Source organism: Aliagarivorans marinus DSM 23064 (assembly GCF_000429485.1).
In the GTDB taxonomy this organism is placed as follows: Bacteria; Pseudomonadota; Gammaproteobacteria; order Enterobacterales; family Celerinatantimonadaceae; genus Aliagarivorans; species Aliagarivorans marinus.
Genome location: NZ_AUBY01000021.1, coordinates 1 through 57,671 on the forward strand (window position 1 = coordinate 1; position 57,671 = coordinate 57,671).

At 50.2% G+C, this 57,671-nt stretch carries 48 protein-coding genes and 1 pseudogene (1 of these 49 running past the window's edge); 16 read left to right on the plus strand and 33 right to left on the minus strand.

Annotated elements, in window-relative coordinates; all coding sequences use genetic code 11:
- Together tnpA and trhA are read right to left on the minus strand one after the other, a co-directional pair.
- A partial coding sequence (gene tnpA, locus G461_RS25860; protein ID WP_157360275.1) for an IS200/IS605 family transposase occupies window positions 1-218 on the minus strand: 218 nt, incomplete at its 3' end.
- A 170-nt stretch (window positions 219-388) separates the two neighbouring features.
- The gene (gene trhA / locus G461_RS0109955; protein ID WP_026971737.1) at window positions 389-1,039 is read right to left on the minus strand and encodes a PAQR family membrane homeostasis protein TrhA; all 651 of its coding nucleotides are present in this window, start codon (window positions 1,037-1,039) and stop codon (window positions 389-391) included.
- Between the two features lie 146 nt (window positions 1,040-1,185).
- Here trhA and G461_RS0109960 point away from each other — a divergent pair, with 146 nt between their 5' ends.
- Entirely contained in the window at window positions 1,186-3,528 is a 2,343-nt protein-coding gene (locus tag G461_RS0109960) for a DNA polymerase II (RefSeq protein WP_026971738.1), read from the plus strand.
- Between the two features lie 48 nt (window positions 3,529-3,576).
- Here G461_RS0109960 and glgX read toward each other — a convergent pair whose 3' ends face one another.
- The 3 genes from glgX to G461_RS0109975 form a co-directional block, all read right to left on the minus strand.
- Entirely contained in the window at window positions 3,577-5,658 is a 2,082-nt protein-coding gene (gene glgX, locus G461_RS0109965; protein ID WP_026971739.1) for a glycogen debranching protein GlgX, read from the minus strand.
- 136 nt (window positions 5,659-5,794) lie between these two features.
- Window positions 5,795-5,977, minus strand: coding sequence for a hypothetical protein (locus G461_RS0109970; RefSeq protein ID WP_026960379.1), 183 nt, complete (start codon window positions 5,975-5,977; stop codon window positions 5,795-5,797).
- Window positions 5,978-6,056: 79 nt separating this feature from the next.
- The gene (locus G461_RS0109975; protein ID WP_026971740.1) at window positions 6,057-7,172 is read right to left on the minus strand and encodes a 1-acyl-sn-glycerol-3-phosphate acyltransferase; all 1,116 of its coding nucleotides are present in this window, start codon (window positions 7,170-7,172) and stop codon (window positions 6,057-6,059) included.
- Between the two features lie 152 nt (window positions 7,173-7,324).
- Between G461_RS0109975 and G461_RS23885 the strand changes: the two genes are divergently transcribed.
- A complete protein-coding gene (locus G461_RS23885) occupies window positions 7,325-8,677 on the plus strand; it encodes an MATE family efflux transporter (protein ID WP_051333491.1) in 1,353 nt (450 codons plus the stop codon).
- 2,084 nt (window positions 8,678-10,761) lie between these two features.
- Here the strand turns inward: G461_RS23885 and G461_RS0109995 are convergent.
- Window positions 10,762-11,391: a trimeric intracellular cation channel family protein gene (locus tag G461_RS0109995; protein WP_026971741.1), complete on the minus strand. Its 630-nt coding sequence runs from the start codon at window positions 11,389-11,391 to the stop codon at window positions 10,762-10,764.
- A gap of 126 nt (window positions 11,392-11,517) precedes the next feature.
- On the minus strand, window positions 11,518-12,348 hold the full coding sequence (nadE, locus tag G461_RS0110000) for an ammonia-dependent NAD(+) synthetase (protein WP_026971742.1): 831 nt from the start codon (window positions 12,346-12,348) through the stop codon (window positions 11,518-11,520).
- A 201-nt stretch (window positions 12,349-12,549) separates the two neighbouring features.
- Between nadE and G461_RS0110005 the strand changes: the two genes are divergently transcribed.
- Window positions 12,550-12,843 carry a hypothetical protein gene (locus G461_RS0110005; protein WP_026971743.1) on the plus strand — a complete coding sequence of 98 codons (294 nt, stop codon included), beginning with the start codon at window positions 12,550-12,552 and terminating at the stop codon, window positions 12,841-12,843.
- A 75-nt stretch (window positions 12,844-12,918) separates the two neighbouring features.
- Complete coding sequence (gene pyk / locus G461_RS0110010) at window positions 12,919-14,355, plus strand: pyruvate kinase (protein ID WP_026971744.1); 1,437 nt, start codon at window positions 12,919-12,921, stop codon at window positions 14,353-14,355.
- On the opposite strand, the gene G461_RS0110015 is transcribed toward pyk, so the two are convergent.
- A complete protein-coding gene (locus G461_RS0110015; RefSeq protein ID WP_026960373.1) occupies window positions 14,352-15,038 on the minus strand; it encodes a DUF2786 domain-containing protein in 687 nt (228 codons plus the stop codon). The two genes, pyk and G461_RS0110015, sit on opposite strands and share 4 nt — an antisense overlap.
- 214 nt (window positions 15,039-15,252) lie before the next feature.
- On the opposite strand from G461_RS0110015, the gene G461_RS0110020 reads away from it, so the two are divergent.
- On the plus strand, window positions 15,253-17,277 hold the full coding sequence (locus tag G461_RS0110020; RefSeq protein WP_084429140.1) for a methyl-accepting chemotaxis protein: 2,025 nt from the start codon (window positions 15,253-15,255) through the stop codon (window positions 17,275-17,277).
- 3 nt (window positions 17,278-17,280) lie between these two features.
- On the opposite strand, the gene G461_RS0110025 is transcribed toward G461_RS0110020, so the two are convergent.
- Together G461_RS0110025 and G461_RS0110030 are read right to left on the minus strand one after the other, a co-directional pair.
- Window positions 17,281-17,493: a hypothetical protein gene (locus G461_RS0110025; protein ID WP_026971746.1), complete on the minus strand. Its 213-nt coding sequence runs from the start codon at window positions 17,491-17,493 to the stop codon at window positions 17,281-17,283.
- A 76-nt stretch (window positions 17,494-17,569) separates the two neighbouring features.
- Complete coding sequence (locus tag G461_RS0110030) at window positions 17,570-18,640, minus strand: CobW family GTP-binding protein (RefSeq protein ID WP_026971747.1); 1,071 nt, start codon at window positions 18,638-18,640, stop codon at window positions 17,570-17,572.
- Between the two features lie 249 nt (window positions 18,641-18,889).
- Here G461_RS0110030 and G461_RS0110035 point away from each other — a divergent pair, with 249 nt between their 5' ends.
- Together G461_RS0110035 and sigZ are read left to right on the plus strand one after the other, a co-directional pair.
- Window positions 18,890-19,192, plus strand: coding sequence for a DUF1330 domain-containing protein (locus G461_RS0110035; RefSeq protein ID WP_026971748.1), 303 nt, complete (start codon window positions 18,890-18,892; stop codon window positions 19,190-19,192).
- A gap of 106 nt (window positions 19,193-19,298) precedes the next feature.
- Complete coding sequence (sigZ, locus tag G461_RS0110040; protein WP_026971749.1) at window positions 19,299-19,838, plus strand: RNA polymerase sigma factor SigZ; 540 nt, start codon at window positions 19,299-19,301, stop codon at window positions 19,836-19,838.
- A gap of 184 nt (window positions 19,839-20,022) precedes the next feature.
- Here the strand turns inward: sigZ and G461_RS23890 are convergent, their stop codons facing one another.
- The gene (locus tag G461_RS23890; protein ID WP_211234249.1) at window positions 20,023-20,658 is read right to left on the minus strand and encodes a hypothetical protein; all 636 of its coding nucleotides are present in this window, start codon (window positions 20,656-20,658) and stop codon (window positions 20,023-20,025) included.
- Between the two features lie 205 nt (window positions 20,659-20,863).
- Between G461_RS23890 and G461_RS0110050 the strand changes: the two genes are divergently transcribed.
- A complete protein-coding gene (locus G461_RS0110050; RefSeq protein WP_026971750.1) occupies window positions 20,864-21,973 on the plus strand; it encodes a three-Cys-motif partner protein TcmP in 1,110 nt (369 codons plus the stop codon).
- On the opposite strand, the gene G461_RS0110055 is transcribed toward G461_RS0110050, so the two are convergent.
- The gene (locus G461_RS0110055; RefSeq protein ID WP_026960501.1) at window positions 21,960-22,286 is read right to left on the minus strand and encodes a helix-turn-helix domain-containing protein; all 327 of its coding nucleotides are present in this window, start codon (window positions 22,284-22,286) and stop codon (window positions 21,960-21,962) included. The genes G461_RS0110050 and G461_RS0110055 overlap by 14 nt on opposite strands.
- 108 nt (window positions 22,287-22,394) lie before the next feature.
- Between G461_RS0110055 and G461_RS0110060 the strand changes: the two genes are divergently transcribed.
- Window positions 22,395-23,141, plus strand: a complete 747-nt coding sequence (locus G461_RS0110060; RefSeq protein WP_026960500.1) for a DUF5131 family protein — start codon at window positions 22,395-22,397, stop codon at window positions 23,139-23,141.
- Window positions 23,142-23,175: 34 nt separating this feature from the next.
- Window positions 23,176-24,453 (plus strand): three-Cys-motif partner protein TcmP, encoded by a 1,278-nt coding sequence (locus G461_RS0110065; RefSeq protein WP_026960499.1) that lies wholly within the window; start codon window positions 23,176-23,178, stop codon window positions 24,451-24,453.
- A gap of 36 nt (window positions 24,454-24,489) precedes the next feature.
- On the opposite strand, the gene G461_RS0110070 is transcribed toward G461_RS0110065, so the two are convergent.
- Window positions 24,490-26,073 (minus strand): Tn7-like element transposition protein TnsE, encoded by a 1,584-nt coding sequence (locus tag G461_RS0110070; RefSeq protein ID WP_026960498.1) that lies wholly within the window; start codon window positions 26,071-26,073, stop codon window positions 24,490-24,492.
- The gene (locus G461_RS0110075; protein ID WP_026960497.1) at window positions 26,054-27,583 is read right to left on the minus strand and encodes a TnsD family Tn7-like transposition protein; all 1,530 of its coding nucleotides are present in this window, start codon (window positions 27,581-27,583) and stop codon (window positions 26,054-26,056) included. Before G461_RS0110075 ends, G461_RS0110070 begins: the two co-directional genes overlap by 20 nt.
- A gap of 283 nt (window positions 27,584-27,866) precedes the next feature.
- Here G461_RS0110075 and G461_RS26375 point away from each other — a divergent pair.
- Both G461_RS26375 and G461_RS0110085 read left to right on the plus strand, forming a co-directional pair.
- A pseudogene (locus G461_RS26375) lies at window positions 27,867-28,112 on the plus strand (IS481 family transposase); the annotation flags it as partial.
- A 182-nt stretch (window positions 28,113-28,294) separates the two neighbouring features.
- Window positions 28,295-28,669 (plus strand): hypothetical protein, encoded by a 375-nt coding sequence (locus tag G461_RS0110085; protein ID WP_026960496.1) that lies wholly within the window; start codon window positions 28,295-28,297, stop codon window positions 28,667-28,669.
- 299 nt (window positions 28,670-28,968) lie between these two features.
- Here the strand turns inward: G461_RS0110085 and G461_RS26065 are convergent, their stop codons facing one another.
- The 5 genes from G461_RS26065 to G461_RS0110110 form a co-directional block, all read right to left on the minus strand.
- Window positions 28,969-29,262, minus strand: a complete 294-nt coding sequence (locus G461_RS26065) for a hypothetical protein (RefSeq protein WP_157360276.1) — start codon at window positions 29,260-29,262, stop codon at window positions 28,969-28,971.
- A gap of 11 nt (window positions 29,263-29,273) precedes the next feature.
- Window positions 29,274-29,648, minus strand: a complete 375-nt coding sequence (locus G461_RS0110090; protein ID WP_157360277.1) for a hypothetical protein — start codon at window positions 29,646-29,648, stop codon at window positions 29,274-29,276.
- A 683-nt stretch (window positions 29,649-30,331) separates the two neighbouring features.
- Window positions 30,332-30,625 carry a hypothetical protein gene (locus G461_RS0110100; protein WP_026960493.1) on the minus strand — a complete coding sequence of 98 codons (294 nt, stop codon included), beginning with the start codon at window positions 30,623-30,625 and terminating at the stop codon, window positions 30,332-30,334.
- Between the two features lie 16 nt (window positions 30,626-30,641).
- Entirely contained in the window at window positions 30,642-37,979 is a 7,338-nt protein-coding gene (locus tag G461_RS0110105; protein WP_026971752.1) for an RHS repeat-associated core domain-containing protein, read from the minus strand.
- Window positions 37,969-38,286, minus strand: a complete 318-nt coding sequence (locus G461_RS0110110; protein ID WP_026971753.1) for a hypothetical protein — start codon at window positions 38,284-38,286, stop codon at window positions 37,969-37,971. The genes G461_RS0110105 and G461_RS0110110 overlap by 11 nt, the downstream gene beginning before the upstream one ends.
- A gap of 185 nt (window positions 38,287-38,471) precedes the next feature.
- Here G461_RS0110110 and G461_RS0110115 point away from each other — a divergent pair, with 185 nt between their 5' ends.
- From G461_RS0110115 to G461_RS26070, 3 genes are all read left to right on the plus strand, one after another.
- A complete protein-coding gene (locus G461_RS0110115; protein ID WP_026959402.1) occupies window positions 38,472-38,855 on the plus strand; it encodes a hypothetical protein in 384 nt (127 codons plus the stop codon).
- 24 nt (window positions 38,856-38,879) lie between these two features.
- Window positions 38,880-39,221, plus strand: coding sequence for a hypothetical protein (locus tag G461_RS0110120; RefSeq protein WP_026959403.1), 342 nt, complete (start codon window positions 38,880-38,882; stop codon window positions 39,219-39,221).
- Window positions 39,222-39,313: 92 nt separating this feature from the next.
- Entirely contained in the window at window positions 39,314-39,655 is a 342-nt protein-coding gene (locus tag G461_RS26070; RefSeq protein ID WP_157360278.1) for a hypothetical protein, read from the plus strand.
- Window positions 39,656-39,737: 82 nt separating this feature from the next.
- Here the strand turns inward: G461_RS26070 and G461_RS0110130 are convergent, their stop codons facing one another.
- The 5 genes from G461_RS0110130 to G461_RS0110150 form a co-directional block, all read right to left on the minus strand.
- Window positions 39,738-41,405, minus strand: a complete 1,668-nt coding sequence (locus G461_RS0110130; RefSeq protein WP_026959404.1) for an ATP-binding protein — start codon at window positions 41,403-41,405, stop codon at window positions 39,738-39,740.
- A gap of 5 nt (window positions 41,406-41,410) precedes the next feature.
- Window positions 41,411-43,495, minus strand: coding sequence for a Mu transposase C-terminal domain-containing protein (locus G461_RS0110135; RefSeq protein WP_026959405.1), 2,085 nt, complete (start codon window positions 43,493-43,495; stop codon window positions 41,411-41,413).
- Complete coding sequence (locus G461_RS0110140) at window positions 43,479-44,321, minus strand: TnsA endonuclease N-terminal domain-containing protein (protein ID WP_342664367.1); 843 nt, start codon at window positions 44,319-44,321, stop codon at window positions 43,479-43,481. Before G461_RS0110140 ends, G461_RS0110135 begins: the two co-directional genes overlap by 17 nt.
- Before the next feature lie 129 nt (window positions 44,322-44,450).
- A complete protein-coding gene (gene glmS / locus G461_RS0110145) occupies window positions 44,451-46,283 on the minus strand; it encodes a glutamine--fructose-6-phosphate transaminase (isomerizing) (RefSeq protein ID WP_026971754.1) in 1,833 nt (610 codons plus the stop codon).
- A 7-nt stretch (window positions 46,284-46,290) separates the two neighbouring features.
- Complete coding sequence (locus G461_RS0110150; protein WP_026971755.1) at window positions 46,291-47,049, minus strand: DeoR family transcriptional regulator; 759 nt, start codon at window positions 47,047-47,049, stop codon at window positions 46,291-46,293.
- Between the two features lie 200 nt (window positions 47,050-47,249).
- Between G461_RS0110150 and G461_RS23895 the strand changes: the two genes are divergently transcribed.
- Entirely contained in the window at window positions 47,250-48,038 is a 789-nt protein-coding gene (locus tag G461_RS23895) for a hypothetical protein (protein ID WP_051333492.1), read from the plus strand.
- A gap of 3 nt (window positions 48,039-48,041) precedes the next feature.
- Here the strand turns inward: G461_RS23895 and glmU are convergent, their stop codons facing one another.
- From glmU to atpF, 9 genes are all read right to left on the minus strand, one after another.
- Window positions 48,042-49,406, minus strand: coding sequence for a bifunctional UDP-N-acetylglucosamine diphosphorylase/glucosamine-1-phosphate N-acetyltransferase GlmU (gene glmU, locus G461_RS0110160; RefSeq protein ID WP_026971756.1), 1,365 nt, complete (start codon window positions 49,404-49,406; stop codon window positions 48,042-48,044).
- A 48-nt stretch (window positions 49,407-49,454) separates the two neighbouring features.
- Complete coding sequence (gene viaA, locus G461_RS0110165) at window positions 49,455-50,909, minus strand: ATPase RavA stimulator ViaA (protein WP_211236265.1); 1,455 nt, start codon at window positions 50,907-50,909, stop codon at window positions 49,455-49,457.
- A gap of 2 nt (window positions 50,910-50,911) precedes the next feature.
- Window positions 50,912-52,567, minus strand: coding sequence for an ATPase RavA domain-containing protein (locus G461_RS0110170; protein WP_026971758.1), 1,656 nt, complete (start codon window positions 52,565-52,567; stop codon window positions 50,912-50,914).
- 140 nt (window positions 52,568-52,707) lie between these two features.
- Window positions 52,708-53,133 carry a F0F1 ATP synthase subunit epsilon gene (locus G461_RS0110175; RefSeq protein WP_026959412.1) on the minus strand — a complete coding sequence of 142 codons (426 nt, stop codon included), beginning with the start codon at window positions 53,131-53,133 and terminating at the stop codon, window positions 52,708-52,710.
- A gap of 28 nt (window positions 53,134-53,161) precedes the next feature.
- Entirely contained in the window at window positions 53,162-54,541 is a 1,380-nt protein-coding gene (atpD, locus tag G461_RS0110180) for a F0F1 ATP synthase subunit beta (RefSeq protein ID WP_026959413.1), read from the minus strand.
- Window positions 54,542-54,575: 34 nt separating this feature from the next.
- On the minus strand, window positions 54,576-55,436 hold the full coding sequence (gene atpG, locus G461_RS0110185) for a F0F1 ATP synthase subunit gamma (protein ID WP_026959414.1): 861 nt from the start codon (window positions 55,434-55,436) through the stop codon (window positions 54,576-54,578).
- A 20-nt stretch (window positions 55,437-55,456) separates the two neighbouring features.
- Complete coding sequence (gene atpA / locus G461_RS0110190; RefSeq protein ID WP_026959415.1) at window positions 55,457-56,998, minus strand: F0F1 ATP synthase subunit alpha; 1,542 nt, start codon at window positions 56,996-56,998, stop codon at window positions 55,457-55,459.
- 14 nt (window positions 56,999-57,012) lie between these two features.
- Window positions 57,013-57,543, minus strand: a complete 531-nt coding sequence (gene atpH, locus G461_RS0110195) for a F0F1 ATP synthase subunit delta (protein ID WP_026971759.1) — start codon at window positions 57,541-57,543, stop codon at window positions 57,013-57,015.
- Window positions 57,544-57,559: 16 nt separating this feature from the next.
- Window positions 57,560-57,671, minus strand: partial view of a F0F1 ATP synthase subunit B gene (gene atpF / locus G461_RS0110200; protein ID WP_026959417.1) — the 3' portion only. Its footprint extends 362 nt past the window's final position; the window shows 112 of its 474 coding nt (coding positions 363-474); the start codon falls outside the window, past its right edge — the gene reads right to left on this strand; the stop codon is at window positions 57,560-57,562.

Genomic DNA, 57,671 nt, shown 5'->3' on the forward strand with positions numbered 1-57,671 from the left:
CTCAGCTTTGGCGGAACCTTTACAATCAAGTGTACGTGGTCACTTTGGACGCTGAGCTCGACGACCTCACATCCCAACTGAGCACAGTAAACTTGAATACACCGATAGACTTCTTTCCCTACATTATTTCTCAATATCCTAAATCGGTACTTGGGCGTCCAAACTATGTGATATTGACACCGCCAAAATACGTGTGATGCTTGCTTGTATCTGCTCATGTTATTTGTCCTTTTGACTTCGCTAAAAATCAAAGGCGCATTTAGCATGAGCGGGTCTTCAGGCAAAGCCTCACCGGATAATAACCACCTACTGAAGTAGGTGGTTTAGGGCCGAAAACGAAAAAGGCCGCAGCTGCGGCCTTTGTTGTATCTAGACGATAGCGAAATGCTTAGGCGGCAGCGCCCGGAATGACAAACAGCGCCACCGACAGGCATTGCAACACCGCGCCCGCCAGTACAAACACATGCCAGATGGCATGGCTATAGGCTCGCCCCTTGGCGGCGTAGAACAGCGCACCGATGCTGTAGCAAACACCGCCTAACACCAGCAGGCTAAAGCCACCCGCTGGCAGCGCTTTATAAAGCTGCGGCACCATCAATACCGACGCCCAGCCCATCCCTAAGTAGGTGAGCAATGACAGGCGCTTGAAGCGGTGGACAAACAAGATCTTAAATATCACCCCCACCAGCGCCAAGGCCCAAATAAACACCAGCATCAAGCTGCTGAGGCCACCTTCCAGGCTAATCGATAAGAACGGGGTATAGCTGCCTGCAATTAGCAAATAGATGGCGCAATGATCGACGCGCTTAAGTACCGCTTTAGTCGGTATGTGGTAGATAGCGTGATACAGGGTGGATGCAATAAACATCAGAATGAGTGTGGCCCCATACACACTGATAGCAGCAATGCCGGCGCCGCTGAGTACTGGAATCCCCTTCACCAGCATCAGCACCAATGCCACAATCGCGGCGGCGATGCCCAATCCATGGGTCACGCTATTGGCGATCTCCTCGCCAAGAGAATAGTGTTTGTCGGACATGTCAGAAGGCCTCGTAGCTGAACGCTAAGCCTAGCAGCTCGCTTGGCCATGGACAACAGTTCAGCGTACACTTGTAAGCTTAAAATGAAATATCCAATTTAGCGGCCATGCTACACTGTCGCCAAGTGTACTCAGCAGTAAGCGCAATGACCGTAAGCCCGCCGAATCAAGGCTTTATCCTCTCAGCCAGTAGCTTTGACCAGCAAGGACAGAGCCTGATTCAATTGTGGCTGGCCACCGATGCCGGCCCGGTAAAGCTCGAGGTCAGTGGCGAGCAAGCCGTGTTCTTTATCGAACAATCTCAGCTAGATAGGGCCCAGCAGCTACTCGGCGATCTACTGGCGCGCAGTGCTAACTTGCCACTTAAAGACTTTCAGCAGCAGCCTCTAGCAGCGCTGTATTTTCACTCCTTAGCCGCCCACAAAGCGGCCCAGCTTAGCCTGCAGCAAGCCGGGATCACCTGCCTTGAAGGCGATGTAAAGCTGCATGAACGCTTTCTCTATGAACGTTTTTGTTATGGCAGCCTGCTGTTTCAGGGCCAACAGCGTCAACAACGTGGTTACACCCAGATCAACCAGGCCAAAGTCAAAGCCGGTGACTATCAACCTCAGCTACGGGCGCTGTCGCTGGATTTAGAGTGCAGCCGCCACGGCGAGCTCTACTCGGCCGGACTGCATGGGCGGGGCATTGCCAAGGTGGTGATGATCGGTCAGCCGCAGCCGAGTGAGTGCGAGATCCGCTGGGTCAGTGATGAGCGTCGGTTGCTACTGGCGCTGTGTGAAGAGGTCCAACGCTTCGATCCCGACCTTATCATCGGCTGGAATGTGCTGAACTTCGATATCCGCCTACTGGCCAAACGGGCCGAGCGGATGGGTATCGACTTACCGCTAGGCCGCGATGGCAGCAAGCTGCGCTGGCGGGAACGCGAGCAAGGGCAGGGCGGCTTTGCCACCCTCGCCGGGCGCGTGGTGGTCGACGGTATCGATGCGCTCAAAAATGCCAGCTACCACTTCGACAGCTTCAGCCTAGAGTTCGTCGCCAACCAGCTACTGGGGCGCGGTAAGCTGGTGGATGATGTGGAGGATCGGCTCGGCGAGATTGAGCACAACTTTAAGCATGACAAGCCTCAGCTGGCCAAGTACAACCTCGAAGACTGCAAGCTAGTCACCGAGATCTTCGAGCACACCCATCTGCAGCAGTTTCTGGTGTTACGCAGCCAGCTCACCGGGCTGTTATTAGACCGTAACGGTGGCAGCGTAGCCGCCTTCACCAACCTTTATCTGCCCAAGCTGCATCGCGCCGGTTATATTGCGCCCAACCTACGCGGCGACTTTGTTGCCGATAGCCCCGGCGGCTATGTGATGGACTCGCGCCCCGGCCTGTATCGCCATGTGTTGGTGCTCGATTTTAAAAGCCTTTATCCCTCGATTATTCGCACCTTTAAGGTCGACCCGCTGGGATTGATCGAGGGATTACTGAAACAGGATGATGCCATTGAAGGCTTCCGTGGTGGCTTTTTTAGTCGCGAGCGACACTTCCTTCCGGGCATTATTGAAACCCTTTGGAAACAGCGCGATCAGGCAAAGAAAGAACAAGACCAAGCTCGCTCCCATGCCATCAAGATCCTGATGAACAGCTTTTATGGGGTGCTAGGTTCCACCGGTTGCCGCTTCCACGACCCGCGGCTGGCCAGCTCAATCACCATGCGCGGTCACCAACTGATGCGTGACACCGCCAGCTGGATTGAGCAGCAGGGCTACCAAGTCATCTACGGCGACACCGACTCTACCTTTGTGTGGCTAGAGGGGGATTTGGATAACCAGCAAGCCCAAGCGATTGGCAGCGAGCTTGCCGTAGGCATCAACCACTACTGGCAGCAGCGGATTCAGCAAGAGTTCTCCCTAGAGAGCCAGCTGGAGATCGAGTTTGAAACCCACTTTAGTGACTTTCTGATGCCCACCATTCGCGGCAGCGAAACCGGCTCGAAGAAACGCTATGCCGGGCGCACCGCCAAAGGAGAGCTGGTGATCAAAGGCTTGGAAACGGTACGCTCTGACTGGACGGCACTGGCCAAGCACTTTCAAACCGTGCTGCTCGAGAAAGTATTCTCCGGCGATGACCCCAGCGAGTTTATCCGTGAGAGTATTCAGCAGCTGCAAGCAGGCGAGTTGGACGAGCAGCTTATCTACCACAAACGGCTACGCCGCCGCTTGAGTGAGTATCAAAAGAACGTGCCCCCTCAGGTGCGGGCAGCCCGGATCGCCGATGAGCACAATCGCAAGCTAGGTAAGCCGCTGCAGTATCAACACAAAGGGCGGATTGCCTATCTGATTACGCTAAGCGGCCCGGAACCGCTGGAGTATCGCCAGTCGCAAATCGACTATCAACACTATATCGATAAGCAACTCAAGCCGATTGCCGATGCCATCTTGCCATTTATTGGTAAGGACTTTGAGCAGCTAAGCTCGGCGCAGATTGGCTTGTTCTAGCGCCATTAAAAAAGGGCCCGAAGGCCCTTGTTGGCAGCTCACAAACACTTAGGATTGGTAGCGGCGCTCTATCTGTGGATTGGCCACGTAGATCTGCACCGAGCGCGGTGCAAGGGTGATCTGCGCGTCCTCCAGACACGGCGCATTGGCAAAGTCGTGGATATCTTCCGGTGGCTTAGCGGCGGTATCCACCAGCTTAAACCAGTGACCATCGATCTTCGGTACCTCAAACTCCAGCGCTTCCCAGAAGGCATTGAACACCACATACATCCGATCGTTGCTGTAGGGGTCGAGATAGGTGAGAGCGATGCTGTGGCTATGCTCCGACCAATCCGGATCGCCCGGTTTCACGCCGTGCCATTCGATATTGGCGTCGTGCACCACCTCCGACAGGCTGGTGTGGATCTTCTCTTCCAGCACGTCGTCGAAGCGACGCAGCTTGATAAGTTCGCGAACAAATCGCAGCAAATCGCCGTTTTTCTCCACCAAGCTCCAATCAAACCAACTTAGTTCGTTGTCTTGGCAGTAGGCATTGTTGTTGCCTTTTTGGGTGCGTTTCACCTCATCGCCCATGGTAATCATTGGGGTACCCAGTGAGGTGAGCAGGGTGGTGAAGAAGTTCTTCATCTGCTGCTCACGCAACTGTACGATGCGGGTGTCTAAGGTTGGCCCCTCGGCGCCATGGTTGTAGGAGAGGTTGTGATTATCGCCGTCGCGATTGTTCTCGCCGTTGTCCAGATTGTGCTTGTCGTTGTAGCTCACCAAGTCGTTCATGGTGAAGCCATCATGGGCAGTAATCAGGTTGATCGAGCGGTGTGGTGAGTGGTGCTGCTTGTAATAGATATCCGGGCTGCCCAGCAGACGAGAGGCGAAGTTACCGACCACGCCATTATCGCCACGGAAGAAGGCACGAACATCGTCGCGGAAGCGGCCATTCCACTCGTTCCAACGATCGCCGACAAACTGACCGACCTGATAGAGGCCGGTGGCATCCCAGGCCTCAGCGATGATCTTGGTGCCAGCGATTGCCGGATCGGAATCGATGGACCATAACAGCGGCGGCTCCTGCATCACATTGCCCTTGGAGTCGCGGCTAAGCACCGAGGCTAAATCAAAGCGGAAGCCGTCTACGTGCATATCGTTCACCCAGAAGCGCAACGCATCACGGATCATCCGGCGCATAATCGAGTGGTTGGTGTTACAGGTGTTACCACAGCCAGAATAGTTGCTGTACCAGCTACGTTCACTCTCGAGGATGTAGTAGGTATCGTTCTGTAGCCCCTTCATGCCCAAGGTTGGGCCGGTATGGCCGCCTTCTGCTGTGTGGTTAAACACCACATCAAGGATCACCTCAATACCCGCTTTGTGTAGCTCACGCACCATCTCGCGGAACTCGTCGAACGCACCGGTCACGCTCTTATCAGAGCTGTAGGCAACGTGCGGCGCAAAAAAACCAATCGGACTATAGCCCCAGTAGTTTGGGCGACCCGATGGCGCATCTTGCACGTCAAACTGCTGTACCGGCATCAGCTCAACGGCGGTTACGCCTAACTCTTGTAGATAAGGGATTTTTTCGATTACCCCAGCGTAGGTGCCGCGCTTACTCGGTGCTACCCCTGAGTTGGGGTGCTTGGTAAAGCCCGCTACGTGCATCTCATAGATAACCGTATCTTGCAGCGAACGTTTAATGGGGCGAGTGCCTTGCCAGTCAAAACCACGTAAGTCGACAACCGCCGATTTCAGGCATTGGTCCTGATTATCATGGCCATGACGCGCGGCAATTTGGCGCATGTAGTTATCCGGGGTGTGGATCATATGCGCATAGGGGTCGATCAGGATCTTGCTTGGGTCGAAGCGCAAGCCTCTCTCTGGCGCCCATGGGCCGTCGACGCGGAAGCCATAGAGCGCTCCCGGGTGCAGGTCCTCGATAAAGATGTGCCAATAGTGGTCAGTACGGTTGGCTACAGGACATAGCGGAAACTCAGCCGAAGGTCGTTTTGAGTTGATTTCGTCGAACAGCACCAAGGTTACCGACGTGGCGCTTTTCGAGTAGAGGCTGAAGTTAACACCGCTACCTTGATAAGAAGCTCCTAAAGGAAAGGAGCTACCAGATTGCGTTGTAAAGGTCATATTCTGCTTATTGTTGGATTAACCAGACGCCCCTTTCCCGTGGGCGCCATAACCGAGTTATGAGTGTAACAGCATCCACCACAGTGATAGCAGAAATATGACGAAAATCGCAGCTAAGTGACTGTTAACAAGAAACTTAAAAGCGAGCGGAGACAACATGACTACGTGCCGAAGCGCTGCGTTTGCGGCGCACTCCCATACAGCCGGTTTGATTCAACAGTGGCAGCTCATCGGGTAATACGATGCTCAATAGTTGATCGAATTTGGCTTTATCGGCGATGACGTTGGCGACGGTGTGACTTTGTTTGTTGCGGAACATGCTGTAACTCCTAAAAATACCTATTTAGGAGTAAGCAAGGCCAATGCCAGACCAAATGGTAAAACTTAAATCACTGTTATTAAACGACTTTATCTTTATACAGCACGGGGTTGGCGTACATCGCGAGTAATTGCTCTACTGCCTCTGCACTAAGAGTGCTCGCCTTTGCCTCAAAATAGCGCTGAGCATGATCGACATCGCGAGGGCTCAGCGAAGCCTGCTCGCTGCGACCTGCCGCCACCCAGTTGGTCGGCATCAGCTGGTAGTTACCGATGATCGCCCGGTCTAGCTCTTCTGCCACTTGCTTGGCCGAGTGATATTCGCCCTGCAACGCCGGGGAGAAGTGCAGATGAACCCGCCCTTTATGGCCAGTAATGCCACGCGAGATACTCAGGATATCCTCGTGTTCTTGCTTGGCGTAATGGCCTTGCTGCTGGGCAACCAGCTCATTAGCCTTGGCTTCATCGCAGGGGTCAAACTCGTAGGAAATCGATACCGGCACGATGTTTAGCTGCTTGATGAACTCGCTAAAGGGCTGAGACTTGGACCTGTTCAGACTCAACATGGAGATAAGTGCCGCGTTGGTCAGATCCACCCCATCCTTAGCCCGCCCCTCACGCTGGGCAATCCAGATATGGTCGCCCAACTCAGTGATCGCATGATGGATATAGGCCGAGAGCTCGCGAGAGTTTTTCAGCTTGTCGCGTTTAGTCGATGCGCTGCGCTTGACGATAAAGCTACGATTCAAGCGCATCAAATCTGACACCCAAGGCTTGGTGAGCAGGTTGTCGCCAATCGCGATCTGCACTGTATCTTGCCCGCTGTGATGCAGAATATAGCTAACAAAAGCGGGATCGAGAGCGATGTCCCGGTGGTTGGAGATAAACAAATGAGGCTGGCTAAGATCGAGGGAATCCAAACCACTGGAGCTGAGTTCTGAGGTGGTGGTCTTGATCATGTGGTCCATGTAAGACTCTACCTCGAGCTGAAACTGGTAGACGGAATCGACGTTGCGCAGACGCCAGCGCAGGTAGGCTTTCAAACCGATGGCCAACAGCGACTTGCGCCAACCGCTTAGCTTGGGATAGCGAAAGCCGATCAGGGTATGAAGAAGTTCTGGTGTGTTCACCAGACGCTCTAGCGTGGGTTTTACCTCAGCATCTTGATACGGCCGGATACTGGAAAAATCTGACATGTCATCCCTCTTCTTCAATCTGAGCGCAATTTAGCCCATGGCCACAGTAATCTCAATCGCTTTAGGGTTTTTCGGCAACTGTTAAGACCTGTTATGCTAGCGCCTTGTGTGACAAGCCAAACAGCCCACTAGACGACTCTACAACCAAATTAATGCAACATCACCAGCAGATAACCGCAGCGCCCATCGCGCAGTTGATCATCAGTAAATCGGCCCCCATGCTGGTGGGAGTCTTCGCGATCCTGCTGTTTAATCTGGTGGACAGCTACTTTATCGCCAAGCTCGGTACCGAAGCCTTGGCCGCCCTCAGCTTTACTCTGCCAGTCAGCTTTTTGTTTACCAGCCTGGCCACCGGCATTGGCAATGGCTTGGCAGCGAATCTAGGCCGCTTGCTGGGCGCTCGCCAGCAACACGTCGCCAGCCAACTGACTCGCCATAGCCTGCTGTTTAGTGTGCTGGTGTGCGTTGGGCTATCGGCATTGGGCACCGCGTTGATCCACCCAATGTTTCTCTATCTTGGAGCAGAGCTGAGCGTCATCAGTTACATCGAGCGCTATATGACCATCTGGTATTGGGCGATCCCGATGCTGGTGTGCGCAATGGTCGCGAGCGCGGCGCTGCGCGCCAGCGGTGATAGCTGGCGCCCATGCCTGCTGATGCTGATCGCCGGCGGCGTGAACGGTGTACTCGACCCGATTCTGATTTTTGGTGTAGGCCCAATCCCGGCAATGGGCATAGAAGGCGCCGCTATTGCCAGCGCCATTGCCTGGCTACTCACCTTTGTTGCCTCAATCTATCTGTTGCAGAATAAAAGCGCGCTGCTCAGCGCTGGCGGCAGGGCCGTGTTTTCCGGCATTCGCACGTCATGGCGCTCGCTATTAAGCATTGCCGCGCCTGCAACCCTTTCCCAGCTGTTTGCCCCACTGGCGAACACGCTGGCATTGGCCATGCTCGCCAAGCTCGGCACCGCCACCGTGGCCGCCTATGGACTGGCGACGCGGATCGAAGCCTTATTGCTGATCGGCATTATGGCCTTGAACTCGGTCGTCCCAATGTTGGTGGGGCAGAACATTGGAGCTGGGCAGCCACAAAGGGCGCGCGAGGTGGTCCATAAGGTGATCCGGATGGGTTTGCTATGGCAGCTGCTACTGGCTTGCCTGATCTACCCGATAGCCCCGATGCTTAGCCGTTGGATTAGTAGTGACCCACTGGTGATGGAACTCACCAGCTTTTACCTGCGCTTACTGCCTTTCTGCTACCCGATGATTGCCTTGGTGCTAATTCTGGTACAAGCGCTCAACGCCATGGCCAAGCCCATCTACGCCATGCTGTTAAATGCCGCGCGTTTGCTGCTGATCTTTGTGCCTGCGATCTACCTAAGCGTCGATAGCTTTAACCCCAAGCTGGTATTTGTCGCGATGACCGCGGCCCATACCTTGGCTGGGTTGCTAAGTGGTTTGCTACTGGTATTGATGATGAAGAAGCAGCGTTGGTGGGCGCTTTAAGCGCCGCGCAAAAAGAAAGAGGCAGCACCTAAGTGCTGCCTCTTGATGAGTTATATGCTCGCTCCAAAGCCTACGTGCTCCTTGCTTCCTTCAACTCTGGTTATCCTAACCTTCCTGTTCCCGAGTCCTTCGAGGCTTCCTTTTAGCTATCCTAGCTAAGCAGAGTTCCTTACTGCCGCTCATCTCCTTCCTGGAGGGGTCCCTTCTTCACAAGTGAAGTGTTCCTAATCCTTGTCACATTCCTGTTTGCCGACATCCTTGCTGGCAGATTCTTCGCTCATCCCGAGCTCTATTCCATTGTTGTGTTTGCACTGTGTGTTACCGCAGTGACTTCCGTCCCTTTATGTTGCTAATTCTACGAAAGACCCGAGATTAAACTAGTGGGCCAGAAACCAGTGAAAGATATAGCGAATAAATTTTTGGTAAAGAGATAACCTAACGCGTTGTTTTATATAGGTTTACCACCAAGCGGGTAGAATCATTAAACGCCATTTCTCACAACCTTGTAGGAAATATCTTACAGGTCGATCGGTCTTTTACAGTTTTTAGCTTCAAGATAGATCTAAAGATTGGGATTTAATGCTGCTTAAGCGTAAATATTCAGCAAGTTTATGATTTTGGGTGTAGGCGGTCGTAATGGGGAGGCGCTTTAGGAAGCAGAAAAAGTTGAGGCGGCACCTAAGTGCCGCCTCGTTTAGTCATATCGCTCGGTCCGTGAACGTGTATTGCTCCCTGCAATCCCTTCTGACTGTTTTTCTACATCCTGTAGATTCCACTTCCCAAATCCTTTGGGCTGTCCTTTAGCCTTCATGGCATAACCGGTATTCCTTACCAGTTGCACGTCTCCTTCCTAGGAGGTGTCCCTTACCACGTCCTGTGGTTGTCCTTTTGGCTCCTGCCACGTTAGTCATCCTGTCTAACGTCATTGCCTCCGTGCAGGATTAATATTACGACTTTTGCTCACCGGATGAATACGTCTGATGCGAAAAAGTTAATAGATAAAAAAGTTTTAACAATAAAAAAACAATCTAAGCCATTGTAAACATGAGATTTTAGAAAAACGTCTCTATTTTAGACACTAGAATCACCTACACGCCTTGTGAGATATCTCTTACAAGCTTGATGTAGGATCTAGCAATATCTGCGATTAGCGCCCCTAATCACGAGCAAACACATTGAGCATTTTTCACCCCGACTTGAGCGTTAACTGCGGGAATAAGCTGACAGATGGGCGTATAAGCGGTGACAACGACATATATAACCAAGCAGGCGTGGCATAAAAAAGCGACTCTCTCGATGCCGCCCCATCACGTCCTATGGATATCAGTGATATCCCTTCAGCTCAGTCTTATCAAACATCCTTGTTCGCCATACACGCATCCTTGCCCTAGGGATGTTACTTCAACATACCGCGTTGTATAGCCACACTTAGCCAGGTGCTGCTTTGTGTACAGTCCATAACTGTGGCACTAGCGCTCAAACTATTGAAAGGTAGGGTTTCTATTGATTGCTATCGGCGCGATGACATACATCGCCTACATAACAATGTTGGGATTTATTACAACTAAGCGCTAGATACTATGCATTGAACGTAGCAAGGGATTCACTGGTCAGCAGATAAAGAAAAGGCGACACAATAATGTGTCGCCTCGTAGTCAAATCGTTCTTAGTTCCTTGAACGTGAGTGCTCCATGCAATCCCTTTTGACTTATCACTACATCCTGTAGTTTCCATTTCCCAATTCCATTGGGCTGTCCTTTAGCCTTCCTAGCATAACCGGCTATCCAAGCCCGTTGCACAACTCCTTCCTGGGAGGTGTCCTTACCACGTCCTGTGGTGCGTCCTTTTAGCTCCTGCCGCGTCAGCTATCCTCGCTAACGTCAGTGCCTCCTTGCAGAACTAAATTTACGGATTTTCTGCTTAGCACTACAGGTACTAAAGTGGATTATTTTGCTTATGCACGCTCAGTATTTAAGCAAGCTTGCTCTAAGATGCTGTTTTTAAATGAATTAATTAAAGTTATACCTAACGGTAAAACGCGATAACCCACACAAGTGTGAGATATATCTCACACTTGGCTGAGCTTACTCTCCCATCCGAGTCGTGCCCAAACGGGGTAGAGAAAGGTGATAGCGAATGGCCACCAAGCGAATAATCAGCGCGGTGAATACACAAAGCCCGGTCACCAAGGTCAAGTTAAAGCCCAATTGCACGGCAATCGCCCAGACAATGCCACCAGCGATGCAGGCTGTTGCATAGATCTCACGCTGCAATACCAGTGGCACCTGATTGGCCAGCACATCGCGGATCATCCCGCCACCACAGGCGGTCACCACGCCCATCATAACCGCAACGATCATCGACGAGTCCACCAGCAGGGTTTTGTTGGCGCCGATGGCAACAAACACCGCCATACCGATGGCATCGGCCACTGGCAGCATCCACTTGGGTGGCGTAGGGAAGTTATTCAGCAGCGCGATACTCGCCAAGCTGGTAATCACAATCACCCACAGGTAGATGCCTTGGTCTACCCAAAACACCGGCGTAAGCCCCAGCGCCATATCGCGGATAGTACCGCCTCCAATCGCGGTTACCGTCGCAAGAACCAAAGCACCAAACAAATCCATTCGTCGTTTACTCGCGACCAACACTCCTGAGATCGCAAATACAGCTGTACCAAAAATATCTAAAATAACGATGGCTTGATTGACCACTTTCGCCCCCTTTTAATAAGTCGGCGCAATTAGACACTAGCCCTTCACCAAGAGCAACCAAGAGATGGTCTAAGACAGCAAATAACCGGGGAGGAGCTGCGCCAAGCTGGCTTGGCGCAAGGGGCGTTAATCGTAGATGGTAGGGATAGGCTGACGTTTGTGTTGGGTACGCTGATAGATCGCAATTAGCTTGTCTTCAACCTCTTGCGATACCTCTTTACCCTCCAAGAAATCATCAATTTCTTGGTAGCTTAGCCCCAGCGCCACTTCATCGGGCAGCTGCGGACGATCTTCTTCTAAATCTGCGGTGGGCGCTTTACCGATCAGCTTCTCTGGGGCCCCCAGATGAGCAGCCAACTGACGAACCTGACGCTTGCTCAATCCAAACAGCGGCGCTAAATCACAAGCGCCGTCGCCGTGCTTGGTATAAAAGCCAGTGATATTCTCAGCGCTGTGGTCGGTACCAATCACCAATCCATTGGTGAGGCCAGCAATCTCATACTGGGCAATCATCCGCATGCGCGCCTTCACATTGCCTTTGTGGAAATCAACGCTCGCTGCCTCGGGCAAACTAAGTCCAGCAGCTTCAAGGCTGGCACAAGCGCTCTGATGGATACCGTCAGCGCCGCTTTGAATATTGGTGGTCACGGTGTGGGTGGGCTGAATAAAGCCCAACGCCAGCTGCGCGTCCGCTTCGTCTTTTTGCTCTGCGTAAGGCAGGCGCATGGCGATAAACTGATAGTGCTTCTCAGATTGCGCTTGGTTTAGCTGGTCAACGGCAAGCTGCGCTAAGCGGCCGGTGGTGGTCGAATCCACGCCGCCGCTGATCCCAAGTACCAGGCTGGTCATCCCTGATTGCTGTAAACATCGCTTAATAAAGGCTACTCGACGCTCAACCTCAAAAGCGGGGTCGATAGTGGGTAACACCTTCATCTCAGCTAATATGGCCTGTTTCATGACTTCTACCCTGAAAAAGAATTAACAAAACTGTATCCAAACTACCTTAACTAGGTCGCATCAAGCGAGTCAGGTAGCGACATGGTGAACTACCTCCATAGGGTACTTTAGCCCTTATCCAAAGCCAAGGTTTGGGGTACTGACAAGCTTCGTGATATCCTTAAGCCACTGATAAATCTGATAGCAGTAAAGGATAACTCGATGAAGTATCGGATCTTGTCTTGGCAGACCCTCAGTAGTTTTTACTCCTCAACGGCCTGGTCAGTTCACACCCTGTTCCACCTGTTCAGCCTTTCGCTGGTTCGACTCGGCCTGTTTATGGTTGCGCTGGGTACTGCCGCCTACCTCGATGGCAGCCATCATATCGACCTGTCCCACGCGCTTAGCATCAACCCGCTACTCGAGATGAGCCTGGGGGTATTTTTGGATATGGGCGGCGCGGCATTGCTGGCGATTGGCCTAACCCAGCCTAAACATCAACGTTTCTTAGCCTGATCGCCTCTAAATCAAGCCAGCGCGATCGGCCTCGGTAGCCTATACCAATAGGTAGATAATCAAATGGAGCTTGTCATGCTGCGCAGAACCAAGATTGTAACCACCCTCGGCCCCTCAACCGACAAGCCCGGTGTACTGGAACAAGTACTGCTGGCTGGGGCGAACATGGTCCGCCTCAACTTTTCCCATGGAACCGCGGAAGACCATTTAGAGCGCGCCCGGCAAGTCAGGCAGATCGCTGCCCGCCATAAACTCAGTATTGCCATCCTTGGCGACCTGCAAGGTCCGAAGATACGGGTATCTACGTTTAAAGAGGGCAAGGTACAGCTTGAGTTGGGCCAGCCCTTTGTACTCGACAGTGAGCTTCCCAGAGGGGAAGGAGACGTTAACGCCGTCGGCCTCGATTACAAGCACCTGCCGCAAGACGTCAGCAGCGGCGATACTCTGCTGCTCGACGATGGACGGGTACAGCTGGCGGTTGAGAAAGTGGTTGGCCACGAGGTGCACTGCAGCGTAACCGTTGCTGGCCCCCTGTCCAACAACAAGGGCATCAACAAACAAGGCGGTGGCTTATCGGCTGCAGCGCTCACCGATAAAGATAAGGCCGATATCGTTACCGCCGCAGAGATTGGTGTGGATTACTTGGCAGTCTCCTTTCCACGCAATGGCCGGGATATGGACTTTGCCCGGCGCCTTAGCCGCGAAGCAGGCCTGGCTGCAAAGCTGGTCGCTAAGGTGGAACGCGCCGAAACCGTCGCTACCGAAGAGGCAATGCTCGATATCATCGATGCCAGTGACGCGGTGATGGTGGCGCGCGGCGACCTAGGTGTTGAGATTGGCGACCCCGAGCTTGTCGGCGTGCAAAAAGCACTAATTAGGCTCACCCGCAAGCGCAATCGCGCAGTAATCACCGCCACCCAGATGATGGAGTCGATGATTAATGCGCCGCTCCCCACCCGGGCAGAAGTCATGGACGTGGCCAACGCAGTGCTCGATGGCACCGATGCGGTCATGCTCTCCGGCGAAACCGCCGCCGGTAACTTCCCGGTGGAAACGGTGCAGGTGATGGCCAAGGTCTGCGAAGGGGCTGAAAAGCAGCGTAGTGTGAACGTCTCTACCCACCGTATGAACGACAGCTTTGAGAGTATTGCCGAAACGGTTGCGATGGCGACGATGTTTGCCGCCAACCACCTCAGTGGCATGAAGGCGATCATCGCGCTCACCGAGAGCGGCAGCACACCCTTGCTGATGTCGCGCTTGAGTAGCGGCATCCCGATCTTCTCGCTCTCTGAACATCAGGCAACCTTGAACCGCTGCGCCCTGTATCGTGGGGTTTATCCGGTGCACTTTGTGGAGCGTAGCCGCGACATCATTACCGTGGCGAACTCCGCCATTGAGCGTTTAAAGTCGCTGGATTACGTGAAAAGTGGTGATCGGGTCATCATGACCCATGGCGATGTGTTCGACCAAACCGGTCATACCAATACCAGTAAGATCCTCAAGGTGCCTTAGGCGCGCTTGAGCTGAGGCGCAGCCTTGGCACCCTCTACGGGCCGGTTAACCGAGAGTTTCCGGCCTTTTTTCATGCCGGTTTCAAAATCGGGGGTCAGCTTGGCCATCGACGCTTTGATCTGTGCCTTAAAGCTCTCTCGGTCCAACTTCTCGAACATGTCATCGAGATAATCGTCCATATGCGGGTTGCGCTCGCCCTTGTCGAGATCGGGCAGTTTATCTAAAGCGCCTTCCAACCAGCCAGCAGCGAACGAGGAGACCCGACGACTAACAGTAAGGTTGTCAGTGCCAGAGCCGGCAAAGCTGTTGCGAAAGTTACCCACCTGCTGGTTCATCTCGCGGTAGACGATATCAAAGGCGAAGGCGGCAAACACCGCTCGTTCGGCAAAGCCAACAAACTCGACCCGTTTGAGCCCCTTATGATTCACCAGCACCGCCTCAACACCAAAGCGCGAGTTGATGCCACGAATAATCTTGAGGATGTTACTGCCCACATCCGCTGGAAGCAGGGTTTGTCCGGAGGTCTTCCCCATTTGGATCAGCTCAATATCTGCCTGCTCAAGCCCATGCTTGCGCATCAGGCTTTGGGCCATACGAATAGCCTGGGCGGCTTCATGCACATTGGCAGAATTACCCAGTTCTAAACACTTGGCGATTTTTTCCAGGGCGCGCTGACGACTCAAATTGGTAGCCTCTGTATAAAAAAGAAGCGTAATTTTACTCACTACGCAGGGCTTTGCAAACACTCCGTGAGAGCGCAACGCGATATGCTGATAGGTTTAGTAAAGAATATAATTAAAAAATAAAAAACCACAAAAAATCAAATGGGCAGATTTTAATAAATCTGTAATAAAGCCCATTCACAATAGCGGCAAAATTGCTCACAGACTAGGCAAGATGCTCAAATTCTCTCGTATGCTCAACGGATTGACACTGGTACAGCGGGTCGCGTTTACGGTTGCCTGCCAATTCCTCCTCACCGCCGGTTTAGTCGCTACCTCGTTCTGGGGCCTAAAACAGCTTTCAATCTCGTTTACCCAATTAAGTGAAGAGGCGCTGCCACTCAGCCAAGCCGCCGCCGACATCGAGAAACAGGCGCTGAGCCTCGACCAAAGTCTGCGCAATGCGATTACCAGCCCCGACCAAGATGAATTTCGCGCCCGTCAGGCGCAGTTCTCCGAGGTGGAGCAATCGCTAGAACGCTCGCTGGCCGAATTGCATGTACTGAGTCAGCAACATACATGGCTACAGGAAAGCGTGGTCGAGCTCGAGGAACGTAATCAGCTACTTGCTGAGTCGATGCAAGGGCTATTGAGCAAGATTGAACGGCGCTTAGAGATTGAGCACTACATTGCTATGAATCAAGGTATGGTGACCTATGCCATGAGCTCAGCCCGCGATGAGATGGCTCGGCTGATCCCGATATTGTTTGCCGATCTTCCCGAATCACATATGGCCTACGATGCCTTTGTCGCCGATGCCGCCGCATTGATGACTAACCAGCTCAACCTGGTCAGTGCCAGCAGCCGGGGGGCTGTGCGCAACCAGCTTCGCCAAGCCAAGAGCTACATCTCACGGCTGCGCTTTAACTACGATATTCTGGCCAACGATAACCCTGAGCTTAACGAGTACCAAACGGTGTTGATGGCGATTGAGATGCTGGAAGATGCCATCGCCGAGCAAGGCTTGTTGCCACAGATTGGCGAGCGTGTCGTACTGGGTATCGAGATCAACGAAGACATTCTGGCCCTGAGCAAGCCACTGAGTCAGCTCAGCCAAACCGTTCGCACCCTGCAAGATGCCAGTGAACGTGAAGTGGCCAAATCCCAGCACAACACAGAGCAAGTGATGCAACAGAGCATAGGGATGCTACTGGGTCTGATGGCGATAACCGCCGTGCTGGTCATTGCCATGTGCTTGAGTTTGCTGACGATGATCCGCCGCAGCCTCAAATCGATTGGCATGGCGATTCAGAAGATCGCCGATGGCGATTTTACCCACTACTGTGAGGTGCAAAGCCCGCGCGAGTTTAAGCAGCTATCCACTTGGTTAAACCAATCTGCAGAGAAAAACCGCGAGCACATCTCGCAGCTTCGCCAACGTGGTCAGGAGCTGAAACAAGCGGCCGATGCCAGTGCCGAAGTGACCCACGAACAACAGCAACAGCTGGGCGCACAAGAAGGAGAGATTGCGTTAATCGCCTCATCGGTGACCCAGATGGATGCCAACATGAACGATATCGCCGAAGCAGGCAACGCCACTGAGAAAGACAGTGAGCTATCCGCCAAGCTGGCCGTTGAAGGCATACAGACCCTGCGAACCACCAACCTTCACCTGCAAAACCTTGATGAACGGGTACAGCGTAACGCCCAGCGTATGCATGAGCTGGACAAGCAAGTGGATCAGGTCGGAGAGGTGGTTGGCGTGATTAACGCCATTGCCGAACGCACTAACCTGCTAGCGCTGAATGCCGCCATTGAGGCCGCCCGAGCCGGCGAGCATGGCCGTGGGTTTGCGGTAGTGGCCGATGAGGTACGTAAGCTGGCCGCGCAAACCCGTGAGCAGACCGACTCCATCGAAGCGATGATCGACACCCTACATAAAGCCACCAGCAAGGCCGGCGAATCGATGAGCTCGTGCCAGCAAGAAATGGCCAAGACCCGCGAGCTTAGTCAGCTACTTGGTAGCTCGATGATGGAGATTGAAAAAGCGGTATCGACGGTGCAACAGCGCGCCGTGGAGATCTCGCACTCAACCGCCGAGCAGACCAAAGCCAGCCACCATGTCAATCAAGCGGTATCGTCGTTGGCGCAACACAGCCAACAACGTCAACAGCAGATTGACCTGCTCTCGGTACAATCAGACCAGGTTGCAGTCATCGCCAGCGAGCAAGGCGAGAGCCTGCAAAGCTTTAAGGTGTAGGGCTTAGGGCTTAGGGTTTCGATTGTGCTCACCCATAAGCAGCAGGGTGAGTACAATCTTGCCGGGGACCAGTAACAACAAGCCGGCACCAGCGACCAGCGCGATATTGCGCAGCCCCTCAACGGTGCCCGCCAAGTCGGTCAGTAAGTACAGTAAAATCGCGCTACACACCAACACCACGCCAAGTGCCACCAAGGCCATCGCTAAAGGTTTCATCGCCGCTCCTTTTCCATACTTTTAATATGGTTATATCACAGCGATAAGCGCAACTTTGTGATCCGACCTTAACAGGTTAACTACGAATAGCGGCAAGCAGCTGTGATTCTAGCTGAGCCCACGCCGCGCTATCGTTAGCGATAATCTCAATTTTAGAGCGAGTTGGCCTGGCGATAGTTTCAGAGCTAACAACCCCATCCACCGAGTTAACCACCATACCACCTTCAGCTAAGGCCACCGCAGCTTTCACCCGCGGCGCTTTAACGGAGCCTAGCGCTTGCAGAACGGCAATCGCATCGAACTGCTTATCTTCAGCAAACACCCAGCCACAGCTGACAAAGCCATCGCCCTGATTTTCCACCTTCAGATAGCCTTGTTCAGGTAACGGCATGGTATCGAAGTCTCTGGGCGAACCGTGGTCGTGGTCGTGGTCGTGGTCGTGGTCGTGGTCGTGGTCGTGGTCGTGAGCATGATGACCCGAACAGTGTTTGTGTTCACCACAACTATGGAATTGTTCTACTGGCTCTGGCAACGGCTTATCTAACAGCAGTTCTACTGGCAGCTGTCCTTGTTCAATCTCTAAGCTTGGCTTTTGTGCCAACCAAGGATGCGCCGCTAAGTAGTTATCACGGGACAGTCGGTCAGCCTCTTGGTAGCAATCTGCCTTGGTGAATACCAAGGTACCGGCCGCTTCGAGTTGCTGAACGAAGATATCGTGGGTGGTATAGCGGCTATCAGCAAAATTGCGTGCATCCACCAGCGTTAAAACCCACTGCAGGCTAAGGTGATCGCGAAAATTTAGATTACTCACAATCTCTACGATTTGCTGAACATGGCCAAGTCCGGTGGGTTCAATTAGCAGGCGTTCGGGCTTAACTTCCCGCAACAGTTGGGTAAGCGCAATCTGGGTGGGCAGGCCCGCCGCACAGCACATACAACCGCCAGCCACCTCACGAACCGCCACCGAGCAAGGTTGCTCTTTTAGCATGGCGCCATCAATCCCCACTTCGCCAAACTCGTTGACCAACACCGCCCAGCGTTCATGCTCCGGCTTGTTAGCCAGTAGATGTTTAATCACCGTGGTTTTCCCCACTCCGAGGAAGCCTGTAACAATGGTGGTTGGGATCTTTGCTTGAGAGTGCTGCATCACGTTCGTCCTGCTTCTTGAAGGATGATTATGCTACTCATCACCAAACGCCATGACCAGTCAAATCTTTACTTCAGGCCAGCCTTCGGCAACAGCACAAAACCATCGATTAACTATATAGATTTTACTGAAAGTGTTTTGGATTCTAGCGCCATTATCAATTCATTCAGGGAAAGCTAAGCTACCAATCGAACTGATGAGCAACAACACTCATCGCAGACATCATCTGAAAAGACCTAGGAGCATACCATGGCTTATTACTCTGTTCTCGCTGTTACCCCAACCTCACAAGACTGGATCCCCGACTATATTGGCCCCGCTAATGCGCTGGTAGCCAAGCATGGTGGAAAATACCTGGCGCGCACCGACAGCCACCAGCGCCTCGAAGGTGAAGGGGAGGAGGCCGCACTGCGCATCGTGATTGAGTGGCCGTCTAAACAAGCGGCATTGGATTTTATGAACGAGCCAGAGTATCTGCCACACCTCAAAGCTCGCACCGAAGGCTCGATTAGCCATCACTTCCTAATTGAAGGAAAAGATGATCTTGCCTAGTGGACACAGCATCTGAGGTTTTAGGCAATATGTACTAAAAACCTTGCATCTTTTTGCTGATGACTGCGTCTACACTAGTTAGGCGCAATCACCAGCAGAGGTATCCATGCTTAGCCATTGGCAACAGCACAAAACTAAATTGAAGCAATATGTTGCCAAGCGAATCGATGACAGCAGCGCTGTCGACGACGTGCTGCAAGAGGTGTATATCAAGGCCAGTACCCATCTTCATCAACTTAATGCCAAAGGAAGCCTGAGTAACTGGCTGTACCGCATCGCCCACAACAGCATCATGGATCACTATCGAACACAGCGCCCAAGTGAACAGCTGCCGGAGCAATTGTTGGCCGATGAGAACGATGAAGACAACCTAGCCCATCAAGAACTAGCACAATGCCTAGGGCCGATGATTGAAGCTTTACCTGAAAAGTATCGAGTACCACTGACCTTGTTTGAGCTTGAGGCGCTCAGCCAACAGCAAATCGCAGATCGATTAGACCTTTCGTTGCCCGCAACCAAAAGCCGAATCCAACGAGCGCGGGTCAAGCTGCGAGAGCAACTCACCAACTGCTGCGATATCGAAATAGGCAGTGGTGGCGTGAAGGCGTTTACACCTAAAAATTCATGCGGAAGGACTTGCAGTTAAGCGACCACTCAATCAAAAAAGGAGGGCTGAGCCCTCCTGTGGGAGAGTAATAAAGTTTCATACTAAATTGACTCTAACAGCATGTTATTGGCACTTAGTTTTTTATTGGTAAAAAATAAAGTGTCATACTAGATAGAAAAATTTGATTGCTCGACCACTTCATAAAAGTAATAAAGTATCATACTTACCAACCTTCGTTAGTTGATTCTTGTATTCCACAATCGTTGAGAACAGACGAATCAACTCGTACAGAACGCATGTCGTCCAACCCCTTTATCATAGCCATAAGCTCTGGATCGTTGTCTTCGCGAAAGCAGACTATATAGTCGTAAATCAAACCATCACTACTTTCATTTGTATCGATTTCATAGTCGAGCCTCTGCATTTCACTAAACGCTAGACCAAACTCTAGAGCTAATGCCTTAACTTGATTGGTGTTGTCATCATCCATTATTGTTTGCAGAGGCATTATGGAAAACTCAGCTCTCTTTATTCCTTTTTTCTTCCAATCGCGAAGCACACCCGACCACAAATTACCTCGCAGACTCGAGGTCGGCGAGAACCTACTCGCTCTCCAATGCAGAACTTCCCTAGTTCCATCAAGCTTGAAAAGTAACACTTCCGCTTCTTTGCGCTCTATGAGTAGTCGCTTAAACTCGTCTTCATCTTCTGGGTTAAACACTACTGAAGGTTTAGATTCAGGCTTCCCTTCCACCGAGTCCAGTAACCTGCAAATAACAGATTCTGGAGAATCAAACCCTACAGCAAGGTTCTCCAGCCTTTGATAAGTCGACTCCGATACCTCGATAACCTTAGCCATTTGCACCTCACAAAAAAGACCATACATGACCAATATAAACCATATATGATTAATTGCAAATCATATATGGTTCACTATAGACAACTTCAACTTGCGACATACTTAGGATTGATACAAGAACATTTACTTATGTACGTGATTATCAATAGTAAAAAAGGCAAAATCAGATAACAAACTCAAAGACGCTAGTGAGATTTCTACGGACATGGCAACAAAAGAGACTGTTTGGGAACTTGAAGAGCACTCTATCGGCAAACACCTAGTTTTATGTAACTACTTAAATGCTTGGCTTCCTATCATGAGCAAATACAACCAACGTCTGCTCATCATTGATGGCTTTGCCGGTCCAGGTGAATACAAAGGCGGCCAGTTGGGCTCACCCATACTCGCGCTAGACGCTCTTATCGCACATAAGCATCAAAATCTACTGAGTCCCGAAGTAGTCTTCTATTTCATCGAGAAAGATCCTAAGCGGTGTGATCATCTGAAGTCCCTCATCGTTCAAAGGTACCCTAGTCTTCCAGCAAATGTGAAAGTGCACATTACATGTGGCAAGTTTGACTCCCACATGGGAGAACTTCTGGACGATATAGCCCTTCAAAACAAACAGCTTGCCCCATGTTTCGCAATGATTGATCCGTTTGGGGTTTCTGATACACCTCTTGTTGTAATGAAAAAGCTACTGGAAAACAGCAAATGTGAGCTGTACATATCGCTGATGTACGAGTTTATAAACAGGTTTAAAAATAGTCCTGAGTTTGAACCTCACTTAGACTCATTATTTGGGTGTCAGGACTGGAAGGAAATGTGCGAAATTGATAACAAAGAAGAAAAAAAGTCGTTCCTAAACAAACTTTACAAGAAGAAGCTCAAGGAGTCAGGCGCTGAACAGGTAGTTCATTTCGAGCTATATAAGGGTAATCGTCATGTGTATACCATCTTCTTTGCAACGAAGCATATAAAGGGTTCGGATAGCATGAAGGCTTCCATTTGGAAAGTCGTTCCTGAAGGAGACTTTAAGTTCAAAGGAGGGAAGGACAAAGATCTACTAATGTCACAAGATATGCACGATTTTACCTCATTACAAAACTGTATTCAGGAAAGATTTTCAACAGGGCAATGGATAACAAGCAAGACAGTCCAAGACTTCGTGGCCTCAGATGAGACTGATTATCATTCATCGCAAGTTAAAAAGCATGGACTAAAACCATTAGAGGAAAAAGGATTTCTAACTATTGGTCAACTACCTCCTGGGAAGAAAAGAAGAGCAGGAACGTATCCCCCACAAATATTATTCAGAATCACTGCCGAGTAGTTTTTGCTAAATCGACTAAAGAACGTAGCGCTTTTGATAGTGCTTTTGCATGAGCATCGCTCCCATCCCATACGTCAGATAGAGCACTCATCAATACCTTAGATTTAGCAGGATCAGGTTTTAAGTAATAATCCAAATCAAAAATTTTAATTAGCTTTTCCACCTGCCTACCGCGAGTTTTCCAGTTTTTTTGCCTAACTCTACTGATAGTAGATTGACTAACACCTAGCTCTTTAGCTGCCTCTACTTGGGTTAGTTTGTTCTCCTTAAGAAACTCACAGACTTTCTCGGATAACGCTGATTTTAGGTGCATTTATTCATCATTCATATATAATATAACTTGTGAATATTATTAGCTTTTCAAGTGTTCTGCAAACACATTGAATTAAAATGAGTAAAGTGAGTTCAAGGAGCGTATGACATGTCAACCCAGAGCAAGATTGAGTGGACTGAGCAGACTTGGAATCCAGTGACAGGCTGCGACAAAATAACTGCAGGCTGCAAGCATTGCTATGCAGAAGCTATGGCGAATAGACTGAAGTCAATGAGGACTCCAGGTTATGAGAACGGATTCAAGTTAACACTACAGCCATCAAGGTTAGAACAACCTCTAAAGCGAAAAAAACCAACAAAGTACTTTGTTAATAGCATGAGTGACTTGTTCCATGAAGATGTTCCATTCTCATTTATTGATAAAGTTTTCAATACCATTGAAGCAACACCACAACATGTTTATCAGATTTTGACCAAGAGAGCAGCTAGGATGGCAAGCTACTTTCAGGAAAGAAGTGCACCAACTAACGCTTGGATTGGTGTAACTGTCGAAAATAGGAAGCAAGGATTGCCACGAATAGATGAGCTAAGGAAGATTGATGCTCAAATCCGCTTCTTATCTGTAGAGCCGCTATTAGAAGAATTAGGGGATATTGATCTATCTGGAATTCATTGGGTTATCGTCGGAGGAGAATCAGGCCCAAAATCTCGAGAAATGAAGCCAGAATGGGCAGAAGGAGTTCAAGAGTCCTGCGAGCAACAAAATGTAGCCTTCTTTTTCAAACAATGGGGGGGATGGGGTGCCGATGGCAAGAAACGCTCGAAAAAGGAGAATGGTCGACTTCTCAAAGGTCAAACTTGGGATGCAATGCCCATAGAATTCAGGGTATATTAGATATACACACAAGTAACGTGGTTTTCTCTAGCGGATGGCGAAAACAGAGTATGAATGGGTCGATTCAGGTTCATTACCTGAAATTGCAGAACATAGTGAAGTCAAACATAGTGTAATCGTTCAGTACCTTAAGCAATATGTTAAGGTGTTGACGATAAACCCTTCGATACCTAACCTCAACTTGCATATTGTGGATGGATTTTCTGGGGGTGGAAGATACTATAGCCCCAAACACAAAAGGGAAGTCTACGGGTCGCCGATTCTTCTTCACAATACCATCAGGGAAGTTGAAGCAGAAATAAACACTACCTCAAGGACAAAAACCAAACTTAGTGTTAATGCTCAGTTTTACTTCATTGAAAAAAAGAAGCCTGTCTATCAGTGCCTAAAAGACTCGCTATGTAGCGCAGGAATAGATATTAACAGTGAAAACATTCATATAATAAACAAATCCTTCACGGACGCTATAGATCCAGTCATCAACAGTATACTAACGCATGGCCGAGGAGATCAAAGGGCTATTTATCTTCTAGATCAGTACGGTTACACTGATGTTCCTATCCCCTATCTCCGTTACATTTTTGGCACCTCAGGAAAGAATTCTGAAGCAATTCTTACTTTTTCCACAGACTCAATAATAAACTATCTATCAGACTCTCCTAGCTACTTAAAAGGTATAAAGAAGGCTGGATTGCACGAGGTTCTTTCACTCGAAGCAATCAACGACCTAAAGGAACTCAAGCAGGTAGACTCTAAACAGACCAGAGCTCTGATTGAGCAAAGTCTCTATGATTTTGTCTGGAAAAAAAGCAAAGCTAGGTTTTTCACGCCTTTTTTCATTAGATCCGATGTTAGTAATAGGTCCTACTGGTTAGTTCATCTTTCTAACCACCCAAAAGCACGAGATGAAATGGTTAAGATCCACTGGAGTTTTCAGAACTCATTCGCCCACTATGGAGGACCAGGGCTAAAGATGCTATTTGGCTTTGATGCAAACTTGTCGCATCTAGAGAACCAATTGCAGTTTGACTTCTTGTTTGATGAAAGCGCAGAATCAAGAACGAGGGACGCTTTACTTGAGGGAGTTACAGAATACTTCAGTGATGAACCTCTCGAAATCTTTGAGCTTATTTCCAGCACATGTAACGGATCTCCTGCACATTACGAGCAGTATCTCGACGCGATATATTCTCATTTGTGTCAAAAGGGAATAAAAATCATAGGAAAGAATGGTGAGCAAAGAAGATCGAGAAAATCACTGCGTCTCGACGACAAAATCGTCCTAGAAAGAAACCTAACCTTTATGTTTTAACTTTAACTGCTTTTATCTCTACTCGCACAAGACTACTTACGTTCTTCCTTCAACTCTTTCAGCCCATCGCTCGATATCTTCCTTCAACAAAGCCCCCTGCAGAGAGGACTTTGGATGAGGTATCGACTGATGGCTGTGTTTTCCAAATACCTTATCTAAGTACTTGCTAGGCCATCGTAATGACCCCTTCAGTACGAGCTCCATCAACTTGTCCAGTTGCTCTTGAGTGAAGCCTTGCCCATTATCTTCTATCAGCTTGGTGGATAAGGGCTTGGCGGCATCCGAGGTGTCGACTTCCATTAGCAGATACGATTTACCGTTTAACTGAACCCTGACGATTGCTATGCATCGAGGGTTACTGTCGTTCTGAAGCAGATGTTTCTTGCACCTCGGCACTTTCGGTAACTTGGTAATCAATGGTTTTGACGCTACACATCCATGACTACGCTTTAGGCATTCAACCATCTCGATAAACGCGGCGAACTTGCCGAGATAGAGGTGGCTATCGTCAGATACATCTTCGAGGTTGTTGAACACACCGGTAGGAAGGTCTCCGGCAATAGTCGGTTCGTTGGTGCTAACGTCTTTAGCTTCTTCAACGTATTCGCCTTCACCTTCTCCTTTGCCGCCTTTTGACACTTTGTTCGCGACTTTTTTCGTGAGGATCGGCTTAACAAACTCGATTTGCGTCGCTGACGTTCTGATTAGACTGGAGCCAAGTTCATCATTGGCCCCACCTTCATCAACAATATTGAAGCCTCCACCATAGTGCTTTCCAGAACGCTGGCCACCTTCACCCTCTTGATACGTTTTTAGTTTTGGGTGGTAAAAACTCACTTCTGCAGGTAAAACGGCAGCCAAGTTGCGTATGCCAGCAACTTCCCACACCAGCATGCTGCGAGTATCTGAGTCTATCCAGCCCTGCAAGGTCAGCTCTGCACCGCTGAGGGGTGGTGGGTCGAACTTAAAATCCCACGTTCGATAACGGTTTGTATCTACACCGTCAGTTATCTCGTAGCTTGAAATACTCTCGAAAGAAGCGCGGACATGAGGATCGAGTAGCACCCAGCTTAAAAAACGCCTGCACTCCGGGTTGTTTAACAGCTCAACACGATAACCCGAGTGCTCCAGCACAAAAACTTCCGCTTTGTTAGCAATAGCATCGCGTTGAATATCAAACTCAATGTTCAGCACATCATGCTCAAGTGCAGCTCTCGATAAGTAGCTATCGTGGAAAAACATAGCCCTCGCCAGCTCGAAGTGGGGAAGGTAGATATCAAAGCCATCCGCCGATCGAATGCGGAAACAATACTGGTCTTTATCTTTGGGTCGATGAAACTTGTAGCCGGGGCAATCTTTTACCCTGCAGGTATCCCACGTATAGGTATGAGGTATAGCGACTAGCTTAGTGAGCCCAGCAGGCAGCTCTGAGCTAGTGGGGTTAAGCGTTCGTTGCCTTACCAGTAGCGGCGCATTGGATAGCCGCACAAAAGGCTTATCTTGTTTTGGAGAAAGGTTTAGGTTTACGAACCAGGTGCTGCCATGTACTGGGCGAAACAGACCGCCAACACCCTGAATCTTTACATCATCATCAAACTTGTCAAAGCTTACCTTGTCCATACTGCTTTATTGACCAATCCAGAATCGCACTAGCTTGTTCTGTGATCCTCTCCCTGCTAAGCCCTGAATTTTTAAGCACTTTCCATCGCTTCACTTTTCCACTATCCACAATTAACTCACTAATGGCAACCGCAATTCTTCGGATCTGATATTCGGAAACAGTTTCGCTGTACATACTCAAGAATCGTTGGGTAAGAGGCAGCTTATGCATGTTCTTTTCGATGGTGGCGGGATAACGGGTTTGCGTTAAATAGCGATTCTTTGTCCACCGAGGCGCGGTCAGCTGGAGCTCTTTTTCATTGCGTAACCGGATAAGGTAGCGCACAACAGACTTGTCGCGCACTCCCCATTGCACACGGTTATTTACCTGAGCAAAGCGAACCCGAAAGCGACGATTGCAGCGCTTTAGCCATGAACGGTCGTTACGATACAACCACGCATACTCGGCGCCTGAACCTTGAAGCCGAGCAACCTTGGTACCGAGTTCAATAACTTGCCTTAGCCAGCGCCGGCGGTAAAACCTCAGCAAGGCTCTATCTTGGTTATTAGCTGTAGAACGCAGAGGCTGCTTGGGCACAACACGCAGCCTACCCACACCATTAATCACCGGTATTATCTGTAGCTTATTGCCATGCAAAGCTTGCATCACGGCGATGTGCTGCAAATAGCTGAATGCTTTGCGATGCTTCCTGAACATAGACTTCAGCCACTCAAATTGACCATCGGCGATACTAAGGCCCACCGATGCTAACCAGGCATCACTCCAGTACTCACTGATGCATTCTCGGATCAGCGCATGGTTGATGTGCTTTCCCTTAGTCGCACCAAAGTCTCTTGCTAGTTGCCAATAGTGTTTGGTCCATTGGGCAAACTCTGGTGATGGAGAAGTTCGGCTGTTTAGCAAATCTTTAGCATGCTTAGACACAACCAGGCTCTGCCAATTTGCTGGAGATTGAGCAACCAAAGGACAGGTATCAGGAGTTACCATGTAGCACTGGTGCCGATGCTCTAGCCTGACGGGAAGCTTGGCTTGGATAAGCTCACCGTGCTCTGAACAGGCGCTTACTCCCGCTATCTGCCAACTGCGTTTCCAGTACCCCTCACCATAAAGCTCAAACTGCTTGGCTACACACAGCGGGCAATAGCGAAGCTTTTGGATAGCCTTAACTTTGGATGACGCGACTCCACAAAGCATATGTGCAGCACCTTGGGAGCGGCCAGCTAAATGCTTAAGTATTCGCGTCCTGCGTGACTCGGGAACAAACGCACCACAGAGCGGAAACAAGGTATGTCGATAAGCCAACTTCTCGGCATCTAAACCGAGAGAGTCAGGGTAGTGCGTTGATAGCTCGATCAAATGGCTCGGCAAGTCAATTGAGGCAATCGCAGTGCGATTTGCAAACACCTCTTCAATCAACTCCTTAGGTGAGGTAATCCCCTCATAGCTTCCAGCTCTGGCAATCACGCTATAAAGCAGCTCATCGGGATAGGGAACCGGGAAACCAAGCATGTGTTACCGCCTGTATTCAAGCACTCAGTTTCTCAAAAAGTATAGCTCTATTCAGCCAACCGCTCTCGGAACCATCAGCTGTGATGATCAGCACAACAATAAGCAATAACCGTCATTTCTACTACGCAGCAATCGCAGTTACTGAGAGTGTAGCTCCAGAGGCATAATGAGTTTCGGACTTAAGAATATCCCCAAGTAGGGATCGTATATCCGGGCATTCATATGAATAAGGCCCCACTTCAGCAACGAGCTCGTGGCCGGTAAAGCCGCGGTTGGTCAAACTATGCCACCTCAAACGAACAGAATTTGCGAACGATTCCACAAGACCATTCTTAACGAGTTCTACCAAGTGACCATCCGCAAAAAGCTGTAGGGAAGCTTAGAATAACTACAGAATATCTAGACGAACGGATGGCTTATTACAACAATGGGCGAACTCGTCAGGAATAGCCTATTGTGACAGAACAATACTGTCAATGTTACTTGATGAAAAACAGTTTTGGCTGAGAAGAATTTAGCTCAAATCTAAACTGACAAGCACCGCATCAAAAACGGGTAACTGTCAGCTCAGGTCTGAGCTAGTACATGTGAACCGACCAGCCTTCCGAATACCACTCGTTAGTATAAAGTAACCATTCAAGCTCCCACCCTAGTATGGTATAATACAGTGTTCTGGATAACCTGTATCATCAGCATCTCTGAAACAAATGTATGAACATTAAAATCACACTTTTTGTAGTTTCACTCACCCAAACACTCTCAGCTATCATGTGGCCTGGTATATATTTATATGGATGGTACGCGTTAGGTTTTAGCGAGTTCAAAGTTATATATTTACTAACCGCCATTTTGGGAGGGATCTTTTTGCTGGCTCCGATAGCATCACTTATCGGAGTTTACTTTGAAAAAAAATGGGCTGGATATACTCTTTTCATATTCCCTCCCCTTGCTTTTTTACATGGGGTTTCAGCAGTTCCATACTTATCAAGATTAGCCCCCGTTGGACTTTGGAGAACACTACTTCTTATTCTAATAAATGGAGGCATGGTCTTGATCATCAGTAAATTAATATCAAAGAACAAATAAATCGCCAGGTAAAAGCAGGCTTTCTAAGTAGCAAGCCTTTCTCACATATTTCAATCTGAGCCGCTCCATTCGCAAACCTAAATAACAGGACTGGAGCAGTTATCACAACTATAGACTATATCTCAACACTCCAATCAAATAACTTTTATTTCATCCAAGTTCATGGTTATTTGAGGAAGATAACCTTCGCACGGATTAATAGCAGTTAGCTGTGAAAACCAAGACAATACTAAAATTCGCCAAAATGGCAAGATTTCATAAACCCCTCCTAATATCCACCCTCGAGCAAATTATTTTCATCAGGAGAAGACTGGATTAGATAGCACTGGCCATTGCCAAACTAAAGCACAAATAGTACATACTATTAAAGATACAAGAAGGAAAATTCTTTCGGCTTTATGTTCTCGCCCCAGAGAAAGCGCACCCATTCCAACAGGCAAACCCAAAGCCATCTCAACTAAATACATAGACACAACACCTAAGCAAATAACCACCCCCATCAAATCATCATCCAAGTTGTAAAACTGAGAGAGTAAAATATGGTAAATCGTTAGAAAAAACGCTAAAGAAAAAAACTTAACAATGTAGTTCAAAACTAAAACCTCTAGTGATCATCAATAATAATCCCGCCAATTGAATTTGTAAGGCCACCTGCTTCAATTGCCCAATCAGCTTTGCTCATATGATGGAACTTTCTATCAGGAAGAACTAGCTTCCCACTACCAACCATGATCTTTCCTGTAGCAGCTCTGACTGAGGTACCTATGTCAACTACTGTTGACGTGACTTTAGCCCCTTCTTCTGACATCCCAGCCTTTTGAAGGTTTGTCTCTAACCAATTAGATCCGGTAAAGGCTGTTTGCATATTATCAACACCTCTAGCCATCAATATCATGCCGCCCTTGCATGCTAGCCCGAGGGAGACTTTACACATCATAAAGCCCCCTGCAACTTGCGTTAAGCCATCAACTCCCGTCAACAGATTCGCCTAGCGAGGGTAAATCCTCGCAAATGGGCTCACCGTAGATATCACGCTTATTAACAATTTCCCCATATTCAATCGCTCTTCGGAACTTTGTCTACTGGGCAAAAAGCTCATACCAGAACAAGAGTTCATACGAAGACGGACCAATGCAGGCGACTTTGCACGTAATCGAAGATGGCTGCGAGTGGTTGCTTTACACATTTGAATGGCTTAATTGCACCTTCCCTATACCAAGAAAACACTACGCAGTGACATGATCACTACTTCTTCCTTTTTCTAAGCGTAGCACTGTTGGTCAAAGCATAATTGCCTATATAAATGGAAAAAACCATCATTCCAAGCCCACTCCAAATACTAAGCCCACTAAAAACCAAAAATACAGAAACCAAAAAAATATGAAGCGCCAAAAGGATATATATTATCTTTAAAAACTTTTTCATTCTAAACAATCCACAGAGCAATACATTACAGCGCCTACCTGAAAGCCAACTGCACCAACGCCAATCACAGCCCCAACTGTATTAACCCTTGAGAAGACCTTGATTGACTGCTCCTCGACCTAAAGGACGAGGAGCAGTCAAATTGATTAGGTGTTATCGGGAAACTTCTCAGGGAATGAGATCAAAAAGCAATCATTCACGCTCTCGCCCTGCCCACTAGCTGAGGATCATTTGCTCCTAAAAAATGTCTGTAAATAGCATTACTAAAAAAGCCCAGTTTACTACGGTCACCACAACTGAAAATACAAAGACAACCAGTAGCATAAACCACCTTGGCCCATTTAGATCTTTGTGTAGCGTTCCAGAACCGAAGCCCATTGGCTTTCCTGAGCTCATCTCGTAAAGCATTTTTACAAATAATCCCCAAAGAAGAAGAGGGAAAAAAGGGCCGCTTTTACTAGCTACATCTTCATAAGGCGCACTCACAAGCAAAGCTACTATAGCGTAACAAAGAAAAACCAAATCAGTCATAAATCAACCAGGTACTCTACTTGTCATAATACTCTTGACCTTTAATGCTGGCGTCAACGCCCTCTAAAAACCACTCCCTTTTTGACATATGCTGAAAGCTCCTATCTGTTCGAGCCCCCCTAGACCAAAAAGGAATTTTTGCTGGAACTTTGCGAAATATGCCTGTTAAAGAAGTACCAACATCAAATAAGTCTCCCGCCATTTTTGCATTGTCACTCGACATATTCATTTGCTGAAGCCCCATTTCTAATCCACTGTGTCCGGTAAAGACTGATTGCATGTTGTCTATCCCTCTCATCCCTATTGCCCCTCCAGCAGCACAGGCGATTCCGCCAGATACATAACACAGCCCTACACCTGTACCTATCTGACCCACTCCACCAAAGAACGTTACCGCATTATTAACCCTCGAAAAAATCATCTCTCGATTCTCGCTAATTACACTTTTTGCTCTGCCCCAAAGGCCGGAAACCTCGTCCCCCTGCTCATTAAACAAATTAGCCAATGCCCCAGTTCGCGCCCCATCCCGGAACGTCCCGCCCGCGAAGTGACTGGATGCTCCGCCTGCCAGCGCCGCTACCGCTACATTCCCAAAATCAATGCCTGCGGTTTCAAACCCCCAGCCTTTGCCTAGACCATTGTCTCCTGTGGTAAGCCCTTTGGCGAACGCACTACTTAAGAAGCCGGTACCAAAGTTATCCCCTTTCACCACATTCAGGCTGCCCCCTGCCATGCCGTGCACAAAGGAGCGGCCAAAGGGCGATTTGCCAAAGGTTTCATGCAATATCCCCGTATCACCGAGTGCATGCCCCACCCCTGCAAAGACCCCTGAAGTCAGGCCCGCAAAAAACGCGGATTGTATATCCATTCCCATCACCAGACCACCAATAAAGCCCATCCCAAAACCCAGGGCCATGCTGCCGATAGCGCCTAGTGGAACTTTTGCAGCAATTACCGCACTGACGATGCTGATGATGAGACCGAAGATGTTTCCGCTGGGGTCGTGGTATTTCAATGGGTTATTAACCACATAGGCATAGCGGTTATGGTTCAGGGCATCATCCGGTGATTGCATAGCAGGGTCGGGACTTAAGAATATCCCCAGGTTGGGATCGTATATCCGGGCATTCATATGGATAAGCCCCACTTCAGCAACATGCTCATGGCCGGTAAAGCCGCGGTTGGTCAAACTGCCAAATAGCAGCCCCGCGGGAAGCGGGGAGGTTTGCTCCCAGTCGATCGCCCGCGCTTCACCCCAAGGATCAAACCAGGTTTCGGATATCACTTGCCCCAAGGTATTGGTGATAAGATTTACCGAGTTCAGTGCATCCTGATGGAAGTAGTGGACCTCCCGGCTCAGTTCGCTATTGTCTGATACGCGCTCTGTCTTGATGGATACACCAATTGCGCGGCCTCCCACATACAGATAGTTACGTTGCTCTGCCTGATAGCCTTCCAGCCCTTCGTGATAGCGCTCTTCATAAACCTTACCCAGATAGAAGGTTTGATCATCACCGCCCGCGCGTTTTCTAACCCGCTGATTATCCGCGTCATAGACAAAGCTGACATGCTCGGTGCCTTTGCTAAGGGTTAACGCCTGACCGGCCAAGCCCCAGGTAAACTGCCGCTCTCCGATTGCGGTTACCGCGCCGCGCTGATTGTAACTAAGGGTATCCGTGCCCACCTGCGTGGGGCCAAACGCCCGGTTACCGTATTGATAACTCACCCCATTCTTGGTGAGGAAGTTACCCCGGGTATCGTAGCTAAAGGTCTCAGTGAAGCGGTTTGTTTTTCCTAGAACCGCATAGTTAGTCGAGTTGTATTCTGCTGAGATAAGCTGCTCAGCGCTGTCATAGCTAAAGGTTTCCTGAATGCCGCGGGTGAGATCGGTGCGCGACAGCATATTATCGTTTCTGTCGTAAATGTAAGCCATCTGCCTCAGCCATGAGCGTCCACTGAAGAGCTCAGTATCGCCGGGGCCGCGGGTGTCGATATTATGCAACTGACCCGTGCCATTGTGGTAGTTGTAGTCAGTCGTAACGCCATTCCCGAAACTCTCTGCGCGTACACGCCCGTGGGCGTCGACCTCGTGGGCTCGCCAGTAAACGCTATACTCGGGTGCGTCGAGATTTTCTAGCACGTACCCCCAGACACTCTCTCTGTCTACCTCATCCAGGCGTTTCATATCGAAGTAACCATAGAGTGCACCAACATGCGCGACTAGGCTGAGCATATCTTCTATCGCTTGAACGTAGGTGTCATAGCGCCCTACCAATAGCTCGCGGGCCACGCTGTAGTCATTCGCCATACTATTGAGAGTGCCGCGCCAATCATTTTGCACATAAGGATTCGTTGAGAATGTATTGCCATCGAGAATCACGATTTCTACCAGCCCTTCGGCGCTGAGTTCACCAAACCAGGCGTTGTCCGTACTCTCCGTAAATACGCCCCACGGCGTGTCACCACCTTGTGCTATCTCAAGGTATTCATCATGAGATATCTCAATGACTTCGGCAGTATTGGGATCGAAAATATAGTGAAAATCAGGCGTAATCAGCAGTGGGATGGTGACCGTCCCATGTAATGGCACAAAGGTATCCGGTGTCACCGTCATCGCATAGCCTTCATCGCTGTACCATACCCGATGTGCCCGGCCTTGGTAGCGCCCTAAGGTTGTGTCATTGACGCCCTCAACGGGAATGGTTTGCCCGGCGGCTTCACGCATCTCCAGCTCCCAAGCTTCAAGCTGTTTTAGCTGAGGCTTAATCTCTTCGGCGGCGGCCAGGTAGATTTCAGCATTGGCTATGGCTTCGTCAATGATATCCTGCACCTCCTCCCGGGAGATATCCATGGTGTTTTGACCTACCGGTCCGGTCAATGCACTTAGATGACCATGTTGATAGTGATAGATGATATCAAAACCATTTGGACGGCTTTCGGTGTCTAACTGCCCCTCGCTATTGTAGTCGTAATCAATAACCCACTGAATATCCCCGAGAGCCGGGTCGTGAAGTGCCTGGGTTTGCTTGGTCAGCTGACCCATGCCATGTGTATCTTCATCGACGGTCCATCTATATTCATACATTTGGACTACCGACTGCTCTGCCTGCAGCTCCCCATCAATCAGTACTTCAATGTGCTGCTCAGCAAGATTAGGCGCACCGTCCGAGGCATACACCCAGTACGCGCGCTCTTCCCGAGTATCGAGAATGCGGTTTTGCTGGTAGGCCTGGCCGATTTGGTCATACTTGGTGGTGGTCACGACACCTTCCGGATCGGTTTGAACAATAACTTCACCGAAGCCATTGTTGTCAAACGTCCACCGCCCCATTGCCGGGTCATCATGTACGGTCTTATGACCAAGGCGGTCATACTCAAAGAAGGTAGGGTGCTCACCATCGAGGGTCGTTTGCACAAGCCACCCTTTGGGGTGGTAGACGTAATCGATGGTGGCTTTGCCCTCGGACGTTTGTCGGATGACATCCCCCCGCGCATTCTCATAGCGTCGGCTCTGCACACCGTTTTTGTCGAATGTGGCGGTATAACCAGGAAAATACGCCGTACGGGTCATGTTCGTGGTTCCACCATCGCCGGATGGTTCAGAGATAGTGAGAGGCCGACCAATAGCATCGTAGGTCTGCACACTCCAATAGGGAGCATAGCCACTAAAGTAGGGGCGACTTATCCGAACAGGCTGGCCTCGATGGTCATACTCGATATCAACATAGATGGCTTTACCGTCCATCGAGTAACTCACTTCGCGAAGAGTGTGCCCGATATCGCTTATCACCTTGATGGTTGTTATGTCTCCCGGCGCACGCTCTATCTCACAGTAGGCAGCATCGGGAAGCCCTGATGCCTCGCAGTTTGAGCGGGTGCTGTCGGTTACACGCATTCGCGTGTAGGTCGTGTCAGTGGCAATACCAGGATAATCAATGGCTTCAACTCGCCCCAACCAGTCTCGGTAATAGGTAATGGTGGCATCTATAAAGCCTGGGGGTTTCTCTGTCTTAACGAAACCGGTAGTCGCATCGTAGGTGTAGGCGGTAGTTTGATTGCTGAGCTCCTCTGAGCCGTCGGGTTTGTATGCCAGATTTGAGACTTTTTGCTCGCGTAAAAACAGCCCTTTATCGTATTCATAAGTTACGACTCGGTCTATATCAGCACCGCTGGCCTGCATGGTCTCCTTCGTCACATTCCCCAGCGCGTCATACTCATAAATGGTCGTGAGGTAGGTATTACTATCCCCATTGGTTTCTGACTCAAGCAGCCCATTTTGGTAGTAGGTAAACGAGGCGGTATCACTATAGTCCCCCTCAGGCGTAATGTGTTTCACCGTGGTGCTCTCAACCCGGTTATTCTGCCAGGGCATATCCATGGCAGGTGGTTTGAAGGTGCTCACGGTTTCGGTTCTGTAGTAATCCCCCGGTATTAAGCTCACCAGTGAATCCACCTGACTCTCGATACGGCCAACATTCATAAACTCATCGAAGTCGCTGTAGTGAGTGTAGGTATCCGTAAGCTGCGTACCATCAAGCTCGAATGCCTGTTGCACGTTAGTTTGCAAGTGCGAAAACCAGATTTGCTCTGGATTCAATGCGCGCTGCGCATTGACCAATGTGGTCTCACAGGTTGCCACACCGGGTACCATTTTCCCTTGAGGGCTAACCATACAGTAGGCTGACTGCGAATGGTTGAGCAGTACTTCTGCCCCTGTGGTGGGAACAAGCACATCCTCAACTTCTGCTACTTGCCCGTTGAAAGGGAAAATGAGCGAGCGAGTCTCACGCACCTCATGGTTGGCTAATTCATCGCGCATCGCAACGTAGCCTAAGCCTAAAAATCCCCGGCCCTTAAGGCCGTCGCGAAACCCGCCATAGCGATAGGTTTTGTGGCCAACCAGCTGCTCTGTTTTTGGACTAAGCTGGATGACTTCATCAACCAAAAACATTCCGCGGTTAATGGACACTGTATTCGCCAACAGGTAGTCACGTTGCTCGTCGTTTTCGTAGTAAAGGAAGTCAGGATCGTAGTGAGTGCTACCACCGCCAATCGCTTGATAGCTAAACTTGATAGAGGCGCTATCTAGGCTGTCGACACGGGCTAAAAACTTATGGGATAAACTCCGGTTACCATGAAAGATCCTAGGCTCTTTATCTTCATCTAAAACAATAAAAGATACTCGGCCATCTCCTAACACATCAACAAAACTAGCAAAGTCTTGTTCCTTGATCTCTGGGACATCACTGATGATTTGCTCTGCGTCTAAGAAGAGCCCTGCCACTTGGTAACGGACATATAGCGCACCATCCAACCAATAGTAGAGATCTAATTGACCGTTACCACTGATATCGAAAAAGCCAACATTGTCACTAGATTCAATATCTTGGTGGGTTGTAGTCAAATCCTCCATGGTTGAGAAGTACCCAGTTCCCAACCCCTGTACAACGCGAATCGTGTTTTTGTTGGCCAGCCTCAAGAAATCGAGGTTACTATCACCATTGATGTCTTCCATCCAATCTAGAAAGCCACCTTCGAATGTTTGGAGAGGCGCACCCCATCGGCCAAAGCGTTGGGAGGCGTTAAGCGACATATCAAGACGATGAATACTGTTGACTGAAGAGCCAATAGGGCCACTACTTCCAGCATAGAGTTCCTTACCACTGTAATTTCCGGCGACACCGTCATTGTTGAAGTCCCCAAGATGAGTGATCACACTCATCTCTTGATTTCTACCGTTGTGTTTTTCGGTGTAGTTAACTATCCAAACGCTCTCTTGGAACACGCCATCACTGAGCTCCCGATATTGCTGCCTGAAGTGAAAATCATGTCTAGAGCCAACTCCTCCCTCTTTCGTCCAAGCTGATTCACAAATCAAATCGGCATAGCCGTTCCCGGTTACATCTGCCAGATATAAAGCATGAGCGGGGTGGTCATCATAGCAACCAACAGCGTAAGTAATTTCTTCGATTGCGGGTGTGGAAGCAGATGCGAACGCTTCTTGTACATAGGTACCTTCAACAATGGATACTTCCAAAGTGCGATCTTTTAGAAACACCAGATCATTTGTGCCATCTTGGTACAAATCCATCGATACTAAGCGACTGTGGTCACTAATGATCCCACCGCTGTCACTGAACAATTGCTTGTATTCCGCCCACTCAAGCAAGCCCTCTGCGTTTCTAGAACCTTGTGCAACATAGATTAATCCATCACTGTCTACCCCAATGAGATCTTGTGCTCCATTACCTGTAATGTCGGCCATATAGTTCGATTCATATCCGACCTGCTGAAAACGCGTATCTTCCTCAAACTCAACGCCACTACTTTCAAGTTGCCATTGATACTTAAAATCGATAGGAGGTAAGCAATCACTACTCCCTGGTGAGCACATCCTGACCTGAGTGAGGTAATCAACACCAAACTCATCCGCTGTGTAATAAAGCTCATAACGCCAAGCTTCAAATAAGCTGCTCCCTTTCACAGAGAGCGCGGATAAACGGTAATGGTGATTCTGGGGCCGGCCATGCACCCATCCTTGGGTTTGGTTTTCACTCTCAACCCAGGTAAAGTCAATACGCCCCGCGCCGGTAGTGGTGTTGATGTTACCGCCATACCAAACCGCTTTTAATCTCACAAACTGCTCATCTTCCTTCGCTCTACAGTCATCGTCTTGGTCTCTCGGATACTCACAGTACTCGTAAGCAATCATATTCGGGTGAGCAGCCGGGTTGGGTATATCGCCGGCATCCAGGTAGAGCCCCTCCGTTGTTGTTAACATCAGTTGCCTTACTGGATCGTGACTGTCAGGCTCCTCTTCGGCACTGGGGCCATAAACGGGCGTATTGTAAATGTGTAGCAACCCCTCAACATTGCGTATCTCAACCGTTGTCGGGCCGAAGTCATTGGCTTCACGAATAGTGATATAGTCGACTGGATTCACTTCCGCACGGTATTTTGCGCCTGCCTGACCGGGGCTTCCTTCAACCAAGATAAGTCGCTGTCCATCGAGGCAATAGGCATCGTCGGTTTGATACTGGGGAGGTTGGTTAATACCATCCACCGCTTCTGTTTTCTCACAACGATGGAACATGCTGCTGCCAGAGAAGGTCCAACCATACCCTGTCAATCCAGCACCACTGGTATGGTGATATACCAGCGAAAACTCTGGTTGGAGATTAGCTTTTCCCTGAGGGACTTCGATAGGGATGCGGTAGTTTGCTGTGCCATCCACAACATTAAACTCAGACGGCAACACGCCCGTATGGGTCGGAAGCGTGTCATCCGCCCAAGCAAGAGAGGCTGTCGCAAAAATGCTGCATAGCATTATGGTTGTCACGAACTTACTTCTCATGGGTGAGCTCCTTAAACCGTGCTATCCGCTTTTCAAGACGGGCAAGTTCCCCATCACTGTGAGTTGGAAGAGTTAATGCTGCTGTTGGGATATCGATTTCCGGTTGCTGTTGTTCAGCATCTTGAATGCGTTGAGAAACCGTTGTGAGTGTCTGTCTGGCGTGTTGCGAAATACGCGTTCCCGATGATTCGGAGGTTTCAGGTGGGGGAGAGGTATAGATTGTCGCAATGGGAACAGTTGAGAGCCGCCAGAAATATACAGCAATACAGACAGAAACAGCACAGAGCACATACAAAATCCATTTCATAGCGTTCTCCATTAGTTGGCTTTATAGCCATTTGCATTTGATTGACACCCAAGGGACCTATCACCTAAACATCAACATCCCGTGAGTTGAAAATACTTGTTGATCAAATGCTTAATATGATGTTGTATACAAATAACCGCTCTGTCAATAGGGTTTTATACTCGACCTGAGTACAAGGAGGTACCGTGAGAACACTACGCTTCGTAGCATGCCTAATTGGGAGCATCGTGATAGCGGCAAGTCGAGCTGATGCGCTCGATTTTCCGGTGGGACATTCTTCGGTGGCCGATGCTCAAATAACTCGCTTGATGATGGATGAGGCTTATCCACAAATCGTCTTTCTACAGCTAAGCGACGCACCAGATGAAAACGCTGAGTGTCATAGAAATAGTACTTGGCACTACGCCATTCCCATCAGCTCGCCTGAGGGGCAAAACATGTACAGCGCTTTGCTTGCGTTAAAAGCATCAGCAGGCCACGCGTTTTTTGGTGGGGCCGATGAGTGTGTGACTGAGCTGCCACCAGAGATTCTGGGAATAGAACGCTTAGCTCGACTTGAGTTGCACTAGCTTAGGACTTTGTCGGAGTGAACCATGAAGCGACTTTACATCGTTGTGACTACATTATTGATATTGGCACCGACACAAGTCAGTGCACTGATTAGCTGTACGGGTATCCCCAGGTTTGTGTACGCTGGCTACCATGGACCAACTCCAGCAGAGAACAGTTTCGGTGTTGAGCTCGACACTGTTGCCGGTATTCTTAACCTGGGTCAGACGTCCGATACGCAGGCAACGGCGCGTTACTCGATGATGCTGGCTGCACAGCGAGCGCAAAGCACCGTTATTTTAGAGTTTTTTAACCACTCACCTCCGGATGACTGCGATACGGTGGTTCAATCAAGAGAAGTGCCTACATCCGTCTATACACGTTAAGCACTGTGACACATCACAAGCATGCGTAAACACCTTGGTCTGGTTGACATCGAGTAAGTCAGGCCGTATTCCAGAGCAAATGGGAGGAACGAATGAAGACAAGCGTTATTGTTACAGCGATTTCACTGACACTGGCGTCGCTGCATGCCAACGCGCTAGTGAGCTGTTCGGGCATACCTCGCTTTGTGTATGTGGGGTATCATGGCCCGTCACCTGCGGAAAGCAGCTATGGTGTCATGCTGAGCACCGGGAATGGTGTATTACACCTTGGCCCCACTTCCGGCACTCTAGCAACCGCACGATATTCAATGATGCTTGCTGCACAGCAGGCCCAGAGCAGCGTAACCATCGAGTATTTTAATCTATCAGCACCTGATGATTGCGATACGGCAGTGGAGTTGAAAGAGGTACCTACCTCTGTTTACTCGCGCTAGAAGCAACTCAAATAAGTGCTTCATTAGTAAGTTCAACCATCCTAGCTCTTGCAAAAATAATGAGGAGGATGGCTATCATACTCTACCTGCAAGTTTTGCATCCACCCAACCATGACTCCATTGGGAAGATGACTCCTTGCTCATTTAGAGTGTCGTACAAATCTTCTTCACTGGAAAACTGGTAGCGCAGGTCGTTAGCACTGAGGGTCCCCCAGTTAGCTGGTTTGACGACTTGGCCGCTTCGAGCCTCCTCTTGCTCTATTTCAGCGTCACCTTCATACCAATCCAAAACAATAGGCATGAGCTCTCGTATCTTCATATCGGGGCTTTGCTTAAATGCTCGTTCTACTAACGGAGCTACGCGGCTGGCCTCACAGTCCATACCCACGAGCAAGTGATATAAGCGTTGAGCTTGGGGGTTGCCATCAAACACACCCAGCTCAGGTTCCTGTTTACCTGCTTCAGCAATTCGCTGACGAAGGTCGAGTAGTTGCTTGTCGATTTGTGGCACATGTAGGTCTGAGTACTTCACCACGAGTTCTGGATCGCCCGAACGCAGTGCAGCCAGCATAGGGTGTACCGGCTTAAACTCATCTTCAAATACCTTTCTCATTAACTTGAGTGAGATCCGCTCGCTACGATTAGCGATTGCCCACAGCTGAGTGAGAACAAACAGCTTCACCACGATATCGTGAACGCCTTGGGTCAACTCATACCAACCATCTCGGAGCTCATCTGTCAGCACGTCATCTTTACGCTGAAGCCACTGATAGCGCCAAAGTTTTCTTGCAAAAGCACTCCATTCTGAATGCTTAATGCGATCAGAGCCTTTATGTCTTTCTGGAGCCTCGTTCTTCATAGGCTCCCAAAATAGCGATCCAAACCCAGCAACACGCCGACCAGATTGAAGCTCCAACTCAAGAATAGGCCGAGCTTTGGGGGTACCGACCAACACAACTGGCACGCCAATGGTGTTTACCAGCTCAACGAAAAATTCCAGCATGTCTTTCTCATCATCGGAACTTTGCCGGCTTAAACGCTGAATCTCATCGATTACCAATATGCCAATTGCTCGCTGGGTGGCAATTTGACCCATTAAGGCGAGCAGGGTATCGGTACCCACGCGCTTTTGGGTGTATTTCTGCTCATAGTTAGTATTAAGCTTTTGATCGATGGCTCTGAAAAAGTTAACGCACAAGCTTTTAAGCGTACCCTTTGCCGGGCATTCGATTTTCAGGTGAACCAGCTGAATAAAGTTGTACTTTTCGTGGTAAATCACTTGCGGGTAGTTCGCTAAAATACGATTCAGCGTAGTGCTTTTACCGCAGCCTGACACACCGATAAGTGCGAAGCTGCTGGCTGTAGAAGGCGCTTTAGCAAAGCGAAAGCTCGACAATTCACCTCGCTTTATGCGCTCATAACCATCTTGTAAGTGACTTTTGAGCGAACCATCTTCCAGATTTCGGCCCACGTAGCCACGGCGCATCATAATTGAGATCTTTTCTTCTAGTCGCAGGTGGTTCGCTAAAGGCTGGAAAAAGTCATCGAGCAGGCCTGCAATCTCATGTGCACGGATTCGCCCATCGGAGAATGCATCTCCTGGCTGATAGCTAACCTTACCTCGCAGTCCGTCTCGGACTTGCTCTACCTGCATAATTGGCGGCAATGCTTCAATGAAGGGATTCCCCCTATAGCGCTCTACACCAGGGTCTTGATACACGGCATCGACGGTGTTTTCAGGTAAGGTCATAACTATCAGTCCTCATGATCATCAAACAGCTCATCAATGAAATCAGGGTAAGTGCAGTCATCTTCCTGCTCGGCTCTTAGAGGTGTGACAGGGGCTTTAACCTGGCTTGTGTTGGTAGGGCTATACGCTGCGCCTTGCCGCTCTTGCTGCTTCTCCTGCTCCCGATTGCTTCTGATGGTAGCAATTCTCTCAGCTTTAGTGAGCCCTTGGTGGTTAGGCTTGTTAGCAACGGCTTGCTTGATTTTCTGCTGCACAAAGCTCTCATGATCGCGGCGCTGCTTATCATCAACCAACAGCTGCTTAGCCATTGATGATTTTTGCTTGGCTTGCTGCCGCCATACATCCCAGAATGAACACCCTTGATACTCACGCGAATGGTCAGAGAGCTTACATACCCAATGTTCGAGCGAGCCGTTTTTAGTAAATAGATAGATATGATCGGCGGAGTTCGGGTCATATGCCGCAAGTAAACTTTCTGGGCGTTTGACTGACGAATCACGATGTAACCAGCCGCTCTCAAGCATCTCGCTACAAGTGTAATAAAGCCCGAATGCACATACACCCAGCTCAGATGTAGATACTTTCACTCTGGGCATCATAGCGACTCTGAGTGCAGCCTCACTGGCTTGTCTTAACCGACCGGTGCGGTTTTGGATACCCCAGTTCCAGATGGATAAGGGCGTCATCTCCAAATCGGTCGGCATATCTGGTGCGCGGTCGTATTTTTTGAGAACAGCAAACTGGTTGTGCATCAGTACCGAAGATACGATGATCTCAGTGAAATCTTGTACGGTGAGCGCTGCATCCAAACGGTAGTCCTTCCCACCGCGCTTTTTGACTTTCGTTCCCGTTACCACGCCCGGCGCAAAAGGCTTAAAGTCAGCCTGAACCCACTTAAAATGCCTCTCAACTATGCCTTTAGCGGAGCCTTGATGTGGAGGCGTGTTTTCGATACGCACCGAAAAACTGCTTTCCAGCGATTCAATTTGATGGCCCAGTAGCTCACCGCGATCAGCGAGTATTGCATCGGGAAGGCCCAAGGCTGGCCATTGCTCATCAGAGATATCAAAGCCTATGGATTTACAGTAATCCACTTTACTGGTCATCGAGTTCACAAGCGCTTGCATAGCGACCGCATAAGAAGGGTTTTCAAAACCAATGTATACCCCGGTAATTAGCCGAGAGAACACATCGACAACCGCATAAACCGTTGGTCTTCCCACAATGGCAGACTTGTCGCGAGTTGATACCAGGTAGATATCGGCGATTGTTGCATCGATCTCATAGCGGCTTCCAGGACCCATCGCTTGGGTGGTTGCGGTGGATGTTAAAGGCCGAACATCGTTGCGGTAGTTGTTCTTATTGTTACGCTTTTGCAGTTTCTCAATAGTTGAGTACTCACGCTTATAGAAGTGCTTCATCTGCCAAATTGAGGGGATCTCCTCTTCGGGCACATGTGGATTATGAGTCGTGTATATGCTCTGAAAACGCCGGTAAGCATAGGGAACTGATGCGTTTCTCTCTTTAAGTAAGTACTTGTCGATGGCTATCCGAAACAACCGCTCAACGCTTGCATCCATATTTGCGCCAATACCCGGTTTGTATACCCGTGGCCGGCCTAGTTTTTTGTCCTTGGCGTGTCGCTTCTTCCCTTTAGCTCCCGAGTTATGGTAGTCGGGCAGTAAGGCATTGGGCATTTGTCCACGTTGCCAGTAACGGCGCAATAAGCGATACAACGTTTGCTTAGTGAAACCATGCTTTTGCATGGCTTCACCAATCAAGCGCCCACGGATCCGACGGTCATAGTATTCAGGGTGGCTAACAATGGACGAGATAACAGCCATGTTTTTATCGCGTTTGAGCTTGGCAGTGGTACCGTCTTCCGGCTGTATCATGGCGAGTGATGCAAATGGGTCCTCACAACGAAGTAAGCGCTCCTCGTCAATTGCTTGTACCAACTCATGCTGTCGGATCAGCTCAGGGAACGCTGAAGCATCCTCGATGCTGATCCAAATGTACTCACCAGTTAAGCAACTGAGAATGCGGTACTCATGACCGTCAAGACTGACTACCTCATTGGTTTGAAACATTCAGTTCCTCCAACATCTTAGCAACGTTACCTACTGAAAGGTCACGCCCCTTTAGCTGTAAATAGGGCGTGAAAACATCAAACTGAAAGCAGCGTAATGCCAACAACTGGCGCATCTCAAACAGCGACTCGCCAGGCTCTAGGGAGTAAGCCACATCCAGCTTTTTCGCAATATCGACCACTCGTAGATCTGGGTTTTCATTCATCTGATGGGCGTAGAAACTGAGCTTATTCAGTAAGCTCTGTTGAGGCTGCGAGTTTGATTGCTCTGGATAAAGCCAAAGGATGTTACTGAAGACGACCTTGGGGATCTCTTTTTCAGTAACGATCATCCAAGGAATAGATTTTTCTTCCCAATACCGACGTTCTAGCTCGAGCTTCTCAACCGTGGCGGCATCGGCCAAAAACTTAGAGTATTTAGCCTGCAGAGCAAACTTGGGTTGTTGGGCATCGCGGGTGTTCACCAGAAAATCTGATGACATTACATTGAGTATCTGACCACTTTTAGGATGTCGAATACCAGCATCGGCAGCAAGTACCCGTGTAACTTCACGATCCAGTGGGAACTGCTCGCGAATATCTTGGGTATCACGATGCCACTCAAGCATAAGAAAGACAGCAAGCTCTAAATCGGAAAGTAGATGATGGGTGCGCTGGGTTTTGTGACCAAACGTACGATGTGAGCGCCCATCAGAGGGAACATCTCGAACGGTTATCCATGGTTTGTAGTCAGCTCCGCGCCCTTGACCCCGGCCTTGTTTAATCCAACGCCGGATCTTCGCTTCAGTGAGTTCGTACTTCCCTTTTGCCATAACAAAAACCGCCAAACCATGCTCACTATTTGAGCATATGCTTGACGGCCTTAGTATGCAACTTTATTACTCAGTATGAATCTTTATTACTCAGTATGAGACTTTATTACTCTCCCACACCTCCTTTTTATCCACATAAAATGTTTATTCCACGGTTACCGACTTCGCCAGATTACGCGGCTGGTCCACATCGGTACCTTTAATCAATGCCACGTAGTAAGACAGTAGCTGTAGAGGTACGGTGTAGACAATTGGGGCGATCAGCTCGTCGACATGTGGAACACTCAGTACCCGCATGGTGTCATCACTTTCGAACTTGGCGTCGCCGTCAGCAAACACGTAAAGAATACCACCGCGGGCACGCACCTCTTCCACGTTGGATTTAAGCTTCTCCAACAGTTCGTTATTAGGCGCCACCACGATAATCGGCATTTCGGCATCAATCAGTGCCAAGGGGCCATGCTTCAGCTCTCCCGCTGCATAGGCTTCGGCGTGGATATAGGAGATCTCTTTAAGCTTGAGCGCCCCTTCCATCGCGATGGGGTATTGGCTGCCACGGCCGAGGAACAGACTATGCTGCATATCAGCGAACTCTTCGGCTAGGGCTTCGATAGGCTCGGCCAAGGTTAGCGCTTGCTCTAGCTTGGCAGGCAGGCTTTGCAGTGCATGCACCAGCGCGGCTTCTTGCTCATCGTTCATCAGGTTATGGCGGCCAATCGCGCCCACTAGCATCAGCAAGCCAGCCAACTGAACGGTAAAGGCCTTGGTTGACGCCACGCCAATCTCGGCACCCGCTTTCATCATATAGGCCATGTCTGACTCACGCACCAGTGACGAACCGGGCACGTTACAGATGGTCAAGCTGGCCATATAACCTTGTTCTTTGGCCAGACGCAGCGCCGCTAAGGTATCGGCGGTCTCACCGCTTTGCGAGATGGTCACCAGTAGGCTGTTGGGTAGTACCACCGACTTGCGATAGCGAAACTCTGAGGCGATTTCGACGTTACAGCTTACGCCAGCCAGCTCTTCGAACCAGTAGCGCGCCACCATACCAGCATGATAGCTGGTGCCACAGGCGATGATCTGTACATGTTTCACATCGCTAAGCAGCTCAACAGCGTTATCACCAAATACATCATCCAATACCCGCCCTTGGCCCAGGCGGCCATCCAAGGTGCGCTGCAAGGCCAAAGGCTGCTCGTAGATCTCTTTGAGCATGTAGTGGCGGTACTGGCCTTTGTCTCCGGCATCGTGGGAGGCGTTGGACTCGATGATATCGCGTACCACCGGCTCGCCATTCTTATCAAAGATATTCACTTCAAAGCGGGTGACCTCGGCTACATCGCCTTCTTCTAAAAAGCTGAAGCGACGGGTTACCGGAAGCAGGGCGAGCTGATCGGAGGCGATAAAGTTTTCGCCGAGACCATAGCCAATCACCAAGGGGCTGCCAGAGCGGGCCACTACAACCTTGGAAGGATCGCGCTTATCCATGATCACCGTGCCATAGGCGCCTTCCAGCTCAGACACCGCCGATTGCACCGCGCTCAAAAGCGTTTCGTGATGCTTAATTTTATGGTCGACCAGATGGGCGATCACCTCGGTATCGGTGTCGGAGCTAAAGTGATAGCCCTCGGCTTTGAGCTGCTCACGCAACTCGGCGTGGTTTTCGATAATGCCGTTGTGCACCACGGCAATCGTTTCACATGAAACATGGGGGTGGGCGTTGCGCTCGCTCGGCTCGCCATGGGTTGCCCAACGGGTATGGGCGATACCTGTGCCGCCAATGACCGGGGTTTGCACTAAGGCATCGGCTAGCTCCTGAACCTTGCCCAAGCGGCGAACCCGCTGCAACTGGCCATCGCCGTCAATGGTTGCCACTCCGGCTGAGTCGTAGCCGCGATACTCCAGTCGGCGTAGTCCTTCTACTAGAATATCTGCGACATCACGCTGTGCAACTGCACCTACAATTCCGCACATAAGATCCTCACACAATAATTAATTTGATACCCAGCGCTTCAATGCTTGCGCGGTCTTCGCTGGAAAGGGTTTTGTCTGTTACCAAGGTATCGATAGAGTCCCAAGGGAGCTCCAAATTGGGGATTTTTCGCCCCACTTTGTCGGCTTCCACCATCACGATGACTTCGCGGGCCGCTTCTGCCATCACCCGGCTTAAACCAATCAACTCGTTGAAGGTAGTTGTGCCTCGATTGATATCGATGCCATCGGCGCCGACAAACAACTGATCGAAGTCATAGGCGCGCAGCACCTGTTCTGCGACCTGTCCTTGGAACGCCTCGGAATGCGGGTCCCAAGTGCCGCCGGTCATCAGCAGGGTAGGCTCGTTCTCCAATTCCCGCAGGCTATTGGCAATGTTCAAGGAGTTAGTCATCACGATCAGCCCTTGCTTGTTACCCAGCTCAGGCAGCATGGCGGCGGTGGTTGAGCCACTGTCGATAATCAAGCGATTGTGATCGCGGATCAGTTTGGCAGCCGCCTTGGCTATCGCCAGCTTTCGCTTTGAAACCGGCTCACCGGGCTTTTCTGCCGCCATCTCGGAGGGAAGTGGGATAGCACCGCCATAGCGACGCAACAGCAACCCGCTACTCTCGAGTGCGGCTAAATCCTTGCGGATGGTCACCTCGGAGGTTTGTAGCTCGGATGCCATTTGATCGACGCTAAGTTCACCGTGCTGCTCAAGGTGTTGCATTAAAAGACGACGGCGCTGTTGGGGCGTATATTTCATTTCTAAACGTCCAAGGTTTCACTTCGAAAAAAGACTAATAAAAACAATGATAACTAGCAACGTTCAAACGCAACTAGTGGTCGATACCTGAGCGCGGATCACTTATATTTATTATTAGCTCACTAATAACTCTTTTACACTTCACTTCGCTAAGGACGGCAACAGTGAAATGCACTTCGACACTCTTAGTACTATTTTGTTTGTTTGGCAGCCCCGCATGGGCCGGTGATTTTGTGGTGGATATCGGTGGCTTCTGGGCAAAAACCGACTCTACGGTCACCAGCAAGGCACTTGATGGCAACCCGATTACCTTGGATTTCGAAGACGCCCTGGCGCTTAGGGATAACCAAGTCCTGCCCTACTTGTGGCTAGGTTATCGCTTTAACGAACGCCACATTGTCTACCTGGACTGGAAACGGCTACACCGCAGCGCAGCTAACGTCTCTGAAGTCGACTTTGTTATCCCAGAACACCCAGAAAGCGGCATCACCGCTGGCTCCCACATTGAGACCCGCTTAGATATCGATGTCGCGCGGCTAGGCTATGCCTACTCCTTTTATCAGCGGCCCAATGCAGAGGCCGGCGTATCGCTAGGATTGCATCTGATGTTTATCGACTTGGGATTCTCGGGCGAGCTCAGCGGCTGTGTCACTCTGCCAAGTGGTGAGAGTGAGTGCGCCAGAGTGGAATCGGGGGAGCAAAGCGTCAGTGATTCGGTGACTGCGCCCTTACCAGATATAGGCATGTGGTTTAACTACCAGCTCTACAAGCAACTGTGGCTAGACACCCATGTGCAGTGGTTCTATCTGAAAGTTGATGATATTTCGGGAAGTTTGCTGGATGTACATGCAGGGCTGAAATATACATTGACCCCTGACTGGGATATCGGCTTGGGCTACAACTACTACCGGGTCGAAGTTGATTGGGATAGCACCGAGCTGCGCTATAACTACCGCGGCCCGATGCTTAATGTGCGTTACCGTTTTTAAGGCTTACTTGTCGCCCTTGGTAGGACGCTTCCAGCCGCTAAGATTGCGCTGGCGGGTTCGCGAGATTGCCAAGGCCTCTGCTTCAACATCAGAGGTAACGGTCGTTCCCGCGCCCACAGTGGCGTTTTTACCCACCGTTACCGGTGCCACCAATTGGCTGTCGCTGCCGATAAAGGCGCCGTCTTCGATCACCGTTTTGTGTTTATTGGCACCGTCGTAGTTACAGGTGATGGTGCCCGCACCAATGTTCACCTGCTGACCCACCTCAGTATCGCCCAGATAAGTCAGGTGTCCGGCCTTAGAGCCTTCGCCCAACACAGCATTCTTCATCTCAACAAAGTTGCCGATATGGGCATCTTTGGCCAGCTTGGCACCCGGGCGCAAACGCGCAAACGGGCCGGCAGAAGACTGCTCGCCCATTTCTGCCTGCTCGATCACCGAGTTGGCTTTAACCGTGGCGCCATCGGCAATGCTGCAGTTGCGCAGTACACAGTTAGGCTCAATGGTTACCCCATTGCCTATGCTGACCTTGCCTTCAATGACCACATTAATGTCGATAAAACAGTCTTTACCAATGCTAAGCTCACCACGCAGATCGAAGCGGGTGGCATCACTCAGGCTCACGCCGTCTGCCAACAAGGCTTCAGCTTGCTGTAGTTGGTAGGCGCGCTCCAAGCGGTTGAGCTGGATACGGTCATTTACCCCTTGCACCTCAACCAGTGAGGCGGGCTGCACTGTTTGCACGGTCTTTCCGTCCTGCACCGCCATCTCAATCAAGTCAGTTACGTAGTACTCGCCTTGGGCATTGTCGTTATTGAGTTGCGCCAACCAACGTTTAAAGTCGCGCCCTTTGGCTACCAGCACACCGGTATTCACTTCGCAAATCGCTAGTTGCTCGGGCGAGGCATCTTTGTGCTCAACAATGGCGGTAACGCCTTGCGCATTGCGCACGATACGGCCATAGCCAGTTGGGTCATCCAGGTTCACGGTAAGCAGTGCGATGCCGCCTTCCGGCAAGGCTTGGGTTAACTGCTCAATGGTTTCTTTGGCAATCAATGGGGTATCGCCATAGAGCATCACCACCGCTTCATCATCACCAAAGTAAGGCGCGGCTTGCTGCATGGCGTGGCCGGTACCCAGCTGCTCGGCCTGATGCACCCAGTTCAACTCTGGCTCTGAGATCTGCGCCTTTAGCAGCTCCGCACCATGGCCATAAATCAGATGAACCGCCGAAGGAGACAGGGTCTTGGCGGTGTCGATAACATGCTGCACCATCGGCTTGTTTGCCAGCTTATGAAGAACTTTGGGTAGATCGGAGCGCATACGCGTTCCTTTGCCTGCAGCGAGAATAGCTACGCTGAAATTCATAGTGATTCCTATCAGATACCTTGGTGTGTCTGGCTATTACTATAAAGCTTAAGAAGCAGATGAAAACCGCTTCACCAAGTTTTTTGTCAGGTGATTGTGGTAATCCCACACTTCATCGAAGATGGTCATTAGCGAAGGATTGCCATAGCGGCTTAGGTTGACCGCATGAAAGCGATTCTCCGACTGCTTGATCTGGGTAACGTCGCCGAGCAAGGACTCTGGCGGTGCTGGTGCGATAAAATCAGACAGTACCAGCAAGTCGGCGTTGAGGTAGCGTTGCTGCTGGAACTGCTCAATCGCGGCAGCCAAGAGCTTGTTGATATCGGTGCCACCATGAAAGCTGTAGCTTAAAAAGCTAAGCGCTTCACGCAACCCATCCTGGCGGGTTAGCTCGTAGCAGATCAGCTCGCTGGAGAACAGCATCACATAGCAGTCACGCTTCTCGGCCAACGCTATCTCCATCAAGCCATAGGCCAAGGCCTTGGCGCAGCGCTCAGGAAAGCCCTGCATCGACCCGGAGCAATCGATGGCCAGCACAAATGGCCCTTTGGGTAGCTGCGGCGGGCCGATATCGACCTTTTCAGTCGCAACCTTGCTCAGGCTGTGTTGCTTACCTTGTTGCTGGTAGTTGAGCAGGCGCTTGTCGACCAAGTGCTTGTAGAACACCACCTCTAGCTCGGGATAGGCTAGGAACAAGGTCTCGCTGGGCAGCAGCTTGGATATATCATCGCTTTCGTGGATACCCACGATGTCATCGTTACAGCTTTGGCTCTGCTCTTGCTGCAGGCTAAGCTGCTCTTCGCAGGCCTGCTGGTGGTCGGCCGGTTGCTGCTCAGAGGCGCGCCGACCAATGCTCTCGGCGATCTCCTGCAGACCCTTACGCTCTTTTAAAAAACGCGCCACCCGCAGCAGCTGTTTGTGCTCGCGCTTGGTCAGTTTGCAGGCCGCCATATCCCAAAGCCGGCCGACCTTACGCCAATCACCTTGTTGCTGCAGCTCGGCCAGCTCTTGTAAGGTCTCTGCGCGTTGGTATAAATCCTCTAACAGCGCCTGCTTGCTTTGCTCTAGCTCGTGCAGCTGCGCTTCTTTGAGTGAGAGCAACAAGGACTCAAACCAGCGATTGCAAAAGTAGCTTTGGAACATCGGACTGAGGCGACGACGGCCATCTTCAGTGAGTTTCTTGGCTTCCAGATAGAAGGGGGAGTGCTCCGCTAAACCCTCGACGATATCATCGACATGCAGAGCAAAATCCACCGCATCCATCTCAATGGCCAACTGATACTGCTGGATCTCTTTGGCAAAGCGCTGCTCTTGTGGAACACGGCTTAACTGCTGCTGTAGCTGACCCCGCCACTTACTGAGCTGACCTTTCATGGCCGACTTAATATCGGCACTGGATTCAGCCATCATCATCAACTGCGGCTTGAGCATAACCTCGCGCACCGCCTCGTCGAGTAAGCCTGATTCTGCGAGCATCACGCCCAATTGCACACTATCGAACATAATCAGGACTCGAAGAACTCAGCGATGTTTTGCAAACGGTAGAGATGGCGCTCTATCTGCCCCTTGAGCTTAGCCACCTGTTGTTCGGCCGAGACCAAACTGGCTTCTACCAGTTCAGGCAAGCGGGGGTTGATAAAGCTGTGGGGCAGGGCTTGGTGGAACAAGCGGCGACTTTGGACCAGCTGGATCTCGAGTTGTTTTAGTTGCTGTTGCAAATCATCTACCTTAGCTGACCAGCGCTGCTTGAGCTCATCATCGATACCGTCAGCGCTCACCAAACCTAGGGGTAGGGGACGACTGGCGATATCGCGGATCACTAGCCCGTGGCTAGCATCGAGCTCAATGCGCAGGGTCATCAGCGTTTTCGACTGATTCACATAGCCTAGTAGCTCAGCTTCTCCTGCGCGAATGCGTTTGAGCAGCTGTTCAGGCTCTAAGTAAACCCAACGGGTTTCTCCGTGGTCACGTTCGTTTACACCCTGATTCTGCTGCAGCACCACCAAACGGATCAGTTTTGCCCCCACCTCGCTGGAAAACGGCCTCGCATTACTGAGATCGATCTGGAAGAACTCTTTACGCAGACCCACCTCAACCGAAGCCATCAACTGCAACTGCTGGGCGATATCTGTTTGCAGCTGCAAGTACTCAGCCTGCAGTAGCTCACAGCCTTCCACTATCGCCAGTTGGCTAAAGGCATTGTTCACTGCAAAGTGCTGCACACAGGCCTGCACATACTGGCGACTCTCGAGGTTATGCCATAGGCAGTCCTCGAGCAGCAGCACATCTAAGGGGTTAATCTCATGACGGCCGTTAAAAAAGGCGCTGGCTTTGAGCAGGTGCAGCGCTTTTTTCCAACGTCGGTCGGATACATAGAGGTCTTTGGCCTGTTCGGAAAGCTCGCTCAGCTCAGCGGGAACCTGCTCAATCGCTTGCTTGAGCTTATAGATCACATCGAATACCGATTCGGGGAGCTCAACCCGCTGCAGGCATTGCTGCCAATAGTGGTACTCCTGATGGGTAATGCGCAGCTCACTGGCGACCTCTGGCAGCTGATACTCACCCAGTAACATCGCCTTAAAATTCTCTTTTTGCTGGATGCGATTAACGAACACCCGCAGCAACATCCGGTCATACAGGGCTTCCAGGCCGCTATCTTCTTCCGGTAATTCGTTGGATGCGGTCACCAGCAGGCGCATTGGCACATCAATGACCTCGGCGCCGTTGCGAAACACTCGCTCGTTCACCACCGTGAGCAGGGTATTGAGGATCGCCGGTCCCGCCTTCCAGATCTCATCGAGGAACACCACTTCGCTGCTCGGCAGGTAGCCATCGATGAGCCGCAAATACTTGCCGTGGTCTTTTAGCTCCTGGATAGAGAGCGGGCCAAACACCTCTTCAGGTGTGGAGAAGCGAGTCATTAGGTAGTCAAAGAAACTGGCTTGGTCGAAGGCCTCGGCCAAGCGCTTGGCGATCATGCTTTTGGCGATTCCCGGCGGGCCCAACAGGAACACACTTTCGCCGGCCAGTGCCGCCAGTAAACATAAACGGAAGCTCTCTTCGCGCTCATAGATCCCAGCGCTTAAGGCATCAAGTAGCTCAGAGATGCGCTCAGACAGCAGCTGTTTATCGGAGTGACTTAGCCGGTAGGTATCCGACATGGGGTCATATCTCCCTTAGTTTTGCGAATTTAAGAAATATAGCAGGGGAGTTTTGCAGAGGTAGCGAACATTGTTTGACGTACATCCTAAACTCACCAAACAAAAAAGGCGCCCACAGGCGCCTTTCTAATCAAAGCCAACTAGCTGAGTGTTTTACCTAGCAGCTGGATAACTTGCAGCTGAGCCATTGCCTTATTCAACTCCACTTGCGCTTTGTTGAAGTCCATATCCCCGGTTGGGTTACGGATCTGCGCTTCCGCTTCTTTGCGGGCGCGTTCAGACTTGGCACGATCCAGCTCTTCACCACGGATAGCCGTGTCAGCCAGCACCGTTACGCTGTTTGGCTGAACCTCCAGGTAGCCCCCGGAGATGTAAATCAGCTGTTCCTCACCATGTTGCTTGGTCAGGCGAACCATTCCAGGCTTGACCGGTGTTAGCAGTGGGGCGTGGCCATACAGCACACCCAACTCACCTTCCACACCAGTTACCCGCAAATGCTCCACCAAGCCAGAGAAGATTTTCTTCTCTGCGCTTACCACTTCAAGGTGAACCGTCATTGCAGCCATACTTGCCTCCTATCTCGTCTTGGCAAGCTTACATGCTCTTGGCACGTTCGAGTACGTCGTCAATATCGGCGGCGTACAGGAAGGCTTGCTCTGGGATATCATCGTAGTCGCCAGCCAACAGGCCTTTGAAGCTGCGAATGGTATCTTTCAGCGGTACCAGTACCCCCGGCTCGCCGGTAAATACCTCGGCTACGTGGTAGCTCTGAGTCAGGAACTTCTCGATCTTACGCGCACGTGATACGGTCAGTTTGTCTTCTTCAGACAGCTCGTCCATACCCAGAATCGCAATAATGTCCTTCAGCTCTTTGTAGCGCTGCAGTACACCTTGCACACCACGAGCAGTCTCGTAGTGCTCTTGGCCAACGACTAGCGGGTCAAGCTGACGAGAGGTTGAATCCAGCGGGTCAATCGCCGGGTACAAGCCCATCGAGGCAATGTTACGGCTCAGTACTACCGTCGCATCCAAGTGGGCGAAGGTGGTTGCTGGGCTGGGGTCAGTCAAGTCATCCGCAGGGACGTATACCGCCTGGATCGAGGTAATCGAGCCAGTTTTGGTTGAGGTAATACGTTCCTGAAGTACACCCATCTCTTCTGCCAGGGTAGGCTGGTAACCTACCGCCGATGGCATACGACCCAACAGTGCTGATACTTCAGTACCGGCCAGGGTGTAACGATAGATGTTATCGATGAACAGCAGTACGTCTTTACCTTCGTCACGGAACTTCTCAGCCATGGTTAGGCCGGTCAGTGCCACGCGTAGACGGTTTCCTGGTGGCTCGTTCATCTGACCATAAACCATGGCCACTTTGTCGAGTACGCCCGCTTCTTCCATCTCGTAGTAGAAGTCGTTACCTTCACGGGTACGCTCACCGACACCGGCAAATACCGACAGACCTGAGTGAGCTTTCGCGATGTTGTTGATAAGCTCCATCATGTTTACGGTCTTACCAACACCCGCACCACCGAACAGACCAATCTTACCGCCTTTCGCAAACGGGCAGATAAGGTCGATAACCTTTACGCCAGTCTCTAACAGTTCGGTAGAGCTACTTTGCTCTTCGTAGGTCGGGGCTGTACGGTGAATTTGATAGCTATCGTCAACGCTTAGGTCACCCTTACCATCGATAGGGTGTCCCAGTACGTTCATAATCCGTCCCAGGGTACCTTCACCCACAGGTACGGTGATAGCGTCACCGGTATTAGATACTTCCAAGCCGCGGCTTAGGCCTTCCGATGCACCCATACAGATACAACGAACCACGCCGCCACCAATTTGCTGCTGAACTTCAAGCACCAGCTTTTCTTGGTTTTGAACCTCAAGGGCATCGTATACCTTAGGTACACTGTCCTGTGGAAATTCAACGTCCACAACAGCGCCAATTACTTGGACGATGTTACCGTTACTCATGTTGATTCCTCTAAATTTATTCCGTTACCTAAGCCTAAACGGCTGCCGCTCCCGCAGAAATCTCACCCAGTTCTTGGGTAATTGCCGCTTGACGTTCCTTGTTGTAAACCAACTGAAGGTCATCAATAAGACTGCCCGCATTATCGGTTGCTGCTTTCATCGCAACCATTCGCGCCGCTTGCTCACACGCCAGGTTTTCCACCACAGCTTGATACACCTGAGATTCGATGTAACGAACCATCAGGCCATCGAGGATCTCTTCGGCATTCGGCTCGTACAGGTAATCCCAATTGCGACTGGCGATTTCCGGGTCATCAGCTTTAGGCAGCGGTAGTAATTGGTCGATATGCGGCTCCTGGGTCATGGTGTTAATAAACTTATTGAACACCACATAGATACGATCGAGTTTGCCCTCGTCGTACTCATCCAGCATTACCTTCACCGTACCAATCAACTCTTCTACCGTCGGGTTATCAGCCAAACCGGTGTTTTGCGCTAGCACCTTCCCATGGTGAGGGAAGAAGCCCGCCGCTTTACCACCAATCAGGGCCATTTCAACTTCGACGCCCTGATCTTGCCATTGCTGAATCTCTTTGATGGTTCGCTTGAACAGGTTGATGTTCAAACCACCACAAAGACCACGGTCGGTAGAAACGATGATATAGCCCACTCGCTTGGCTTCACGCTCGACCACATACGGATGTTTGTACTCGAGGTGACCCAAGGCGATATGACCAATTACGTTGCGCATGGCATCTGCGTAAGGGCGGCTGGACTCCATTTGCTCTTGAGTACGCCGCATCTTACTGGCAGCTACCATTTCCATAGCTTTGGTAATCTTTTGGGTGTTTTTTACACTGCCAATCTTACCTTTAATCTCTTTAGCGCCGGCCATAACTGTTCGCTCCTATGCGCTTACCACGACTGAGTGGTCTTGAAGTTTTCAATCAGTGATTTGATTGCGTCTTCAATCTCGTCGTTGTAATCGCCTTTCTCGTTAATCTTCGCGAGCAGATCGGCCGCTTCGTTGCGAGCGTAGTTGAGCAGCGAGGTTTCAAACGTCACCACGTGGTCAATCTCTACGTCCAGCAAGTAGCCTTTCTCTGCGGCATACAGGCTGATGGCCTGCTCAGCCACCGATAGCGGCGAGAACTGAGGCTGCTTCATCAGCTCAGTTACTTTCTGACCATGATCCAACTGCTTACGGGTTGCATCATCCAAGTCAGAAGCAAACTGGGCAAAGGCCGCGAGTTCACGATACTGTGCCAATGCGGTACGAATACCACCGGACAGCTTCTTAATGATCTTGGTTTGCGCTGCACCACCTACCCGCGATACCGAGATACCCGGGTCAACTGCCGGACGAATACCAGAGTTAAACAGTTGGGTGGTGAGGAAGATCTGACCATCGGTAATCGAGATTACGTTGGTCGGTACGAAAGCAGATACGTCACCGGCTTGGGTTTCGATGATCGGTAGGGCAGTCAATGAACCGCTCTGACCTTTCACTTCACCCTTGGTAAAGTCTTCTACGTACTGCTCGTTCACCTGAGCGGCACGCTCTAGCAGACGAGAGTGAAGGTAGAATACGTCACCCGGGAAGGCTTCACGGCCTGGTGGACGACGTAGCAACAGTGAGATCTGACGATACGCTACCGCCTGTTTAGACAGGTCATCGTAGATAATCAGCGCATCTTCACCGCGGTCGCGGTAGTACTCACCCATGGTACAGCCGGCGTAAGGTGCCAGGTACTGTAGGGCGGCTGAGTCAGATGCCGATGCGGCAACAATGGTGGTGTAACCCATGGCGCCGTGCTCTTCGAGCTTACGCACCACGTTAGCGATGGTAGAAGCCTTCTGGCCAATCGCCACGTACACACATTTAATGCCTGAGTCTCGTTGGTTGATGATGGCATCGACTGCGATAGCCGTTTTACCTACCTGACGGTCACCAATAATTAGCTCACGCTGACCACGACCGATAGGAATCATCGAGTCGATAGCTTTAATACCGGTTTGTACCGGCTTATCTACCGATTTACGTTCCATAACGCCCGGTGCAATCACCTCAACCGGTGCGAAGCCATCGTTATCAACGGCACCTTTGCCGTCGATAGGCTCACCCAGGGTGTTTACTACACGGCCCAGCAGGCCACGGCCTACCGGTACCTCAAGGATACGTCCGGTGCTTTTTACTTTGTTGCCTTCGGCCAAATCGGCGTAAGGCCCCATCACTACCGCACCTACAGAGTCACGCTCCAAGTTAAGTGCGATGGCATAACGATTGCCGGGAAGTTCGATCATTTCACCTTGCATCACATCCGCAAGGCCATTAATGCGAAGAATACCGTCACTTACACTAACGATGGTCCCTTCGTTTCGAGCTTCACTCACAACCTCGAACTGCTCAATACGCTTTTTGATCAGTTCGCTAATTTCAGTGGAGTTCAGTTGCATGCTCTATTCCCCAATTACGCTTGCAGTGTGTCGGATAGGCGACGTAGTTGCCCCCGAATTGAACGGTCGATCACCATATCACCGGCTCGAATAATTACGCCGGCAATAAGAGTTGGGTCGACACTGCAAACAAGCTCTATCTTGCGTGCTAGTCGCTGTTCTAAAGATTCACTAATTTGCGCTCGCTGCTGTTCGCTTAGCTCCTCAGCAGACACCACCTCAGCGGTTACTACCTTGGCATACTCAGCCTTAAGCTCTGCATAGAGAGCCAACACAGCGGGCAGCGCAGTCAGGCGCTGATTCTCGGCCATCACCTTGAGGAAGTTGGTAAACTTGTCATCAAAGTAGCCATCACCGACAGCGCTAAAGAGGGAAATAGCCGCATCGGGCAGTACCCGTTGCAACTGCTTGGTCACCTGTTCGTTGTCTGCAATCTCAGCAGCAACAGCCAGCATCCCGGTCCACTCTTCTATCGCTTGTTTTTCTACGGCGTAATCAAACGCAGCTTTAGCATAGGGACGAGCAATGGTGTTGATTTCAGCCATAAGCTCTACCTGCCCCTTATTTCAGCTCAGCAACTAATTTATCGACGATGCTCTGACTCACATCCTTGTCGACGGAACGCTCCAAGATTTTCTCTGCACCGCTTACTGCTAATTCAGCAAGCTGAGCA

Bases quoted from the DNA above. Each gene is read 5' to 3' on its own strand.
- trhA (WP_026971737.1), bottom strand. From the start codon at position 1,039: ATGTCCGACAAACACTATTCTCTTGGCGAGGAGATCGCCAATAGCGTG.
- G461_RS0109960 (WP_026971738.1), top strand. From the start codon at position 1,186: ATGACCGTAAGCCCGCCGAATCAAGGCTTTATCCTCTCAGCCAGTAGC.
- glgX (WP_026971739.1), bottom strand. From the start codon at position 5,658: ATGACCTTTACAACGCAATCTGGTAGCTCCTTTCCTTTAGGAGCTTCT.
- G461_RS0109970 (WP_026960379.1), bottom strand. From the start codon at position 5,977: ATGTTCCGCAACAAACAAAGTCACACCGTCGCCAACGTCATCGCCGAT.
- G461_RS0109975 (WP_026971740.1), bottom strand. From the start codon at position 7,172: ATGTCAGATTTTTCCAGTATCCGGCCGTATCAAGATGCTGAGGTAAAA.
- G461_RS23885 (WP_051333491.1), top strand. From the start codon at position 7,325: ATGCAACATCACCAGCAGATAACCGCAGCGCCCATCGCGCAGTTGATC.
- nadE (WP_026971742.1), bottom strand. From the start codon at position 12,348: ATGAAACAGGCCATATTAGCTGAGATGAAGGTGTTACCCACTATCGAC.
- G461_RS0110005 (WP_026971743.1), top strand. From the start codon at position 12,550: ATGAAGTATCGGATCTTGTCTTGGCAGACCCTCAGTAGTTTTTACTCC.
- pyk (WP_026971744.1), top strand. From the start codon at position 12,919: ATGCTGCGCAGAACCAAGATTGTAACCACCCTCGGCCCCTCAACCGAC.
- G461_RS0110020 (WP_084429140.1), top strand. From the start codon at position 15,253: ATGCTCAAATTCTCTCGTATGCTCAACGGATTGACACTGGTACAGCGG.
- G461_RS0110025 (WP_026971746.1), bottom strand. From the start codon at position 17,493: ATGAAACCTTTAGCGATGGCCTTGGTGGCACTTGGCGTGGTGTTGGTG.
- G461_RS0110030 (WP_026971747.1), bottom strand. From the start codon at position 18,640: ATGCAGCACTCTCAAGCAAAGATCCCAACCACCATTGTTACAGGCTTC.
- G461_RS0110035 (WP_026971748.1), top strand. From the start codon at position 18,890: ATGGCTTATTACTCTGTTCTCGCTGTTACCCCAACCTCACAAGACTGG.
- sigZ (WP_026971749.1), top strand. From the start codon at position 19,299: ATGCTTAGCCATTGGCAACAGCACAAAACTAAATTGAAGCAATATGTT.
- G461_RS23890 (WP_211234249.1), bottom strand. From the start codon at position 20,658: ATGGCTAAGGTTATCGAGGTATCGGAGTCGACTTATCAAAGGCTGGAG.
- G461_RS0110050 (WP_026971750.1), top strand. From the start codon at position 20,864: ATGGCAACAAAAGAGACTGTTTGGGAACTTGAAGAGCACTCTATCGGC.
- G461_RS0110055 (WP_026960501.1), bottom strand. From the start codon at position 22,286: ATGCACCTAAAATCAGCGTTATCCGAGAAAGTCTGTGAGTTTCTTAAG.
- G461_RS0110060 (WP_026960500.1), top strand. From the start codon at position 22,395: ATGTCAACCCAGAGCAAGATTGAGTGGACTGAGCAGACTTGGAATCCA.
- G461_RS0110065 (WP_026960499.1), top strand. From the start codon at position 23,176: ATGGCGAAAACAGAGTATGAATGGGTCGATTCAGGTTCATTACCTGAA.
- G461_RS0110070 (WP_026960498.1), bottom strand. From the start codon at position 26,073: ATGGACAAGGTAAGCTTTGACAAGTTTGATGATGATGTAAAGATTCAG.
- G461_RS0110075 (WP_026960497.1), bottom strand. From the start codon at position 27,583: ATGCTTGGTTTCCCGGTTCCCTATCCCGATGAGCTGCTTTATAGCGTG.
- G461_RS0110085 (WP_026960496.1), top strand. From the start codon at position 28,295: ATGAACATTAAAATCACACTTTTTGTAGTTTCACTCACCCAAACACTC.
- G461_RS0110100 (WP_026960493.1), bottom strand. From the start codon at position 30,625: ATGACTGATTTGGTTTTTCTTTGTTACGCTATAGTAGCTTTGCTTGTG.
- G461_RS0110105 (WP_026971752.1), bottom strand. From the start codon at position 37,979: ATGAGAAGTAAGTTCGTGACAACCATAATGCTATGCAGCATTTTTGCG.
- G461_RS0110110 (WP_026971753.1), bottom strand. From the start codon at position 38,286: ATGAAATGGATTTTGTATGTGCTCTGTGCTGTTTCTGTCTGTATTGCT.
- G461_RS0110120 (WP_026959403.1), top strand. From the start codon at position 38,880: ATGAAGCGACTTTACATCGTTGTGACTACATTATTGATATTGGCACCG.
- G461_RS26070 (WP_157360278.1), top strand. From the start codon at position 39,314: ATGAAGACAAGCGTTATTGTTACAGCGATTTCACTGACACTGGCGTCG.
- G461_RS0110130 (WP_026959404.1), bottom strand. From the start codon at position 41,405: ATGACCTTACCTGAAAACACCGTCGATGCCGTGTATCAAGACCCTGGT.
- G461_RS0110135 (WP_026959405.1), bottom strand. From the start codon at position 43,495: ATGTTTCAAACCAATGAGGTAGTCAGTCTTGACGGTCATGAGTACCGC.
- glmS (WP_026971754.1), bottom strand. From the start codon at position 46,283: ATGTGCGGAATTGTAGGTGCAGTTGCACAGCGTGATGTCGCAGATATT.
- G461_RS0110150 (WP_026971755.1), bottom strand. From the start codon at position 47,049: ATGAAATATACGCCCCAACAGCGCCGTCGTCTTTTAATGCAACACCTT.
- glmU (WP_026971756.1), bottom strand. From the start codon at position 49,406: ATGAATTTCAGCGTAGCTATTCTCGCTGCAGGCAAAGGAACGCGTATG.
- viaA (WP_211236265.1), bottom strand. From the start codon at position 50,909: ATGTTCGATAGTGTGCAATTGGGCGTGATGCTCGCAGAATCAGGCTTA.
- G461_RS0110170 (WP_026971758.1), bottom strand. From the start codon at position 52,567: ATGTCGGATACCTACCGGCTAAGTCACTCCGATAAACAGCTGCTGTCT.
- G461_RS0110175 (WP_026959412.1), bottom strand. From the start codon at position 53,133: ATGGCTGCAATGACGGTTCACCTTGAAGTGGTAAGCGCAGAGAAGAAA.
- atpD (WP_026959413.1), bottom strand. From the start codon at position 54,541: ATGAGTAACGGTAACATCGTCCAAGTAATTGGCGCTGTTGTGGACGTT.
- atpG (WP_026959414.1), bottom strand. From the start codon at position 55,436: ATGGCCGGCGCTAAAGAGATTAAAGGTAAGATTGGCAGTGTAAAAAAC.
- atpA (WP_026959415.1), bottom strand. From the start codon at position 56,998: ATGCAACTGAACTCCACTGAAATTAGCGAACTGATCAAAAAGCGTATT.
- atpH (WP_026971759.1), bottom strand. From the start codon at position 57,543: ATGGCTGAAATCAACACCATTGCTCGTCCCTATGCTAAAGCTGCGTTT.